Annotated in this window: 40 protein-coding genes (1 of these 40 only partly in view); 19 read left to right on the top strand and 21 right to left on the bottom strand. The window is 60.9% G+C overall.

The window, feature by feature from the left end; genetic code table 11:
- Window positions 1-229: 229 nt before the first annotated feature.
- Window positions 230-2,500, bottom strand: a complete 2,271-nt coding sequence (gene katG, locus LVD11_RS16710; protein ID WP_237060835.1) for a catalase/peroxidase HPI — start codon at window positions 2,498-2,500, stop codon at window positions 230-232.
- A 384-nt stretch (window positions 2,501-2,884) separates the two neighbouring features.
- Here katG and LVD11_RS16705 point away from each other — a divergent pair, with 384 nt between their 5' ends.
- From LVD11_RS16705 to LVD11_RS16685, 5 genes are all read left to right on the top strand, one after another.
- A complete protein-coding gene (locus tag LVD11_RS16705; RefSeq protein ID WP_237060834.1) occupies window positions 2,885-3,934 on the top strand; it encodes a T6SS phospholipase effector Tle1-like catalytic domain-containing protein in 1,050 nt (349 codons plus the stop codon).
- Window positions 3,935-4,339: 405 nt separating this feature from the next.
- Window positions 4,340-5,650, top strand: coding sequence for a cytochrome c (locus LVD11_RS16700; RefSeq protein ID WP_237060832.1), 1,311 nt, complete (start codon window positions 4,340-4,342; stop codon window positions 5,648-5,650).
- Between the two features lie 2 nt (window positions 5,651-5,652).
- Window positions 5,653-6,156, top strand: a complete 504-nt coding sequence (locus LVD11_RS16695) for a (2Fe-2S)-binding protein (RefSeq protein ID WP_237060829.1) — start codon at window positions 5,653-5,655, stop codon at window positions 6,154-6,156.
- Window positions 6,149-8,494, top strand: coding sequence for a xanthine dehydrogenase family protein molybdopterin-binding subunit (locus LVD11_RS16690; protein WP_237060827.1), 2,346 nt, complete (start codon window positions 6,149-6,151; stop codon window positions 8,492-8,494). Before LVD11_RS16695 ends, LVD11_RS16690 begins: the two co-directional genes overlap by 8 nt.
- Window positions 8,495-8,518: 24 nt before the next feature.
- Window positions 8,519-9,193 carry a haloacid dehalogenase type II gene (locus tag LVD11_RS16685; protein WP_237060825.1) on the top strand — a complete coding sequence of 225 codons (675 nt, stop codon included), beginning with the start codon at window positions 8,519-8,521 and terminating at the stop codon, window positions 9,191-9,193.
- A 26-nt stretch (window positions 9,194-9,219) separates the two neighbouring features.
- Here the strand turns inward: LVD11_RS16685 and LVD11_RS16680 are convergent, their stop codons facing one another.
- Complete coding sequence (locus tag LVD11_RS16680) at window positions 9,220-10,791, bottom strand: hypothetical protein (RefSeq protein WP_237060823.1); 1,572 nt, start codon at window positions 10,789-10,791, stop codon at window positions 9,220-9,222.
- Between the two features lie 337 nt (window positions 10,792-11,128).
- Here LVD11_RS16680 and LVD11_RS16675 point away from each other — a divergent pair, with 337 nt between their 5' ends.
- The 6 genes from LVD11_RS16675 (at window position 11,129) to LVD11_RS16650 (ending at window position 16,164) form a co-directional block, all read left to right on the top strand.
- Window positions 11,129-11,404, top strand: a complete 276-nt coding sequence (locus tag LVD11_RS16675; protein ID WP_237060821.1) for a hypothetical protein — start codon at window positions 11,129-11,131, stop codon at window positions 11,402-11,404.
- A 153-nt stretch (window positions 11,405-11,557) separates the two neighbouring features.
- A complete protein-coding gene (locus tag LVD11_RS16670) occupies window positions 11,558-11,929 on the top strand; it encodes a thiol-disulfide oxidoreductase DCC family protein (RefSeq protein WP_255775832.1) in 372 nt (123 codons plus the stop codon).
- 12 nt (window positions 11,930-11,941) lie between these two features.
- Entirely contained in the window at window positions 11,942-12,604 is a 663-nt protein-coding gene (locus tag LVD11_RS16665; RefSeq protein ID WP_237060817.1) for a flavin reductase family protein, read from the top strand.
- A gap of 34 nt (window positions 12,605-12,638) precedes the next feature.
- On the top strand, window positions 12,639-13,073 hold the full coding sequence (locus LVD11_RS16660; RefSeq protein ID WP_237060814.1) for a DUF4174 domain-containing protein: 435 nt from the start codon (window positions 12,639-12,641) through the stop codon (window positions 13,071-13,073).
- Between the two features lie 563 nt (window positions 13,074-13,636).
- Complete coding sequence (locus tag LVD11_RS16655) at window positions 13,637-14,482, top strand: alpha/beta fold hydrolase (RefSeq protein WP_237060812.1); 846 nt, start codon at window positions 13,637-13,639, stop codon at window positions 14,480-14,482.
- Between the two features lie 305 nt (window positions 14,483-14,787).
- On the top strand, window positions 14,788-16,164 hold the full coding sequence (locus LVD11_RS16650) for an MBL fold metallo-hydrolase (protein ID WP_237060810.1): 1,377 nt from the start codon (window positions 14,788-14,790) through the stop codon (window positions 16,162-16,164).
- A gap of 37 nt (window positions 16,165-16,201) precedes the next feature.
- Here LVD11_RS16650 and LVD11_RS16645 read toward each other — a convergent pair whose 3' ends face one another.
- The 3 genes from LVD11_RS16645 to LVD11_RS16635 are packed head-to-tail and all read right to left on the bottom strand — an operon-like array spanning window position 16,202 to window position 19,380.
- On the bottom strand, window positions 16,202-17,989 hold the full coding sequence (locus LVD11_RS16645; protein ID WP_237060808.1) for a SulP family inorganic anion transporter: 1,788 nt from the start codon (window positions 17,987-17,989) through the stop codon (window positions 16,202-16,204).
- 45 nt (window positions 17,990-18,034) lie between these two features.
- Window positions 18,035-18,448, bottom strand: coding sequence for a protein tyrosine phosphatase family protein (locus LVD11_RS16640; protein WP_237060806.1), 414 nt, complete (start codon window positions 18,446-18,448; stop codon window positions 18,035-18,037).
- 50 nt (window positions 18,449-18,498) lie between these two features.
- Window positions 18,499-19,380, bottom strand: a complete 882-nt coding sequence (locus LVD11_RS16635) for an MBL fold metallo-hydrolase (protein WP_237060804.1) — start codon at window positions 19,378-19,380, stop codon at window positions 18,499-18,501.
- 111 nt (window positions 19,381-19,491) lie between these two features.
- Between LVD11_RS16635 and LVD11_RS16630 the strand changes: the two genes are divergently transcribed.
- The 5 genes from LVD11_RS16630 to LVD11_RS16610 all read left to right on the top strand — a co-directional run bounded on the left by LVD11_RS16630 (window position 19,492) and on the right by LVD11_RS16610 (window position 24,831).
- Complete coding sequence (locus LVD11_RS16630) at window positions 19,492-19,806, top strand: ArsR/SmtB family transcription factor (RefSeq protein WP_255775831.1); 315 nt, start codon at window positions 19,492-19,494, stop codon at window positions 19,804-19,806.
- 8 nt (window positions 19,807-19,814) lie between these two features.
- Window positions 19,815-20,249 (top strand): YeeE/YedE family protein, encoded by a 435-nt coding sequence (locus tag LVD11_RS16625; protein WP_237060802.1) that lies wholly within the window; start codon window positions 19,815-19,817, stop codon window positions 20,247-20,249.
- A gap of 3 nt (window positions 20,250-20,252) precedes the next feature.
- Window positions 20,253-20,681 carry a YeeE/YedE family protein gene (locus tag LVD11_RS16620; protein WP_237060800.1) on the top strand — a complete coding sequence of 143 codons (429 nt, stop codon included), beginning with the start codon at window positions 20,253-20,255 and terminating at the stop codon, window positions 20,679-20,681.
- 104 nt (window positions 20,682-20,785) lie between these two features.
- Entirely contained in the window at window positions 20,786-22,516 is a 1,731-nt protein-coding gene (locus LVD11_RS16615) for a SulP family inorganic anion transporter (RefSeq protein WP_237060798.1), read from the top strand.
- 59 nt (window positions 22,517-22,575) lie between these two features.
- Entirely contained in the window at window positions 22,576-24,831 is a 2,256-nt protein-coding gene (locus LVD11_RS16610) for an ATP-dependent helicase (protein ID WP_237060796.1), read from the top strand.
- Window positions 24,832-24,891: 60 nt separating this feature from the next.
- On the opposite strand, the gene LVD11_RS16605 is transcribed toward LVD11_RS16610, so the two are convergent.
- The 7 genes from LVD11_RS16605 to LVD11_RS16575 form a co-directional block, all read right to left on the bottom strand.
- The gene (locus tag LVD11_RS16605) at window positions 24,892-25,587 is read right to left on the bottom strand and encodes a DUF4919 domain-containing protein (protein ID WP_237060794.1); all 696 of its coding nucleotides are present in this window, start codon (window positions 25,585-25,587) and stop codon (window positions 24,892-24,894) included.
- Window positions 25,568-26,833, bottom strand: coding sequence for a patatin-like phospholipase family protein (locus LVD11_RS16600; protein ID WP_237060792.1), 1,266 nt, complete (start codon window positions 26,831-26,833; stop codon window positions 25,568-25,570). The genes LVD11_RS16605 and LVD11_RS16600 overlap by 20 nt, the downstream gene beginning before the upstream one ends.
- A gap of 176 nt (window positions 26,834-27,009) precedes the next feature.
- Complete coding sequence (locus tag LVD11_RS16595; RefSeq protein WP_237060791.1) at window positions 27,010-28,017, bottom strand: YhdH/YhfP family quinone oxidoreductase; 1,008 nt, start codon at window positions 28,015-28,017, stop codon at window positions 27,010-27,012.
- A gap of 48 nt (window positions 28,018-28,065) precedes the next feature.
- Window positions 28,066-29,229: a protease SohB gene (gene sohB / locus LVD11_RS16590; protein WP_237060790.1), complete on the bottom strand. Its 1,164-nt coding sequence runs from the start codon at window positions 29,227-29,229 to the stop codon at window positions 28,066-28,068.
- Window positions 29,230-29,250: 21 nt separating this feature from the next.
- Window positions 29,251-29,901, bottom strand: coding sequence for a cation/multidrug efflux pump (locus LVD11_RS16585; RefSeq protein WP_237060789.1), 651 nt, complete (start codon window positions 29,899-29,901; stop codon window positions 29,251-29,253).
- Between the two features lie 17 nt (window positions 29,902-29,918).
- The gene (gene nudC, locus LVD11_RS16580; protein ID WP_237060788.1) at window positions 29,919-30,737 is read right to left on the bottom strand and encodes an NAD(+) diphosphatase; all 819 of its coding nucleotides are present in this window, start codon (window positions 30,735-30,737) and stop codon (window positions 29,919-29,921) included.
- A gap of 13 nt (window positions 30,738-30,750) precedes the next feature.
- On the bottom strand, window positions 30,751-32,448 hold the full coding sequence (locus LVD11_RS16575) for a FimL-related protein (RefSeq protein ID WP_237060787.1): 1,698 nt from the start codon (window positions 32,446-32,448) through the stop codon (window positions 30,751-30,753).
- 322 nt (window positions 32,449-32,770) lie between these two features.
- On the opposite strand from LVD11_RS16575, the gene nhaB reads away from it, so the two are divergent.
- Complete coding sequence (gene nhaB / locus LVD11_RS16570; RefSeq protein WP_237060786.1) at window positions 32,771-34,330, top strand: sodium/proton antiporter NhaB; 1,560 nt, start codon at window positions 32,771-32,773, stop codon at window positions 34,328-34,330.
- A gap of 87 nt (window positions 34,331-34,417) precedes the next feature.
- Here nhaB and dnaQ read toward each other — a convergent pair whose 3' ends face one another.
- The 3 genes from dnaQ to LVD11_RS16555 are packed head-to-tail and all read right to left on the bottom strand — an operon-like array spanning window position 34,418 to window position 36,399.
- Window positions 34,418-35,149 (bottom strand): DNA polymerase III subunit epsilon, encoded by a 732-nt coding sequence (dnaQ, locus tag LVD11_RS16565; protein WP_237060784.1) that lies wholly within the window; start codon window positions 35,147-35,149, stop codon window positions 34,418-34,420.
- A 1-nt stretch (window position 35,150) separates the two neighbouring features.
- Complete coding sequence (gene rnhA / locus LVD11_RS16560) at window positions 35,151-35,588, bottom strand: ribonuclease HI (RefSeq protein WP_237060783.1); 438 nt, start codon at window positions 35,586-35,588, stop codon at window positions 35,151-35,153.
- 22 nt (window positions 35,589-35,610) lie between these two features.
- Window positions 35,611-36,399, bottom strand: coding sequence for a class I SAM-dependent methyltransferase (locus LVD11_RS16555; RefSeq protein WP_237060782.1), 789 nt, complete (start codon window positions 36,397-36,399; stop codon window positions 35,611-35,613).
- A 189-nt stretch (window positions 36,400-36,588) separates the two neighbouring features.
- Between LVD11_RS16555 and gloB the strand changes: the two genes are divergently transcribed.
- Both gloB and LVD11_RS16545 read left to right on the top strand, forming a co-directional pair.
- Complete coding sequence (gene gloB, locus LVD11_RS16550) at window positions 36,589-37,359, top strand: hydroxyacylglutathione hydrolase (protein ID WP_237060781.1); 771 nt, start codon at window positions 36,589-36,591, stop codon at window positions 37,357-37,359.
- A gap of 197 nt (window positions 37,360-37,556) precedes the next feature.
- Complete coding sequence (locus LVD11_RS16545) at window positions 37,557-39,104, top strand: LysM peptidoglycan-binding domain-containing protein (protein ID WP_237060780.1); 1,548 nt, start codon at window positions 37,557-37,559, stop codon at window positions 39,102-39,104.
- Window positions 39,105-39,264: 160 nt separating this feature from the next.
- On the opposite strand, the gene LVD11_RS16540 is transcribed toward LVD11_RS16545, so the two are convergent.
- The 6 genes from LVD11_RS16540 to tig form a co-directional block, all read right to left on the bottom strand.
- Window positions 39,265-41,148, bottom strand: coding sequence for a SurA N-terminal domain-containing protein (locus LVD11_RS16540; protein WP_237060779.1), 1,884 nt, complete (start codon window positions 41,146-41,148; stop codon window positions 39,265-39,267).
- A 110-nt stretch (window positions 41,149-41,258) separates the two neighbouring features.
- On the bottom strand, window positions 41,259-41,531 hold the full coding sequence (hbs, locus tag LVD11_RS16535) for a non-specific DNA-binding protein Hbs (RefSeq protein ID WP_010132873.1): 273 nt from the start codon (window positions 41,529-41,531) through the stop codon (window positions 41,259-41,261).
- A gap of 254 nt (window positions 41,532-41,785) precedes the next feature.
- A complete protein-coding gene (gene lon, locus LVD11_RS16530; protein WP_237060778.1) occupies window positions 41,786-44,191 on the bottom strand; it encodes an endopeptidase La in 2,406 nt (801 codons plus the stop codon).
- Window positions 44,192-44,564: 373 nt separating this feature from the next.
- Complete coding sequence (gene clpX, locus LVD11_RS16525) at window positions 44,565-45,854, bottom strand: ATP-dependent Clp protease ATP-binding subunit ClpX (protein WP_237060776.1); 1,290 nt, start codon at window positions 45,852-45,854, stop codon at window positions 44,565-44,567.
- 153 nt (window positions 45,855-46,007) lie between these two features.
- Window positions 46,008-46,649 carry an ATP-dependent Clp endopeptidase proteolytic subunit ClpP gene (clpP, locus tag LVD11_RS16520; RefSeq protein ID WP_237060774.1) on the bottom strand — a complete coding sequence of 214 codons (642 nt, stop codon included), beginning with the start codon at window positions 46,647-46,649 and terminating at the stop codon, window positions 46,008-46,010.
- Window positions 46,650-46,832: 183 nt separating this feature from the next.
- Window positions 46,833-47,544, bottom strand: the 3' portion of a protein-coding gene (gene tig / locus LVD11_RS16515; protein WP_237060772.1) for a trigger factor. Its footprint extends 602 nt past the window's final position; only the last 712 of its 1,314 coding nucleotides appear in the window; its start codon lies off the right edge, out of view; the stop codon is at window positions 46,833-46,835.

The raw sequence follows: 47,544 nt of genomic DNA, 5'->3' as shown, positions 1-47,544 counted from the left end.
AGCAGAGTTTATAACAAGGTGGTCAATGGGACGCCAACTATGCTGTGCTCCGTTGCCGCCCATTACCACTGGCGTTAAGAGTAAGACTTACCCACGTTTAGTAGACACCGATTCGCCACCAGATACAGCGCTTCTCCTTTCCGGGATCATTCAATGCCAGGACACCCTCATTCTTCCCACCCAAATATATAAATAAAGGGGCCAATCGGCCCCTTTACTGTCATATTGCTCACCTGCCAGCGGTCTGTTGCGAACCGCCCTTGGGTTTGTCGAACCGGTCCAGGTTCATCACCTTGGCCCAGGCCTCCGCGAAGTCATTTACCAAGCGCTTCTCGCCGCCCTTTGTCGCATAGACTTCGGCCACAGCCCGCAGCTCCGAGTTGGAACCAAATATCAGGTCCACCGGGGTGGCGGTCCACTTGACCTTGCCGCTCTTGCGATCCTTGCCCTCGTAGATGCCCTCGCCTTTTGAGGACTTGGACCATTCCGTATCCATCGTCAGCAGGTTCACGAAGAAGTCATTGGTCAAGGTACCGGGCTTATCGGTAAACACACCGTGCTTGACGCCGCCCGTATTGGCATCCAGGGCGCGCATGCCACCGATCAGTACGGTCATCTCCGGCACGGTGAGGGTGAGCTGGTCTGCGCGGTCGACCATCATTTCGGTCGGGGGCATGCTGTTATCCTTGCCGTAGAAATTCCGGAAGGCGTCAGCCTTGGGCTCCAGGAAGGCGATGGACTTCACTTCCGTCATCTCCTGGGTGGCATCGCTGCGACCGGGCTTAAAGGGTACTTTCACGTTGTGGCCGGCTTTTTTCGCCGCCTGCTCCACCGCTGCGGTGCCGCCCAGCACGATAACGTCCGCCAGCGATACCTTTTTGCCGCCGGATGCGGATTTGTTGAAGTTCTGCTGGATGCCCTCCAGCTTACTCAGTACCTTGCCCAGCTCCTGCGGGTCGTTCACCGGCCAGTTCTTCTGCGGTTCCAGCCGGATACGCGCCCCGTTGGCACCGCCACGCAGGTCGGAGCCGCGGAAGGTAGAGGCCGAGGCCCAGGCGGTACGGACCAGCTGCGGGATCGTGAGCCCGGAATCCAGGATCTTCGCCTTCAGCTGCTGGATATCCCCGTCACTGATCAGGTTATGATCTACTTTGGGCACCGGGTCCTGCCAGATCAGGTCTTCGTCGGGCACTTCCGGGCCCAGGTAGCGGGACTTTGGCCCCATGTCCCGGTGGGTCAGCTTGAACCAGGCTTTGGCAAAGGCCTCTTCCAGTTCCTCGGGGTTGTTCTTGAAACGCTCGGATATTTTCCGGTAAGCGGGGTCCTTTTTCAGCGCCAGGTCCGTGGTCAGCATCACCGGCGCATGACGCTTGTCGGGGTCGTGCGCATCCGGCACCAGGTTCCTGGCATTTTCATTCTTGGGTATCCACTGGATTGCCCCTGCCGGGCTCCTGACCTGTTTCCACTCGAAGTTGTAGAGGTTCTGCAGGTAATTGTTGCTCCACTTGACTGGGGTTACGGTCCAGGCGCCTTCCAGCCCGCTGGTGAAGGTGTCCTTGCCCTTGCCCTCTCCGCACTTGTTTTTCCAGCCGAATCCCTGCTCCTCGATTGGCGCTGCTGCGGGCTCGGGGCCGACACAGTCGGGCTTGACGGCGCCATGGTTCTTGCCGAAGGCATGGCCGCCGGCAATCAATGCCACAGTCTCCTCGTCGTTCATGGCCATGCGGCCAAAGGAGAGGCGAATTTTTTCCGCCGCGGCCATGGGGTCGCCACTACTGCCCGGCCCTTCAGGATTCACATAGATGAGACCCATCACCGTGGCGGCCAAGGGGTTCTGCAGCTTCCCGCCGTCCTTGAAGCGCTCTTTGTGCTCCAGCATCTTCGTCTCCGGGCCCCAGTACACCAGGTCCGGTTCCCAGTCATCCTCACGACCGCCACCGAAGCCGAAGGTCTTGAAGCCCATGGATTCCAGCGCCACATTGCCGGTGAGTACCATCAGGTCGGCCCAGGACAGCGCTTCCCCGTATTTCTGCTTGACCGGCCACAGCAGGCGTCGCGCCTTGTCCAGGTTGGCATTATCTGGCCAGCTGTTGAGCGGGTCGAAGCGCTGCTGGCCGCCACCGGCACCGCCGCGACCGTCTGCCACGCGGTAAGTGCCCGCACTGTGCCAGGCCATCCGGATCATCAGGGGCCCATAGTGGCCATAATCTGCCGGCCACCAGTCCTGTGAAGTCTTCAGCGTTTTCTCGATATCGCTCTTGACCTGCTTGAGGTCCAGGCTGTTGAAAGCTTCGGCGTAATTGAAATCGCTGCCCAGGGGGTTGGAAGCTTCGCCGTTGGCTCGCAAGGGGGACAGGTCTAGCTGGTCCGGCCACCAGAATTGGTTGGATTTCGGTTTTCCCGGTTGTGGCGGATCTTGCGCCACCACAGGGCCGGTTGACGCCAGTAACGCGAGCGCCAGCGTGACAGCCCCACACAGGGATATCGTTTTATTAGGCATGGCAGTGTCTCCTCCGGATTCGCAGTGCGGAATACCCGTAGGAAATATAAGAAAAATCCAGCGTACTGCAGCAGAAACCGGGGCAAAAAGGTAACTCGGGAAAGAATCAACGCCAATCGATGTTATTGATAAAATCAATGGGTCGATTCCCCGGAGCCAACGGTAAACGCCTGTGCTATCGGGGCAGGCCCTGATCAACGAGTATGGACACCTGTCGGGACACCGGCACCAAAACCGTAAATCACCCTCTGCTCTGCATTGATGGCAGCAGGCTATCCTGCTCCCCTCACCTGATGGCGCAGGTCAGCCCGGTCAATCTTCTAGTATTTATCCAGGCTATCCTCAACTCACGATACCAACCCTCTCGACCGGGCGGGTAATACCATGCCAAAACAGCGCCTTATCTTACTTTTCGATGGGACCTGGAATGATCCCGAGGACCAGACCAACGTCTACCAGTTCTCACGCCTGATCAGGGATTACGATGGCAGCGTGTGCCAGCGGTTTTTCTATGATCCCGGCGTCGGCACTTCCCGACGCTCCAGGTTCCGTGGTGGCGTATTTGGCTTCGGGCTTAGTGAGAACCTGCGGCAGGGGTACGACTGGCTGGCCCGGAACTACACCTCTGACGACGAGATCTGGATTCTCGGCTTCAGCCGGGGCGCGTACACAGCCAGGAGCCTGGTGGGCATGATGCGCAAGTGCGGGCTCCTGCATATTTCCACACCACAGTTGCTGAAGCGCGCGGAGCAGATATACAGGACCAAGGAATATCATCCGGATTCCTGGATATGCCAGCAGTTCAGGCGCCGGTATAGCCAGGATGTAAGGATTCATTTTATCGGGGTATGGGATACCGTCGGGAGCCTGGGAGTGCCCGGTACCTTCCTGTCCGAGAAGGGAAAATTTGCCTGGCATGATACGCAGCTATCCAAGATCGTCCGTTATGCCTATCACGCTGTTGCCCTGGATGAATTCAGGGAAGCCTACAACGTCGCACTCTGGACCCACCCTGAAGGCGATAAAAAAGTCCACCAGGAAGATGTGGAGCAACGCTGGTTTATCGGCGCTCATGCCAATGTAGGAGGGGGATACGGTGACGATCCCCTGGCGGTGATATCCCTGAAGTGGATGCGGGATAAGGCATACGACGCAGGATTAAAGCTGCATGAAGTGCGCTGTAACCAGGATGCGTGGATGTCCAACCCTGTCCCCTCTTTCGATAATTTCCTGCGCGGCGGGTACGCATTTTTCAAACGCCTCTCCCATGGTGGGACCGGGGAGTTTTACCGGCACTTTCATACCGGTGCCAGGGGGCTGCCAGCAGTCAACGTAACGGTTGACGACAGTGTCTGGCTTCGCTGGCATGGCAGTAATGGCCATTACCGGCCCAGGACCCTGACAAACGCCCGACAGTCTCCGCCTGAAGGGTAAAACTCTCCGCATTCCGCTTTAGCCTGTTTACTTGACCGGAAGAACACCATCCCGCTTTTCCTGCCCCCTGGCCAGCAGGGTTTTCAGCCGGACGATGAAGCGCTGTCAAGCATCGCTGATCGGCAGGTAGCCAATGCAACCTGCACAATAATCCAACATTATCGATAAAAATGTTGATATAGGCGCCGATTGTCGACCGAAGCGGAAGTGGCACGTATTCACCGCCCCTGCCAGTGCTATAAGGTGTCCTCGTAAGCACCAGCGCAGGTCGCGTTACACCAGCGCCAAGGGAACAGGGACTTTCCGGGTCCAGGCGCTGCCTAACAGCGCGAACTGCACCCGGTCACCAGCACCCCGCTCCTGTAACATCACCAATAAGAAGGCCACACACGGGAGCGACTACCTATGAGGAAATACCAGCCCCTCATCGCGAGCATCGTCCTTGTCGCAGGACTGGTGCTGGCGGCCTGGGAGCCATCGCTCTCAGCGGAAAGTGACGTGGACGAAGGTCGTTTCACTCCCGACCAGATAGAGCATGGCAGGGTGCTCGCAGGCATCGGCAATTGCGGTACCTGCCACACCGCATCCCCGGACAAACCCTACGCCGGCGGCGTGGACTTCCCGACACCGTTTGGCACGCTGTACGCCACCAATATCACCCCCCACCCGCAACAGGGTATCGGGGGCTGGTCCCGGGAGGCTTTTTTCCGGGCCATGCGCGAGGGGGTTTCCGCAGACGGCTCCCACCTCTACCCGGCCTTTCCCTATACCCACTTCAAAAACATCACCGACGATGACCTGGATGCGCTGTACGCCTATTTCATGACGCGGGAAGCCATCGACTACACGCCGCCAGAGAACGCGCTTCGCTTCCCGTTCAACCTGCGTTTCCTCCAGTGGGGCTGGAAACTGATGTTTTTCGACCCCGAGCCCTGGCAGCCAGACCCGGAACAGGGCCAACAATGGAACCGCGGCGCCTACCTGGCCAAAGGACTGGGGCACTGCAGTGCCTGCCACACCCCCAGGAACGCGATGGGGGCCGAGAAGCAGGACCGGGCCTATGCCGGGGCACTGGTGGACAACTGGTATGCCCCTGCCCTCGACGACAGCCAACCGGTTCCGGTGCACTGGGACAGCGACACACTCTACCAGTACCTGCGCAGCGGCCTTTCCGACTACCACGGGGTTGCCGTGGGCTCCATGGGAGAGGTGGTACACCGGGGCCTGAAGCGGGCCCCGGACAATGATATCCGCGCCCTGGCCACTTACATGGCTTCCCTGTCCGGGGATACACAGCCGGTCAATACACAGGCACGGTCCGCAGAACTTATCACCGCCGCCCAGCAGCGGGCCAGGGGGGACCTCAGCGCCGGCGAAGCCCTGTACATCGGTGCCTGTGCCGCCTGCCATTACAACTCGCCCCAGCAGCCGATGGCGGCACGCGCAGAGTTAAGCCTGAACAGCGCGGTGACCGCGGATGATCCCACCAACCTGATACGGGTGCTGCTCGAAGGTATCGGTACCGAAAGCGGGTCCCCCATCCTGGTCATGCCCGGCTACTCCGGGCTCAGCGACACGGACCTGGTTGAGCTGGCGCAATTCCTGCGGCGGCGCTCTGGCCTGCCGGAATGGAAAAACCTGCGGCAGCGGGTGGCGGAATTACGCGAATTACACCGGCAGGCGCAGGCAGGCACGGCGGAACACACGGGAGAATAGGCATGGCCACAAAATTCAAGATCAACAGCAGGCCCGTTACAGTGGACGTTCCGGGGGACACCCCGCTGCTCTGGGTCATCCGCGATGATATCGGCTTCACCGGCACCAAGTTCGGCTGCGGCATCGGCCTTTGTGGCGCCTGCACGGTGCACGTCAATGGCCGGGCCACGCGCTCCTGCATTACTCCCGTCAGTAGCGTGGCGAACACTGTGGTTACCACCATCGAGGGCCTGGCGGAGAATGGCCATCCTCTGCTGGATACCTGGGTCGAGGCCCAGACGCCGCAATGCGGATACTGCCAGCCCGGCCAGATCATGCAGGCGGCCGCCATGCTCCGGGACTTCCCCGACCCCACCGATGAACAGATCGACCAGGTAATGAGCGGTAACCTGTGCCGATGTATGGCCTATGTTCGTATCCGCGAGGCAATCAGGATGGCCGCGCGCCGTATGCAGGCCGGTGTGCCGGACGACGAGGGCAACACCCGGGAGGCCAGCCATGCTTAAGTACCTGACTGGTAACAATGCTGCGCCATCCGGTGATCGGCACGAAGCGGGACAGGCAACGGACCTGCCCTCCCCCGGGCGCCGGGGTTTCCTTATCGGCATGGCCGGTGCCGCCCTGACGCTGGCCTTCGCCCGCTCACCGCAGGGGCTCGCGAACCCGGCGAAGGCCGTGGCCGAGGGGGCCTTCGAGCCCACCGTGTGGTACCAGATCCAGCCGGACGGACGCATCATCGTCAATATTGCCAAGGCGGAAATGGGCCAGCATATCGGTACCGCGCTGGCACGGATCGTCGCGGACGAACTGGAGGCCGACTGGGCACAGGTGGAGCTGCATCATGTGGACAGCGATCCCAAGTGGGGCTACATGGTGACCGGCGGCAGCTGGTCTGTATGGCAGAGCTTCACCCCCATGAGCCACGCAGGCGCCGCCGGCCGCCAGGTGCTGATCGAGGAAGGCGCCAGGAAACTCGGCGTGTCCCCGGATCAGTGCCGGGCACGCAACAGCCGGGTTATCGCCGGCGACCGCTCCATCAGTTACGCCGATATTGTCAGCGACGGCAATATCAGCCGCAGCTTTACCGACGAGCAGCTGAAGCAGATGCCCATCAAACCGCCGTCGGAGCGCCGCGTGATCGGCGGCCAGGCCCGTGCGCTGGATATTCCCGGCAAGACCGACGGCAGCACCCTGTACGGCCTCGACGCAAAACTTGATGGCATGGTCTACGGCCGCCCCATCATTCCCCCGACCCGTTATGGATCAGCCATCAACGGCATCGACGACAGTGCCGCGAAAAAGATCCCGGGTTACCGCCAGACCATCACGCTGGAGGACCCTTCCGGCACGGTGCCGGGCTGGGCCATGGTGATTGCCGACAGTTTCCACGCCGCCAACCAGGCGGTGCAACGCGTCAAGGTGGACTGGGCTCCCGGCAAGACTTCCGGCGTGGATGAACAGGCACTGCTCGACCATGGGCGCGAGCTGATCGGCGCCGCCGACCAGGGTACCCTGGTACTGGACGAGGGAAACGTGGACCAGGCGTTCAGCGATGCCGCCGATATACTGGAACCCGAGTACATCACGCACGGGGTACTGCACTTCCAGCTGGAGCCGGTAAATGCGATCGCACAGGAGAAAGACGGCCGCTGGGAGATACATACCGGTAACCAGTGGCAATCGTTGATCCTGCCCATCCTGTCGAAGGCGCTCGGGGTTCCCGAGAAACACATTGTCATGCGCACCTATATGCTCGGCGGGGGATTCGGCCGGCGCCTGAATGGCGATTACGCCGTACCCGCGGCCCTGGCGGCCAAGGCACTGGGGCGGCCGGTGAAAATGGTCCTGACCCGCGAGGATGACGCGCGCTTCGACTCTATCCGCTCGCCCTCGGTACAGCGGGTGCGGATGGCGTTCGACAGCCAGGGCAAGATCACCGCCATGGAGCACCACGCCACCGCCGGCTGGCCCACCCAGGTAATGGCCCCGGGCTTTATGGCCGATGGTGTCAATGGCAAGTACGATCCCTTCGCGATCCAGGGCGCCCTGCACTGGTACAGCATGGACGGGCACCGGGTCCGGGCGATTTCCAACGACCTGGCCAACGACACCTTCAGGCCCGGCTGGCTGCGGTCGGTGGGCTCCGGCTGGGTCAATTGGGCGCTGGAGAGCGCAATCGACGAGGCCGCCCACAAGGCCGGCGAGGATCCCCTGGAATTCCGCCTGCGGCGCCTCAAGGCCGAGGGCAGGAATGCCGGCAGTGCCCCCAACTCGGTCGGCGGTGCGGCGCGCCAGGCCAATGTGCTGCGGAGGGTGCGGGAAATTTCTGGCTGGGGCGATGACATGCCCGCGGACACCGGTCTGGGCGTGGCTGCCACGTACGGGCAGGAACGCAATATGCCCACCTGGACCGCCTGCGTTGCGCGGGTCCGCGTCGATCGGGAGACCGGCAAGCCCACTGTGGAAAAGCTCACACTGGTCACCGATGCCGGTACTATCGTGCATCCCGACGGTGCCCGGGCCCAGGTGGAGGGCGCGGCGCTGTGGGGCATGAGCATGGCACTTTGCGAAGGTACCACGTTTAAAGAGGGCAACGTGGCGGACACCAACCTGAATACCTATACCCCCCTGCGTATGCGTGATGTCCCGGAGATTGAACAGGAGTTTGTCGACAGCACGGAAACCGCCGTGGGCCTGGGCGAACCGGCCACCACCGTAGTCGGCCCGGCGATCGGCAATGCCATCTTCGCTGCCGTGGGCGTGCGTATGCGGGAGATCCCGATCCGTCCCGCTGCACTGCTGGCGGAACTGCGGGGCAAATCCGATGCCGAGGGTGCCAGCTAAATGTGCTGAAGAGTGGGAGCTGCGATGTCTGACCGCGTTATTTTTTTTGATGTGATAGAGACCCTGTTCTCGCTGTCTCCCTTGCGCGACCGGTTTACCGAACTGGGCCTGCCCGGGCAGAGCGCACCGCTGTTTTTCGCGCAGCTGCTACGGGATGCGTTTGCACTGTCCGCCACTGGCCAGTTCCAGCCCTTCCCGGCGATTGCCCGCGCCACCCTGGAAGTGCTGTTTGCCAACCAGGGACTTCCGATGGACGAGAAGCACATTAAACCCATCCTCGGTGAATTTTCCCGCCTGCCAGCACACCCGGATGTCCGCCCTGCCCTGGAGCGGGTCCACGCATCCCGGGACACACGGGCTATCCTGCTGACCAATGGCTCGCGGGAGAATACGGAGGGCCTGGTGCAGCGCGCGGGGCTGGCGCCGCTGGTGGACGATATCCTCTCGATCGAGGCGCTGCAGGTCTGGAAGCCGATGGCGGACGTCTACCGCCAGGCCGCCGCAAAGGCCGGAACTACACCTGCGCAGGCCACCCTGATTGCCGCCCACGCATGGGACACCAACGGCGCGCTGGCTGCGGGGCTCAGGGCAGTCTGGGTACGGCGCCAGGACGCCGCCTACCATGCCCTGATGGCACCGCCCCTGGCCCTGGCCGACAACCTGGAGCAGGCCGTCGAGGCGGCCCTGGACGCAGGTTAACCCCACACATTCCCCCCAAGCCCGAATCAATACCCGGGCTTCAGGCACTCAAACTCCCCCGGGGGTTGGCTGCCGGGCTTGGCATTCAGCAACAGGAAGCTCATCACGTGCAGGTGCTCAAAGCGGGACTCGTACGGGGGAAAACTGTCCACGCCGTGCGGAAAGGCGTTCAGGTGGCACCGGGCACAGCTGAACCCTTTCTGCGTGTAGGTTTCCAGGGTGGTGTTCACCAGGTTCTGTACATTCGAGTGCTGGGGCCCGGGGATACCAGGCCCCAGGCGCGGGTTGGGCTCACGCAGGTTCTTGTTCTGGGTACCGATCAGCTGGTAGTAAGACCAGACGCTGTCCCTCAACAGTGCCTGGTACTTGTAATTGACCAGCTGCACATCCGGTGGGATGGGTGTTACCCGGGAAACATTGACCATTTCCCGCTCATCGCGGGGCAGCAGGTCTTCGCCGGCTTTATAGGCCGCCGGAATCACATTGGCCACCCCGCCCTCACCGTTCACCTCGTAACCATTGGGATACCTGGCCGGCCTGCCGTTCTCGCCCCCGGGGTTAAGCGCCGGCCGCGCGGGTTTCGGCAGTGGGTCGAAAAGTTTCCTGCCGATCTTCACGTTGTCGATATGCTCGAAGGTGGACGGCAGGTGGCCGAAGGGCGTCACCCGGTGGATATGGAATCCCACCAGGCCCATGAGGGTTGGTTCACTCAGGGAGCCATCGGGCAACGGGAACTGCAGCACCCGGCGGAAATAGCGACCGGGGACATCCGCATCCTCGCCTTCGGTCTTCAATACCTTCCAGGCTGCCTTCACCTCGGTCATGCCCTGCTGCGCCCAGGGTGGCAGGGGATCGATAAAGAACTCGGTACCGTCGGGGACCGGCTGGAAAAACCGGCTGGCCCGGTCCCCGGGATGCATGGCCTGTGGTGGCGCTGCATTCCTGGCGTTGGCGTACTTGATGTACTTGCCGACTGCCCGCGTCTGGATATCGGCATCGTAGTAACCGAACTGCTTGATATAGGTGAAATACGGCTGGCTCTGGGTCACCTCCACCCGCAGGTAACGCTGGTTCTGGTCCACCACCGGGCCGGTAGGGACATTGGCATTGGTATAGGGCTGGTTGATACCGGGCGCGAATGGCTTACCGTAGGCATAGTCGCCCACGTAACAGGGCGGCGTCGACACACGCTGCAGCCCGGTAAAGTCCGGCTGGCCCCACACCACCGGCCACTGCTGCGGATGCACGAACACCGTCTCCGGGGACATGTAGGTCTCCCAGACAACCACCCGCTCGGGATCTGGCGTGTTGGAGATTGGGGCGAGGCGCGCCCGCGGGTCCGGCTCGCCACGCAGGCCGCCCTCCCGATAGGGCCAGTTCAGGGCAATAAAGCTCTGCCAGGCAAACTCGTAGATGTCCTGCTGGGTCGGTTCATCGGGCGGGGTATGGCCGGGGTCAGCCGGCCGGAAACGCTGGTTGACGTCAAAAGGCATGATCCAGGGCCTGTCCAGCAGTAGTGACTCTGCGGCAACAGGAGGTGAGGCCGCCGCTACTCCCAGAACCAATACCAACCAACCAAACTGTGCCGCCCTGTTCATACGCCGACTACTCCCTGCTTCACCTGGACTGCAACTGGCGCCCCACAGTTAAAGACTAGATCGGGATCGTCACCCTTCCTCATGGCCGGGCGCCATTGGCGTGCTTTTATCCCAGGAGACGCCACTGACAGACTGACAGAAGGACTGCCAGGCTGGCCTCGCTTTCATTTTGCCTACAGCCACCCTGTTACTTACACTGAGCGCCCCGATGGATTTACAGTGCCGGGCAAGTTGCTTTGCGCCCGGCCGGGCCTCGATTGCAGCAACGAATCAATTAGCCATGCGACAACAACCAGCAAAAACTACCGCACAGCCGAAAATTCAGCGGGCCCTGTATATGGCCGTTATTCCCGTGGCAGCGGCAGCCGGGCACCTGGTGAGTTCGTTTTTTGGCGCAGGTGAAGTATCCGTCGCCCCCGCCTTCGCCCTGCTGACGTTTCTGGCCAGTCTCATTGTGTTTGTGGCCAGCTACTGGCTCTATGGCCGGTCGGAACAGACCAGCTATCGGGCCGCCGGCTCCAAACCCCTGCGCCGGGCGGCCTCGCCGGTACTGTGGATGCCGGTGATTGTTGCGCTGCTGGCCACTGTTGCCCACCTGCTGAACCAGTCCTGACGGCAAACAGGCCGGCGGATTCCGGGTGATCCCGACTATACTGGCGTACGTAGCAACGCTGGTGGAAGCGCAGGTGGAAGCGCAGGTAGAAGCGCAGGTGGAAAGGATCGGCAGCAAGAACGCGGGGATACCTTGACCGGCAACAGGTTCACAATGTTTTACGATGGAGGCTGCCCGCTGTGCATGCGGGAGATCCGACACCTGCGCCGCTGGGACACCCACCACCGCGTGAACTTTGTGGACATCAATTCCCCTGGCTTCCCGGAGCGCTACCCGCAGGTGGACCGCGAACGCGCGATGGCGGTACTGCATGCCCAAATGCCTGACGGGCGGGTGATCACCGGTCTCGATGTGACTGTGGAGGCCTGGTCCCGCGTGGGCAAGGGACACTGGGTGCGGTGGTTGCGCTGGAGACCGATCCGCCCTCTCAGTAACCTGTCCTATCGCCTGTTTGCCCGGCACCGGGACCGCATCGCACGACTCCTGACCGGGCAATGCCGCTGCCCCGACGACCACTGCAGATAACCGGGAGATCCATTGGAGTTCACCAGACACTGGCACCGCGCTGATTTCGACCAACTGGACAAACTGTACCGGGTGAACCTGGTCAACAGCTTGTCCGGCTTCAAGAGCGCCAACCTGATCGGTACGGTCGACGCCGCCGGGAACGCCAACCTGGCCATGTTCAGCTCGCTGGTGCACCTGGGCGCAAATCCTCCGCTGGTGGCGTTTATCAACCGACCGGACAGTGTCGAGCGCCACACGCTGGACAATATCCTCGCCACTGGATGGTTTACGGTAAACCAGGTGAACAACGCTATCTGGCAACAATCCCACCAGACTTCGGCCCGCTACCCACGGGAGGTTTCCGAGTTTGATGCCACCGGCCTGCACACCGCGCCCTGCCCTGTGTGCCCTGCGCCTTTCGTGGCCGAGAGCCGCCTGCGCTATGCCTGCCGGCTGGTGGAGCACCAGACCCTGCGGGTCAATGGCACCGTGATGGTCATCGGCGAGATCGAGTACCTGGAGACTGACGAGGCGGCCATCGCGAAAGACGGCTATATCGATATCGAGCGCCTTGGCACGGTGGCGGTGAGCGGCCTGGACAGCTACCACCGCACGCGGCGCCTGGACCGGCTGCAGTACGCCAAGCCGGACCGGCCGGTGCGCCCGCTGGGCAGTGCAGGCAACCGGGACTAACATTGCGCTGACAGCTCATATGCGAGGAGGCGGTGTGAACAAATCAATCTTACTGATGGGCGCCGTGCTGGCACTGTTGCTGGCAGCCGGAGCTGCCGCCAGTCCCCCACCGCTCAAGGACCTGTCGTCGCTCGTGTGGCAGAAGCGGGTACTACTGATTCGCGGCGACCCCGCCACTGCCGGTTACCCGCAGCGGCTGCGTGAGGCGCGCGTCGAAATAGCCGAGCGCGACCTGGTGTGGTTTCGGCTGACCCCACCGGCGATCGAGACCAACTATGCCGGACCGCTGGCACCCGGGTTCGGAGAGGCCCTGGCACAGCGCTATTTTGGCGACGAAATCCCCGGTGCCACAGTGGTCCTGATCGGCAAGGACGGGACGGTGAAGGTGCGCTACCGGAAACTCGACCTTGAGGGACTCTTCGAACGTATCGACAGTATGCCCATGCGCCAACAGGAGATACGACCGTAGCGGACCCGATAGCGCCGCCCGGATGCCGACCGGGTTGCATTGCGTTGCCCGGCGCTCCACTGGCGCGGCCAATCACCGTTTGGCCTGAACAGCCACACAGTGCCCTGCCAACTGGTCCAGCTCGCGCTGGGGATCGTCATCGGTACGCGGCCCGATGCCAGGGTGTTGCTGTATTTCGTGCTCGCTGCGTTGACAGGCTTACTGCTACCTGAAACTGTCAACTACATTAAGCACTACGGGCCCTGCCGCGGGCAGCTGGCATACGGTCGTAACGGAGGGGTGACGCCGGCGCACTCCTGGAACGCCAACCACCTGGTTGGGCACCTGTCGCTGTTTGAGCTGTCGCGCCACTCCGATCATCATTTCCGCGCGAGCCGCTAACACCCGGTACTTCGCTACCACAACGGCAACCCGCAGATGCCCACCGGCTGTCCCGGCATGATGCTGCTGGCAGCCGTGCCCGTGCTCTGGTTCCGGGTAATGGACCGGCGGCTGCAGCAGAACAGGCAACCGGTAACCGGACCCGATATCATGTCGAAAATACACAGAGAAAGGATGCAGCCATGCCAGTCGTTCAGAGAGACAGCCTCGCCCTTCACTACGAGATCCAGGGCAGCGGGCCCGCCCTGGTACTTCTCCATAGTTTCCTGTGCTCGGGCGCCATGTGGCGCGAGCAGGTGGAGGCCCTTGCAGAGCACTACACCGTCATCACCGTGGATATTCGCGGCCACGGCAAGTCATCAGTACCGCAGCAACCATTCAACCTCTACGACCTGATGGAGGACGCGCTCGCGGTGCTGGACCGCGAGGGGATCGACAGCGCCGTCTGGGCGGGCCTCTCCATCGGCGGCATGATCGCACTACGGGCGGCAGTCAAGGCACCACAGCGCGTCGGTGGCCTTATCCTTATGGATACCCACGCGGGGCCGGAAAAAATGCTCAAACAGATGCGTTACCGCCTCATGGTTCTCGCGGCGCGCATCTTCGGGATCCGGTTGCTGTTACCGCAGGTAAACAAGCTGATGTTCGGTAACTTCACGCTCGTCAACAAGCGCGACCTGGTCAATGAATGGCAGGAAGAATTTGCCCGCGTGCCCATGCCTACCATTGCCCACGGCGTCAATGCCCTCTGCAGGCGCGACTCACTGCTTTCCCGACTGGGACTGATAGACAAGCCGACACTTGTGATCGTCGGCGACGACGATCGCTCCCTGCCGCCACACCTGTCCAGGGAAATTGCCGACGGTATCGAGGGGGCGCGACTGGAGATGATCGCCAAGGCCGGGCACCTGACGGCACTGGAACAGCCACAAGCGGTCAACGAAATGATGCTCGAGTTCCTCCGGAAAATCGACGCGGGGGAAGCGACGTCCTCGGCGAGCGAAAATTCCACGCCGGAACATTCCTAGGCTCCCCGCGCGAGTCACCCGGGCCCTTCATGCTGGCGGGCCCTTTTCATTGTATTTTTCAATCGCCCTGATTGCCGGGTGTATGGGAGCGGCCATACGGGGACGGTCTCCAGCAACGCTTTAAGCTGGCAGGGCAGTAATTCGCAGCGTGTCCCGACGCCTGCATTAAACTTTTACATCGACTCTTCGGGAAAATTTTTCTGTTTGCACATGCTCCCTGCAGTTTATTAGGCTACTGGGCACATTCTCCGCGGGCGAGTTCGCACCGTCCGCGAACCCGACACCGACCACTTACTGGAGGTCCAATGTTTGTCGAATCCATCAAGTCACCCGGCCTGGCACAGATTTCCTACCTGATCGGCGATGGCAGCGAAGCAGCTGTCATTGACCCGCGCCGCGACTGCGAAATCTACGCAAAAATTGCCCGCGAAAAAGGGTGCCGCATCACCCATATTTTCGAGACCCACCGCAACGAGGACCTCATTTCCGGCGCCCCCATCCTGTCGGACATCACCGGCGCACCGGTTCACCACGGCCCCAATCCCGCAGATGAAGTCGTCTATGCCGACACCGTTCGTGAGGGCGACTCCTTTTCCTTCGGCCAGATGCGGGTTGTGGTGCTGGAAACGCCGGGACACACCGACGACAGCCTCTCGTTTGCAATTTACGACGACAACTTCGGCGATGAAGCAGTGGGCGTGTTTACCGGCGATGCGCTATTTGTCGGCGACGTCGGGCGCACGGACTTTTATCCCGATCGCGCCGAGGAGGTGGCCGGCAACCTCTACGACAGCCTGAAGAAAATTACTGGGCTTGGCGACCAGGCGATTGTCTACCCGGCTCACGGCGCCGGTTCTGTATGCGGCGACAATATGGCCGACCGGGATTTTTCCACGATTGGTTATGAGCGCCGGAACAACCCGATGCTGGGAATCGAAAAGCGGGACGAGTTCGTAAAGCGTAAAGTCAATGAGCACCACTACCAGCCGCCCTATTTCCGTGTAATGGAGCGCCTGAATCTCGAGGGCGCCGCGCCCGTCGCATCCGTCGTTACCCCCCGGGTGCTGGACATGCAGGCGTTCGAGGAGCTGTCCCGCAAGGCGACGCTGGTGGATGTCCGGGGCATCGCGCCTTTCCTCGGTGCCCATATTCCCGGCAGCCTCGCCCTGCCCGTGGATATGATCACGGCCTTTGCCGGCTGGTTCCTGGATGAAAACGATGAGCTGATACTGGTTGCGGACAGTGCGGCCCAGGCTGAAGAGGCAGCCCGTAACCTGGCGCGTATTGGCTACGACTGCATCCTCGGCTACCTGGATGCCGCCATGCCCGGCTGGGCGGCAGGTGCGCGCCCTTTCGAACGCGTGCAGGTAATCGACGCGGATGACGTGCAGAAAAGGATCGACAAGGGCGAAGACAACTGGGCCCTGCTGGATGTACGTGGCAAGGGCGAAGTGGAACAGGGCATCATCAAGGGTGCCGAGACGATCTATGCAGGCAAACTGCCACAGGAGATGGACAAGCTTGCCCGGGACCGGCATTACACCGTCATGTGCGCCAGCGGTGCCCGGGCCACTGTCGCCGCGTCGGTGTTGCTACGCGCCGGTTTCCAGAATGTCGATGTGTTCCTGGGCTCCATGGGCGCCTGGCGGTCAGCCGGCCACGAGGTTGTCGCGCCCGGCTGAGCCCCGGGTCTGCTGCAGTGGCCAGCGGCTCCCGGCTTCAGGCCGATTCGGAGCCCGCTGCCGCTGCGGCGGCCAGATCGCGGGATGCCGACCCGCTCGCCACCTGGGCACGGGCCGCATTAAAGGCCTGGAACTGCGTCAGGTAAACCTTACCGGACAGGTGGGCGAGGAAACCGGTGCGCTTCAGGCTGTCCATCACCGGGCCCTTCACCTCCGAGAGGTGCAAGCGGATGCCCAGCTCATCCAGCCGGTGGTTGAGGGCCTCCAGCACTTCCAGGGCACTCCAGTCGATCTCGTTGATGGCGCTGCACATCAGGATCACATGGCGCACCTGCCGGTTTACCGCCAGGTCGCTGTAAATGCGCTCTTCCAGGAAAGCTGCGTTGGAAAACATCAGGCTCTCGTCAACACGGATGGTGAGGATCTCCGGCACCGTCAGCACCCTGTGCCGCCGGATGTTGCGAAAATGCTCGGTGCCTTCAACCAGGCCCACCTCGGCAATATGCGGCTTGGAGGTCCGGAAGAGGAACAGGGCCACTGATGCACCCACGCCACAGGAGACCCCTGCCTCCACACCAAAGAGCAAGGTCACCACGATGGTGATCGACACCGCAAAAAAGTCGCTGCGGCTGAAATGCCAGGTCTTGCGCAAGATGGAGAAATCAACGAGGGTAAGGACCGCGACGATAATGGTCGCCGCCAGCGTGGCCTTGGGCAGGTAATAGAGATAGGGCGTCAGGAACATCGCCGCCAGGGCAATGCCAACCGCCGTCATGATGCTGGCCATCTGTGTCACGGCACCCGCATCGAAGTTGACCACCGAGCGGGAAAAACCGCCGGTTACCGGGAAACCACCGGAGAGGCCCGCCCCCAGGTTGGCGGCGCCGAGCCCAACCAGTTCCTGGTTTACATCGATTTTCTCACGCCGCTTCGCCGCCAGGGTCTTGCCCACCGACACCGATTCCACATAGCCGATGATGGAAATCATGATGGCCGGAACCCAGAGTGCCTGCACCAGCTCCAGCGAGGGAAAAGGAACGGATAAATCGGGCAGTCCGCCGGGAATCCGGCCCACCAGGGCCACGCCCCTTTCCTCGAAACCAAACTGGGCGGCAACTGCAATAGTGGCGATCACCCCCACCACCGGGGCAGCCTTTACCAGCATGCCTGCCGCGTGGTCCGAAATCGGCAGTTTACCCAGTAACCGCACGGCGCCAGCGCGCGACCAGAGCAGGAAAGCGACCACCGCCACACCTGTGCCCAGGGTATAGGGGTTCACGCTGTCGAGCCCATGCACCAGGGAAGCCGCCATCTTCGTGACCGTATCGCCCTGGGCATTGATACCCAGCAGATGCTCCAATTGGCTGAGCGCTATTAACAGGCCAGAGGCGGTGATGAACCCCGAGATCACGGGGTGTGAAAGGAAATTGGCCAGGAAACCCAGCCGCAATATTCCCATGAGGGCCAGGAACAAACCTGACAGAATGGCCAGCACCGCCGCAGCCAGCAGATAATCCCCGGTGCCCTGCACCGCCACTTCACCCAGGGCCGCCGCACTCATCAGGGACGCTACCGCCACCGGACCCACCGACAGGGTCCTGCTGGTCCCGAATACCGCGTAAGCAACCAGGGGTACCATACTCGCGTACAGCCCCACCTGGGCCGGCAGGCCCGCCAGCAGCGCGTACGCCAGCGACTGCGGGATCAGCATGATGGTGACAATTATCGCGGCGAGAAAATCCCGGCTGAAACTTGTGCCATCGTAGTCTCGCAGCCACTGGAGAATTGGCAGGTACTTGGAAAGAAAGTTCGGCCCGTTTTGCATGTTCCGGATAATCCGCTATTGATGTTCGACGAATCGCACCGCAGCTCAGGGCGCAAAGGTTGCGACTACGCCGGACACGTCGTAGCCGGCGGCACGTGCTTGCTCCAGTAAATCCCGCGGGTCCTCTCCGGCCAGGCACTTTGCCCCCGCCCAGAGGTTGGAGGAGCGATTACCGGTGCGGCAGAACGCATGGATACGTTGCCCACCGGACAGCACCCGCTGGAATTCCTCGCAGTGTGCGCGGGTCATCTGGCCACGCGCAAAAGGAATGGCCACAAAATCCATGCCCTGCTCCCGGGCTGCTTTTTCGAGCTCGGCAAAGCTAGGCTGGTCTTCGGCTTCGGTCTCGGTACGGTTGCAGACCACCACCTGCACACCCGCATCCGCCAGTTGCGACATGGCGTCCGGGCCACACTGGTCAGAGACGCTGACCTGCGCATCGAGTTGCTTGACTTCCATGGATACCTCCATAGGCGGGCACATGGCCCGCCGGAAATTATGGTTTACGGTTACTGCAGTGTATTCACCGGCACTTTCAGGTAGACGACGCCATTGTCCTCGGCCGGCGGCATCTGGCCCGCACGGATATTGACCTGGATCGACGGGATAATCAGGCGCGGCATACCCAGCGTCGCGTCGCGCTCTGTGCGCATTTTCACGAACTCGTCCTCAGTGACGCCGTCGCGCAGGTGGATATTGCTGCGTCGCTGCTCGCCGACCGTCGTCTCGCACTGGTGCTGTCGCTCCCCCTTCGGCGGGTAGTCATGGCACATGAACATACGGGTCTCTTCCGGCAGTTCCAGCAGATGCTTGACCGAGTGATACAGCTTGCGTGCATCCCCGCCCGGAAAATCACAGCGCGCACTGCCTACATCCGGCATAAACAGGGTATCCCCCACAAACAGCGCATCGCCGATCAGCCACGCCATATCCGCCGGGGTATGCCCGGGAGAGTAGATTACCCGGCCTTCGAGGTCCCCGATTGTGAATGTGTCGCCATCGTGAAACAGGTGATCAAACTGGCTGCCGTCCACCAGGAACTGTTTTTCCAGATTGAATACATCACGGAAGATGGTCTGTACTTCACGGATATGGTCACCGATAGCAATTTTCCCGCCCAGCTGGTCGCGAATATAGGGAGCCGCGGCCAGGTGGTCTGCATGGGCATGGGTCTCCAGGATCCACTCCACCGTCAACTGCTCGGCACGCACGAACTCGATGATCTCGTCGGCACCTTCGGTACTGGTCCGGCCAGAGGGCGCATCAAAGTTGAGCACGGCATCAACCACTGCCGCAGACCCGCCGGCTCGGTCGTAAACGACATAGCTCCAGGTCTCGGTATCCGGATCCAGGAACGGCTTGACGAGGGGTCGATTTGAACTGGCAGTCATTACTGGCCTCCAACTAACTTCTGGGTTACAGCAACAATATACTTTTCAATATATTATAAATCAATATAATATAATCCCGTTAATCATTGTGGCAGCCAGTTGGAAGATCCCATGCCCGATACATCCTCGATCAGCCTCGACAAGATGCGCGCCTCGGCGGGGGATGCCTCTGCCTTGCTGCGCTCCCTGGGCAATCCTGACCGGCTGTTGCTGATGTGCCAGCTGAGCCAGGAAGAGCTCTGCGTGGGCGACCTGGAAGAGCGGCTGGACATCCGCCAGCCAAGCCTGTCGCAGCAGCTGGGCGTGCTGCGGCGCGAGGGCCTGGTCATTACCCGGCGGGAAGGCAAGCATGTGTTCTATCGCATAGCCGACCCGAAGGTCCTGACACTGCTGCAAACCCTGTATGAACTTTACTGTGCGGAGTAACCCAATCCATGACTATTGACTGGAATGCCTTTACCCCCTGGTCAGCGCTTGCCGGCGGCGCGCTGATTGGCCTGGCAAGCGCGCTGCTGCTGCTGGCCAATGGCCGTATCGCCGGCATCTCCGGCATCCTCGGCGGGCTGCTGGCGCGCCAGGCAGGAGAAACCAGCTGGCGACTTGCATTTACCGTCGGCCTGCTGGCTATCCCCTCCCTGTGGCTGCTGTTCGCGCAACTGCCGCCAATCCATATCGAGGCTGGCTACCCGGTGCTGGTCGCGGCTGGCCTGCTGGTCGGCATCGGCACCCGCTATGGCTCGGGCTGCACCAGCGGCCACGGCGTCTGCGGCCTGTCCCGGCTGTCCCCACGGTCGCTGGTCGCCACACTGTGTTTCATGGGCGCCGGCTTTGCCACCGTCTTCGCTGTCCGCCACCTGCTGGGAGCCTGATCCATGAACAAGACAACCATTACTGCCTTCGCTGCCGGCCTGGTTTTCGGTCTCGGCCTGCTGCTCTCCGGCATGGCCAACCCCGAAAAGGTACTGGCCTTTCTCGACCTCGCGGGTAACTGGGACCCCTCACTGGCACTGGTAATGGCCGGAGCCATTGCCGTTGGACTGCCGGTGTTCACCTGGGCGAAAGGGCGGCAGAAATCCCTGCTGGACGAGCCGCTGAAGATACCGACGAGCAACGATATCGACCGGCCACTGGTCGTCGGCAGCCTGCTGTTCGGTGCCGGCTGGGGGCTCGCAGGTTTCTGCCCCGGTCCGGCGGTGGTTGCCACCGGCGCGGGCGAGCTCAAGGCCGTGGTATTCACCCTGGCCATGCTGGTGGGCATGACTGCTTTCCAGGCATTACAACGGCAGCCCCAGCCCGCCTGATAAAGGCCGCTGCCTTCACCCGGGGATCAGGTCTATCTTTGCAGTGGGACTGCGGTAAAGCACCTGGTTCCCCGGGTACCGACAGATAACGGGACAGCGGCAGCATGCGGGCGAGCACACTCGTACCCAATTGGTTGAGAAACTACGAGCGCCAGTGGCTGGCGGGGGATACGCTCGCCGCCGTACTGGCCACCATGATGATTGTCCCCCAGGCCCTGGCGTACGCCGCGCTGGCCGGCCTGCCCCCCCACATCGGCCTTTACGCGAGCCTGCTGCCCCTGCTGGGATACGCCATCTTCGGAACCAGTTCTGTACTGTCCGTGGGGCCGGTCGCTGTACTGGCGCTGATGACCGCCTCCGCCCTCACCCCCCTGGCCACGCCCGGCAGCCCGGACTGGATCCTCGGGGCAATCACCCTGACTGCCCTGAGCGGCATCTTCCTGTTCATGATGGGCCTGCTGCGTATGGGGGCCCTGGCCAACATGCTCTCCCACCCGGTGATCCACGGGTTCGTGTCCGGCGCCGCCACACTGATCATCATCGGCCAGCTGGGTCCCCTGCTGGGTATTGAAGCCGAAGGCGACACCGCACTGGAGATGATGCCGGAGACCGTCGAGCAGTTGCCCTATATCGTCTCCCCCGGCACGATGGTGGGTATCGCGGCGCTGCTCCTGCTCGGTGCGGCACGCCTGTGGCTGTCTTATTTGCTGCGCCGGGCCGGCGTGAAGAAGAAACGCGCCAAACTTATCGCGCGCCTGGCCCCGATGGTGGTTGTGGCGGTGGCGATCGCGCTTTCCTGGACACTGGAGTGGGACCGGCAGATGGCCGTCGTGGGCGCGATCCCCGCCGGCCTGCCGGAAATCGGGCTACCGGCACCGGACTGGGGCATGACTTTCAGCCTGCTGCTACCGGCGCTGATCATTGCCCTCCTGGGATTTGTCGAAAGCCTCTCCATTGCCCATGCAATTGCCCTGCGCCGGCGCGAGCGGCTGGACCCGGATGCGGAACTACGGGGACTGGGTGCGGCCAACCTTTTCAGTGCTTTTTCCGGCGGCTTTGCCGTGACCGGCAGCTTCGCCCGCACTGCGATCAACGAGGAGGGTGGCGCCAGGTCACCATTAAGCGGGGTAATCGCGGCCGCCATCCTGGCCCTGGTCCTCCTGTATGCCACTACCCCCTTCGAAATGTTGCCCCTGAGCGTACTCGCGGCCACCATCATCGTGGCCGCCAGCAGCCTGATCGACATTTCCGGGTTCCTGCATAACTGGCGCTACGACCGCACCGATGGCCTGGCGATGGCCGGCACCTTTCTCGGGGTGGTCCTGTTCGGCGTGGAAGCCGGTATCGGTATTGGGATAGGGCTCTCCTTTGCCACCCTGATCTGGCGCACCAGCCGGCCACACATCGCCGTGGTGGGCCGGGTTCCCGGCACCGAGCATTTTCGCAACGTCCTGCGGCACACGGTCAAGACACAGCCGGGAATTCTCTTCGTGCGTATCGACGAAAGCCTGTTTTTCAGCAATATCAATGCCGTGGAGGAGCGGCTGATGGCCGAACTGAAGCGTAACCGGGAGACCCGTGACCTGGTGCTGATCCTGTCTTCGGTCAGCCGGATCGACGGTACCGCGCTGGAGCGATTACAGCAGATCAACCGCGACCTGCTTGCGCGGGACATCCAGCTGCACCTGGCGGAGGTCAAAGGCCCGGTACTGGACCGCCTCAGCCGCTCCCGCTTCCTGGCACAACTGAGTGGTCGTGTATTTCTCTCTTCCTATATCGCCGAACTGGCGCTGCGCCGGCGCGACCGGCAGGGTGACAGCACCGCCCCCGCCTGAGCACTGTACCCACCGGGCGAACACTGGCAAAATATCCAGTATTTAACCCAGTGGTACCCATGTCTACAGCGCTCACGGAAGAACAGCAGGCTATTGCCAACCATCCCGGCGGGCACGCCAAAATCATTGCCGTGGCCGGTTCCGGGAAGACCACCGCCCTGCTCCACTATGTCCGCAACCGGCTGCTGGCGGGTATCGAGCCGGCGCGCATGCTGGTACTCATGTATAACCGCAGTGCCCGCGAAGATTTCGCCGCGCGCCTGCAGCAACTGGTGGACGGTCCGGTGCCCGGTGTGCAGACTTTCCACAGCCTCGGCTATCGCCTGTACCAGCGCATGATCGCGCGTGGCCATATCGCGCCGGCAAACCTCTCTCCCCTGCCCCAGTCCACCGTGCAACTGCAGGTCTGGAAAGCCATCGAGGATTGCGCACCACCGGAGGAACTGGAGGATATTCGCGCCCGCAAACAGACCGAAGTGGAAGCGGCGGAGTTCTTTATCGACTACACCAAGACCATCCTCACCGGTGACCTGAGTGCATTCCAGGAACTGAAGCTGGGCGATGGGTACATGTATTTCCTGAAGGTTTTCCGGGCCTTCGAGGAATGGCGCCGGGCCCAGGGGGCGGTGACTTACGCCGACCTGATATACGATCCCGCAATCCTTCTCAGCCTCAGCCCCGATATCGCAGCAGAATACGGCGGCCACTATGAGGATATCCTGGTAGACGAATACCAGGACATCAATGAAGTCCAGCATTTCCTGTTGCGAGTGCTCTATGGCAAGTCCGGCAACGTGATCGCCATCGGCGACCCGGACCAGACCATCTATGAGTGGCGTGGCTCAAAGCCTGCCTACCTGCTGAGCTACTTCGACGGCGACTTCCCGCCATCCAATGTTTACCGGCTGAGCCGTACATTCCGCTACGGCCATGCCCTGTCGCTGGCCGCCAACCACTGCATCGGAAACAACCGTGAACGGGCGGATATATTTTGCATCTCTGCGGATGGCGAACGGGAAACAGGAATCGAGCTGGTCAATACGGCACGGGAAACCCGCTGGCTGGTTGAGCACCTGCGCCGCAGCCGCAAGCGTGGCGAGCCGCTGGACCAGGTCGCCATCCTCGTGCGACTGTGGTCGGTGGCGGCACCAATCGAGCTGGCACTGCTGGCGGCGAACATCCCCTACCGCTCTGGCGCCCGCAACACAGTATTGTCGCGAAGGGAATTGCGGCCGCTGTTCTGGGCACTCAATATTGCCTCCGGCCGGTTTGCCGGGCTCACCGTCGCGCGACGCCGCCAGGGACTGTACGAGTGGCTCACCGCACCACATATCCGTATTGCCCGCCGTGTGCTCGAACCCATCTGCGCAGAACTGGCGCAGCAAGACAGCAACTGGGGCAGCCACCTGCAAGCTATCGCACCGGACTCGCTGAGCAAACCGCAGTTGAAACGCCTGCGCCAGCGGGCCAAATTGTTGACGGAAATCGAGAACTGGCGCGGCCTGGCCGGGGAGCTGTTGCGCCGGCAACTGGGCGAGCTGGACTTTCTTTCCGGTATCGCCGATGACAGTTTCACCCCCCAGCAGGGCGAGGAACGCCAGCAGACGGTGCTGGCGTTCTGCCAGTACCTGGACCAGCTGAAACAGCCTCCGGAGCAGGCACTGGGCCACCTGCAGGAATTACAGCAGCAACACCGGGAAGGTACGCAGGGTACCGCGGATGCGGTCCAGATCACGACCATGCACCAGGCCAAGGGGCTGGAATGGGACCAGGTGATCATCCCGTCACTCACCCGGCACAACATGCCCTACCAGCCGCAGCGGGACTTCAGCACACCTGCCTCCCTGGAAAGTGAGCGGCGCCTGCTTTACGTTGCCATGACCCGTGCCCGCCGACATCTTTACCTGCTGGCCCCGGAAACCGCCCCGGAGCAACCAGGTGCCCCCGTTCCCGCAGGGAGGAATGATGAGAAAAGGGAAGGCGACGAGCAGCAGCCATCACTCATGATCGAGGAAATGCAACTTCCCCTGAGCCGCCTGGTGGCAGAGGGACTGCGCACACGCCCGGAGACACTGGCGAGCCCGGTACCGGTCTCGCGCATGGCATTACGGTACATGGAGGCACAGGACTACAACCCGGATATCGAGGCACCACCGGCACAGGTGCGCCGGCCACAGGCCGGGGAAGGGATACGCCACCGCAAGCTCGGCCATGGTCGGGTAGTCCGCTGGGAGGACGACCGGGTGGAAATATTATTCAGCGACCGCCAGTCGCGCCGGTTCGACTGGGATCGGCTGGCGCCGTTCCTGGTGTGACTCCCGCAACGCTCTCCGGCGCCGGATTTCGCCGGCCCCGGTAACCCGCCGGGGATCGGGTCAGTTGCTGTTGTTGGCGGTAGTGTGGGCGAACTGCCGGCTGACGTTAAAGTACAGGTCGTATTCAGCCCCGGATTCGGGGTCGCGCACCTGCATCTTGTCGTATACGCCCTGGCGGTCATAGACAATCGATTGGTCCAACACCTGGAGGCCCTTGAGGCGGACATAACCGCGAAGTTCCGACGTGGTAATGGTATGAAAGGCGCTTTCCTGGCTGAGGCCGTCACCACTACTCTCGATGGCCTCCATCAGCCCCTCCACCATGTAGCGATGGCGATCCTCCCGGGCAAAGTCCGCACTGCGACCGCTACACAGGACACCGATCATGTGCGCTTCAAGGCTCATGTAATTGCCCGCAAGCACCCGATCCACATGCGCCAGGCAGTCGTCGAATTCGGCCTTCTCCACTGCGCTATAGGCCTCCGGCAGGCCCTCCAGCCGCACCCCACCATGGGGGTTGTAGTGCGGCGATTCCACATAGGCACGCCGCAGCGCGTTGAAATCGAGCGTGAAAGAGAGGTTCTTGGCCTCCGCAAGCAGGCGCTGGTATTCGGTCATCGGCATCGACGGCGCCGCCGCCCCGGCATCGGTCGCCACATCCCCGGAGCCTCCAGTGGGCGCACTACAGGCGCTCAGCAGCCCGAGCCAGGCGAAAAGTGCCGACAATAAATAACTCTTATGTGTGCGTATTGCCATTTGCTGATTCCGTTGCCGGTTTAACTCTCAGTCCGAACAATCCCCTGCGTTCAGTCTCTGCCATTTCCACCTGCGGTTGCAGGAACTGGCGCAACTTTTCCTGTTCCCACATTGCATCCTGATACCCTAGCTCGACCAGCTCGCCGATAAAAGGTTTCTCAAACAGCAGGTAACTGGCGGCTGAGGCCCCTCCTCCGGAAGTGGTAGCGCCGGTGGCGCGAAACAGCCAGCGCACCGCCGGCGGCAGGTAGCGCACTTTACGTCCGGCCAGGCGGTCGAGGCTCTGCGATGGCTCGATCACGGCAGAATCGACCGGGCGCAGTGGCGCGAGGCCGGCAAGCTCCTTTTCAGACACCGACTCCAGCAACTGGTTGACGCGATCCAGGTGCTCCAGGTCCCCCTCAAGACTGTCGATAAACGCCGCATTGAAGAGCTGGCCGGCAATCTGGGCAATCGATGGTGAGTGGCGCGGGGTCTTGATCTTGCGCTTGCCCCAGTGCACCGGCGAGCGATTGTCCGATACGCCCACGACAAACACCCGGTTGGCCCCCAGGTGCAATGCCGGGCTGATCGGTGCCAGCTGTCGCACCGCACCATCGCCGTAGTATTCATTGCCGATCTTGACCGTGGAAAATAGCGTTGGGATAGCCGCCGAGGCCATGAGGTGATTCACATTCAGGCGGGTCCGCACACCGTAGCGCCGAAACCGCCGCCACTCGCGCAGGTCGTCGGCGCCCTGGAAAAAGCTCACTGACTCACCGGCGCTATAGGACATGGCGTTGACACAAACTGCCCGCAGGTGCCCGTCATCAATCTTCCGCTGTACATTGTCAAACTGGATCACTTCCCCAATCAGCTTGCGCAGTGGAGAGTTGTCCAACAAGGCCAGGGGCTTCTGCCGCCCGACGCCCTGGTTGAACAGTGAGCGGGAGATGGAAAACATATTACCGAGCAGGCTGCGCCAGCTGCTGCCATAGATATCATCCACCGACAGTCCCAGCCACAGGTCGCACAGCCGGTTTACCGATTCCTTGAAGGTTCCAGGGTGGGACGCCAAGAGGAGCGCATTCACGCCGCCCGCAGAAGTACCGCAGATGATCTGGAAGGGATGGGGGGTATCGTCGGGTACCAGCTCGCCCAGCGCTTTAAGCACGCCGGCCTGGTAGGCCGCGCGCGCCCCACCCCCAGACAGTACCAGGGCACTGGCCTGGTGGGTTAGACGCGGAATTTCTTTCTCTGAGGACAACGCTGCTTACCAAATGACCCAATGTGGGAAAAATTGCCGCCGAACCTCACGGTGCACACAGGCAACATGATCGATTCCTGCTGCCGGACTACAGAGAATAGCAGCAGGCTCCGACGTTTCGATTACCGACCGGGCAAATCGGTCATATTTGCACCCGGCCCTATCCTTCGCGGGCACTAGAGCGTCATATCCACCACGTAGCGACCGATTCCATGGCCCCGGTGCAGGCGTGCGAGGAACTCCGGCGCCTGGTCCAGGGAAATATCCTCGGCGATGCGCGCAAGCTGCTCGCCGATATACCAGTCCCCTGCCAGGCGCTCCCAGACTGATGCTTTTTTCGACAGTGGCAGCTCGACACTGTCCACCCCGAGCAGACTGATACCCCGCAGGATGAAGGGGAATACATTGGCCTGGAACTGGGCGCCGGCGGCCATGCCACAGGCTGCCACCCCGCCCCCGTAGGCCAGGGACTTGATTACATTGAAAAGGGTATCACCACCGACCGTATCCACGGCCCAGGCCCAGAGTGGCTTGGCCATCGCCTTGTTGGCGAACGGCGCCAGCGTCTCGCGATCCAGGACTTTCCATGCTCCCAGCGAAGTGAGGAAATCCGCGGACTCCAGCTTCCCGGTAACCGCCGCAACCCGGAATCCAAGATGCGCCAGCAGGGCCACGGCAATAGACCCAACGCCACCCGTGGCACCGGTAACCAGCACTTCGCCCTGCTCGGGACGGGCACCGGCTTCCAGCAATTTTTCGACACACAGTCCCGCAGTCAGGCCGGCAGTACCCAGTATCATGGACTCCCGCGGCGAGAGTCCCTCCGGCAGGGGAAGGGCCCACTCAACGGGAATGGCGATGCGTTCCGCCAGGCCGCCGGCGGTATTCATGCCCAGGTCATAGCCGGTAACCAGCAGTTGCTGACCCTGACTGAAGGTACCGCTGCGGTCCTCCACCACCGTACCCACCGCATCTATACCCGGTGTATGGGGATACTCCCGGGTTACACCGGGGTTGCCAAAGGCCGACAGCGCATCCTTGAAGTTCAGTGAGGAGTGCGACACCGCCAATTGCAACGGGTGCGCCGGCAGGTCGCTCAATGGCATGTCCACCACCCGCTGGTCGAACTTGCCCGGGGCGACCTCTTCCACCCGGATCGCACGGAACCTTGTTTCCCCACTCATGGGCTGCTCCCTCTCTTCACGTCCACAGGACCGGGACCGGCTGTGGACTTACTGCGCCTGGTGACGCCAGGCCGCCAGCCGGGACAGGAAACGCATCAGCGCGGATTCGATACCGCCCTGTGCGGCCAGCCCCATTTTCTTGGCGATATTGGTTTTTTCCTTGTATTCAACCTGGTACAGCGCGGCCTCGGCCGAGCGACTGGTGAGGTATTCATCGGAGGTCTTAAGCTCATCCACCAGGCCCAGGTCGATCGCACGCTGACCAAACCAGACTTCCCCGGTAGCGACTTTCGCCACGTCCAGGTTGGGACGGTATTCCGCCACAAAGTGCTGGAAGAGCGCATGAATTTCCTCGAGATCGCTCTGGAACTTTTCCCGCCCCTCGGCGGTATTCTCGCCAAACATGGTGACAGTGCGCTTGAATTCCCCGGCAGTAAACAGCTCGTAATCCACATCGTGGCGCTTGAGCAGCTTATTGAAATTTGGCAGCTGGGCCAGAACCCCAATCGACCCCACCATGGCAAATGGCGCAGCGATAATACGATCAGCAACGCAGGCCATCATATAACCACCACTGGCCGCCACCTTGTCCACCGCGATGGTCAGGCGAACACCCGCTGTGCGTACCCGCGCCAATTGGCTGGCTGCCAGGCCGTAGTTGGCCACCATGCCGCCGGGGCTCTCGAGCACCACCAGCACTTCATCGCCTTTCTCTGCCACCTGCAGGATCGCGGTAATTTCCTCGCGCAGGCTGTCCAGTGCACTGGCCTTGATGTCCCCGTCGAAGTGCACCACGTAAACCCGTGCACGCTCATCCCCGGCAGGGACTTGCGCAGTTTTTCCGGGCGTGCCGGCTTCCGCATCGGCCTCGGCCCGCTCCGGCATGTCGGCAATCGGCGGGACCGGCGCTTTACCACCTTTACCCTTTTTCTCCGCCTTGTGCTTTTTGGCCAGCGCCTTTTCCCGCGCCTTCTGTTCCTTGGCCTGCTGCTTCTTGCGCTGATTGAACGTGTGCTTGTCGAGCACCGCGTGTAACAGGGCCTCTTTCATCTGCTCGTAACGATCATTGAGATGCGTCACGCTGATATGCCCCTGCACATGCTCCTTCAGCTGGGCCCGGTTGGCGACAATAAAACCAATGACCACCAGCAGGGCCACCACAATGGTTACTACTTTGGCCAGGAACAGGCCGTACTCACTGAGAAATTCCACTGAAACTCCAGTTTGATCCGTTTACTGCCACTGCTCCATCGCGGAGGTGGCCTGCTTATTGAGTGGTCTCGCCAGCAGCCCGGTATGGGAGATCTTTACCTCGTAGACCGCCCCATCTTCCATCGGCAGGAAAGTTGCGCTGCCGTAAACTGTATCCACCAGTGGCAGGCGCGGGTCAATATCCCGCAACATGCCCCAGACGTCCACGCCATAGGTACTGCCATTTAACTGGTGCACCGTGCGCTGCTTTTCACGCTCATCCTGCAGCGTCAGGTAGCGTCCGCTGAGCCGATCCAGCCGGTACGCCGGCTTGATACCCCAACGGGCCAGTGGCCCCTTCCACTTCAGCATGCGCGCATCCAGCTGCCACTGGTCCCCGTTCAGCTGGAACTCCTGGGTTATACCGTCGGCATCAGCAAAGCTCACCATGAACTGCTGCTCATCGAGCTTTTCGAAAGAGACGGTGCCCACACTGTGCTCTTCGGCCAGGTTACGGTAGCTGTATACGTCTGCCGCCACCAACACGATCATCAGCGCCGCCGCCAGCAGGGCCAGACCGACTGTGCCGCGGATAAACCCAAGTAGCCAGCTGCCTTTCAACAGCACCTTGCCGCCCCAGAACACCAGCAGCAAGGCGAGCAGTGCAATCAGGAATGTGATGGCGATATACATGATTTTCAATGCTCCGTTTAAACTGGCTTTCCGCTTGCCGCGCGCACAAAGCCACGAATCAGTTGCCCCGAGAGCGTCTGCGGCGGCGGTATTTCCGCCGGCAGGTCGCTGTAATGAAACCAGTGCGCCTCGGCAATCTCGACCCGATCCGGCTTGAGCCCGCCGGCAAGCCAGGGCACCGTGTAACCGAGCATCAACTGCCCGGGAAACGGCCATGGCTGGCTGCCGATATAGTGCGGCTGGCCGACCACCAGCCCCACTTCTTCATTAACCTCCCGCGCAACAGCCTGCTCAGCACTCTCGCCCGGCTCTATAAAGCCTGCAAGCGCGGTGAACAGCCCGTGTCGGTGGTGCGAATGCCTGGCCAGCAGGCATTCCTCACCGCGGGTCACCAACATGATGACACAGGGCGAGATCCGCGGGTATACCGATAGCTGGCAAGAGGGGCAAATGCGGGCACGCTCCCCCCGGGGGGAGCAAATGGTGGCAGAACCGCAGCGACCACAGTAGCGGTGATCAGTATCCCAGTTGCCTACCTGCATCGCCCGTCCGGCGAGGAAGAACATTTCCTCCTCCACGAGGCCGAGCAGGGACCGCAACCCGCGCCACTCGCAACCCGGGACATCCACAGCCGCCGACAGCAGGTGCACACCGCAGGTTTGGCCCGACAGTTCGCCGAGATAATGAGAAGCAACCACCAGTTCTGCAGGGACATCCAGGCGGTCGTGGACAAATACCTCGCCGGCGCACAGCAGCTGCCCGCCGGACACATAAATATGGCACGAAAATACCGGCTGGGGACTCAGGACGGCCGCAGGAACAAATTGATGGCTCACGGCATGCGTCTGCTCAGGCAGCCTCTACCGGGTAGCCGAGCGCCTCGAGACTCTCAACAGCGAGCTTCAGGGATTGGGTATCCGCCTTGCGGTGCATCTTCACCTCGCCCAGGTAATACTCAAGGCTGATGATGGCATCGGCAAAGGTATCGAGGGCCTGCTCAATTTCCGGTACGGCCTCGCGCTGCTGCATCACCGTGTCGACGAAGTCGATCAGCCTCTCGGCCACCCCTGAGGCCTGGGTCAGATTTAGCACGATCATGCCACCGCGCACCGAATTGAGAGTGGTGGACACATTGCGGATATGCCCGTAGTCGTACTCAGACTCGGCATAGGAAGCCAGCGCGCGCTTGATCAGGGACAGCCCCGCCTCGGCCTCTTTCAGCACTGCCATCTCGGCCTCTGCCAGCTGGCTCATTTCTACCGCAGCGTCCGCATGGCCGAATTCATCGACATCGATGCTCGAACTCTGCCGCAAAGCGCGGATCGCGTTGTCCACCTGCAGCACCTGTTGAGTGAGCTTTTGCAATGCCGCCTCGCCGGCGCCACCGCTGACCCGAGCCTCGGATCGAAATTCCTCGACGGCCTTGCCCAGGCCCGATCCGACCTTGTGGAAATTAAGCAGCAACAGGATATTGGAAATTTTTCGCAGGTCGCCCATCAGGCCCTCGTCTTCGCACAGACCCGCAACCCCGAGAGTCTCGACATCATCGAGCATGCGGCGCACACCGGAGAGCTCTTCATCCAGGGCGCCCGCAACGGCTGCAATAGCCGTGGCCCCGGGCCCGCCGAGACTGGCGCGCTCCCGCTCCAGCTCCGCCTCACTATAGCCGAGCCCGGATACATTGAACGCTTCAAGGATGCGTCCACCCTGGCCCCGCGGCGCCGACAGGGCAAGCCAGTAGAGACTTTCCTTGAGTAATACGGCCGGTGGCGCCTGGTCCAGAGCCTTGTCCCCGTCCCGCTGCAGGGCGCGCAGGCGGCGATCAAGCATACTGAAAACCATGACCCGGGAACGGCTGATGTGCATCTGGCTTGACGCCATGCCGGCGAGAGCCGCCCCGGCAACGGACCAGAGCTTACCAATCGGGCGGCCGGCTGACACGCTGGCGACTCGCTGCAATGCACGGGCCATCATGGTGTAGGCCGGCTGGCAGGGCTTACCCTGCAGCAACGCCAGCAGCCCGACCTGGTACATATGGCGGAAGCGCCGCACAAAGTTACGCAGGTCCTCTGACATGACCGCGGACGACACCGCACCGGGGACATTGGCATCCAGCCGGCAGCTGAAGAAATGACTCTCGGGCACAGGCGGCTCACTACGCGTCGCCCGGACATGGTTGATATAGGGAATCAGCAGCTCCGGCCGGGCAATTCCCTTGTTCTGCACAAAGTCGAGATAGCGGATAATCACGTAAAACGACGTACTCAGTGCTTCCATCACCTCCGCCGCCGGCTGTTGCGTGCCTGCCTCCAGTTCGTTCAGGGCGCCCAATATTTCCTGCGCCAGCAGCTCGGCTCCTGCCAGCTGGACCATCTGCAAAACACCGCAGATCTGGCGCACAGCGCCGACACAGGACTCCAGAGCCTGGCGGTTGCCCGAGTCCACAGCAAACTGGTCCAGCTGCGCCGCAGCACTGTCGACGGCCGTTACCAGTTCTTCCTTAACCAGGTTCACCGAGGTTACGTTGATGTTGCGTGATTCTGTCACTGCTAAAAGACGCCTTTTATCTCATCAATGTGATTATCATTTGACCAGTCGTGGGCTTCCCGGCCCGTGGAAGCTGGCCAATTTATACTAAACTCATCGAGATTCCACTATTGGGGTGTCTATTTCCATCGATCAATCGACATTTCCTGTGCCGTACCGATTCGCAGGGAAGGGAACCCCTGAAATCCCCGGCTGTTGACGCAGTTTCCACCACCCAGACCAGTCAGCCCCAAACGATACATACAGCGATCATTACAGTGATGCGACCATCGACACCCGCACACCCGCCAGCGGTCCCGGGAAGCGGGAGGGATACGAACTCATGAACCCTTCGCACCGCCCTACCCCTCCCTCCGGCAGATCACCTCACCGCGTACAAGGGGGGCTGGGACGGGCCTTTGCCGTCAATTTCCTCGGGGAAGCGCCGGATTGGTACAAGCTGACGATTGCCGCGTTCCTGCTGGCCAACCCGATACTCCTGTTCCTGGCAGGCCCATTCGTGACCGGCTGGACACTAATCGGCGAGTTTATCTTCACCCTGGCAATGGCGCTCAAATGCTACCCACTGCCACCCGGTGGGCTGCTCGCCATCGAGGCCATCCTGATGGGCATGACCTCCACTGATGCCGTTTTCCACGAGGTCACAGCCAATATCGAAGTCCTCCTGCTGCTGATGTTTATGGTCGCCGGCATCTATTTCATGAAAGGCCTGCTACTGTTCCTGTTCACCCGCATTCTCCTCAAGGTCCATTCCAAGACACTGCTGTCACTGCTGTTCTGTGGTGTGTCCGCTGCCCTGTCGGCATTCCTGGACGCGCTGACAGTCACCGCGGTGCTGATCGCCGTGGCGATCGGGTTCTATGCGGTCTACCACCGGGTAGCAAGCAACCGGCCACACCACCAGGACAGTCATGACCACTCGTCCGACGAACATGTTGTGGAATACCATCGCGAGGATCTGGACCAGTTCCGGGCATTTCTCCGGAGCCTGATCATGCACGGCGCCGTGGGCACTGCACTGGGCGGGGTCTGCACCCTTGTGGGAGAGCCGCAGAACCTGCTGATCGCGGAAAAGGCCGGCTGGGAGTTTTTGCAGTTTTTCCAGCGAATGGCGCCGGTGACCATACCCGCCCTGCTCGCCGGGCTGGCCACCTGTGCACTGCTGGAGAATGTGAAAGTCTGCGGCTACGGCGCGCGATTGCCGTCAGCGGTGCGGGAGGTGCTGGATAGGTACGCCCACGAGCGGGAACGGAAGCGCGCGCTACGCGACGTCGCAGACCTGTGGGCACAGGGCGTCGTGGCGGTGTTGCTGGTGCTGGCCCTCGCCTTTCACGTGGCCGAGGTGGGCATCCTCGGCCTGGTGGTGATTGTCCTGCTGACTGCGGCCAGTGGTGTGGTCCAGGAGCCGCGAATTGGCCATGCCTTTGAGGAAGCACTCCCCTTTACGGCGCTGCTGGTGGTGTTCTTTGCGATTGTTGCGGTGATACATGAGCAACACCTGTTCGAGCCAGTAACCCGCTGGGTACTGAGCCTGGACGAGGAGCGGCAGCTCCCGATGCTGTTTATCGCCAATGGGCTGCTGTCAATGATCAGCGATAATGTTTTTGTGGCTACCGTCTATATCGACGAGGTCAAGAATGCACTTGAGGCGGGCGAGATCAGCCGCGAACACTTTGACAGGCTGGCAGTCGCCATCAACACCGGCACCAACCTGCCCAGCGTTGCAACCCCGAACGGCCAGGCGGCGTTCCTGTTTCTGCTGACATCCGCACTGGCACCACTGATCCGCCTCTCCTACGGGCGCATGGTATTGATGGCGCTCCCTTATACAGTGGTCCTGAGCACAGTGGCCCTGGCCTGTATCGTGTGGATTATCGCCTGAACAGTACGCGCAATACCCCGTATAAGCCGGCTGGGCCAAAAAACGGGCCTGCCGGCCCGCCTTTCACTGCGATTAAAGCCGGCGGTGTCATTTCCAGAAATGCGCACCGGCATTTTTCTGCAGCAACTCAAGCATTTCCTCGTGTGCCTGGAGCTCTTGCGCGGACGCCCCGATCACCGCGAGTGGTTGCCGGTCCGCCGGCAGGCGCCGTACAGCGCCCGGCGCAAACTGCTGGCTGTCCTCGCCCGACTCCCCGTCAGAACCCTGCTCCCCTCCCTGGGAGAGTGCCAGGTCCGTCTGCCCACCGGTCATAGCCAGGTAGACGTCGGCCAGGATCTCGGCATCAAGTAATGCACCGTGCAGGTCGCGCTGGGAGTTATCGACAAAATAGCGCTTGCACAGCGCGTCCAGGTTGTTCTTCTGGCCCGGGTGCTTTTCTCTCGCGAGGGTCAGGGTATCCAGCACACCGCAGTGGGCGGACACACTTTGCCAGCGCGGGCTGCCCAGCAGTTTCAGCTCCCAGTCGATGAAGCCGACATCGAACGGCGCATTGTGTATGACCAGCTCTGCGCCCTCACAGAAGGCCATGAACTCGTCGACAATTTTGGCGAAAACCGGTTTGTCGTGCAGGAATTCGTTGGTAATTCCGTGTACTTCAATCGCCCCGTCATCCACCTGTCTTTCCGGGTTGACGTACTGGTGGTAGTGACGGCCAGTGGGCTTGCGATTGACCAGCTCGACACAACCGATTTCAATAATCCGGTGACCGCTCTTTGGGTCCAGGCCGGTAGTTTCTGTATCCAGGACAACCTGACGCATGTCAGCCCTCCAGTTCGTCTATGCCGCGGTTCGCCAGCTGGTCTGCCCGCTCGTTACCCGGGTCGCCGGCATGGCCCTTGACCCAGTGCCAGTGCACCTCGTGGCCGGCAATTCCCTCGTCGAGGGCCCGCCACAGGTCGGCATTTTTCACCGGCTTTTTTGCCGAGGTTTTCCAGCCGTTCCTCTTCCAGGATTTGATCCAGCTGGTGATACCCTGCCGCAGGTACTGGGAATCAGTATGCAGGTCCACGCGACAATGTTGTTTCAGGGCCTCCAGGGCCTTGATTGCAGCCAGCAGCTCCATACGATTGTTGGTTGTATGGGCCTCGCCACCATAGAGCTCCTTTTCCGCGTCGCCGTGAATCAGCAATGCGCCCCACCCGCCGGGACCGGGGTTCCCCCTGCAGGCACCGTCGGTATAAATTGTTACTTGTTTCAATGTGATTGTTTTCTTCTGGGTTTCAGCGTTTCGAATGGCCCCGCCGTGCGGCCACACGGGGAGCTGAGGGGACCGGGCGCAACGCCGGCTTTCGCTCACCGCGCCACTGTATGCGGAGTGTTCGCATTCGCGCCACTTCTTTGCGCGCGACTATGATGTAAAACCCTCCCCAAGGCAAGTGCCAGCGCGCCCCGAGCCGTTCCATCCAGGCGGTGCGGGCGAGCAGCTCGCGATGCTGCAGGGGCAACCGGAAAAAGCCGCGCTCGACCCTGTTCGCCTGCAGGTCCAGCAGGTTCATCCAGTCTTCCAGGCGGGCGGCGCGGAGGTGGTTCCCCTGTTGCACTGAAGCGCGGGAGAAGATCAGGCGTGACGCCCCCAGCAACGAGAAAGGGTTGAACCCAAGCAGCACCAGGTGACCACCGGGTATCAGTACCCGGGCGGCCTCACGCAGGACCTGGTGGGGATGCTCGGAAAAGTCCAGCAGGTGATGAAGCAGCACGACATCTATGGATTCCGAGGGCAGCGGCAGCTGCTCGAACTCGACCAGGGCTGCGCCTTTTTGTCGCGGCGTGGGGCTCAAGCGAAAGCAGTGGTTGATGCGGCTACAGGCCGCGAAGTCGATGGCATCGGTCACACCCGCCTGCAGCAGGTGATAACCAAACAGGCTTTCGACAAGTGGCTGTGCCAGAGCAAGTTCCTGGGTGAGGATTTCCTGCCCGAGGCCACTCTCAAACCACCGGGCTACATCCGTGCAGGATTGTGCGAGACTCGCCCCCTCAGTCGTACGCCTATTGCCTCGTGACTTTGCCATTGGCTCTCCGAGTGGATTTTTCATTCCTGTCACGGACCTCGCCCGCAACAGGCTTGCACAGCGCCTGAAAAAACGCAAACCGATCCCTTCACGGGGAAGGGCTGGACAACCCTGTGCTCACGAGCACCGCCACGGCATACCCGTTACACTATGTTATCGTTACCAGACCAAGATTAACCGGCAAAAACCATGCTCACAATATCTCCTATTCCGGCGTTTAACGACAATTATATCTGGCACCTGGAGAGGGACAGCGAGCACTGGGTGGTCGATCCTGGAGATGCCCGCCCGGTAATTGACGCCCTCGGCTCAAACCATCTCCACGGTATCCTCATCACCCACCATCACCTGGACCATACCGGAGGCGTGGCAGAGCTGAAGAAGCGCTATGAGTGCCCTGTTTACGGCCCGGGCTCCATCCCGGGTGTCACCGACAACCTCGAGGATGGCGACGAGCTAAGCGTACTGGGGTGCCCGGTAAGGGTAATTGCAGTGCCGGGACATACCCTTGACCACCTTGCATTACTGATGGATGAGAGCAGCGGCGACGGGGTCCACCACCACCTATTCTGTGGGGACACGCTGTTCGCGGGTGGCTGTGGCCGCCTGTTCGAGGGCACCCCGGAACAGATGTATGCTTCCCTGTCACGGCTGGGCGCCCTGCCTCCGGAGACCCTGGTCTACTGTGCGCACGAATACACCCTGGCCAACCTCCGCTTTGCCTCTGCCGCCGAGCCGGGCAACAGCACGCTGCAAAAACGGGTATCGGAGACCGAGACCCTCCGTGCCCACGACCGCGTGACCTTGCCGTCGACGATCGGCGAGGAACTGGCAACCAATCCCTTTCTCCGCTGTCATATCCCCGCCCTTGCCCGTTGTGCCAGCATGCACGGCGCTGACAACAACCCCGGCGAGGTGGAAGTGTTCGCCAGCCTTCGCCAGTGGAAGGACAATTTTTAACCAGGCCAGTCCTCAACCTGGCAGCAAAACAAACTGTATATTCCTTAATCAAGGCAATTTGCGCAAAAACTAGCCAGTTTCCATTGACCGAAACCTAAACAGCTCTTTAGAATCAGGCTATTAGAAACAAAAGCTCAGGCTCAATAGCAAATTAAACGCCTGCGCAACCTGAATACACAAAACTCGCGGAAACCGGCATGGTTCACAAAAAACTGGCCGTTGCTGTATTGGCAGCGACAATGGGGGCCTGCGCGCAGCTCGAAGAGCAAAAGGCGCCGCAGCAAAATGCACCGGACGAGTGGGAAGGAACCCATGCACAGTCAGACAACCCTGTAGACACAGCGCCAACCGTAGAGAAGGCCATGCCGCCGGTGGATATCTGGGACCGCCTGCGTCGCGGCTTTAATCTGCCACGGCATACAGAGCATCCCAAAGTCCGCGATTACATCGCCTACTACTCCCGTAACGAGGGCTATATGGCCCGGGTTACCGAACGGTCGCGGCGCTATATCTTCCACATCGCAGAGCAGCTTGAGGAAGCCAATCTGCCGATGGAACTGGCCCTGCTGCCCATCGTTGAAAGCGCCTACGATCCTTTCGCCTACTCCCACGCGCGGGCCTCAGGCATGTGGCAGTTCATTCCCGCCACCGGTCGCTCGTTCGGCCTGCACCAGAACTGGTGGTATGACGGCCGGCGCGACGTGGCTGCCTCCACCCGCGCTGCCATCAAATACTTTGCTTACCTGAACAACAAGTTTGACGGCGACTGGGCACTTACCCTTGCGGCCTATAACGCCGGGGAAGGCACCGTGCGCCGTGCACGTGAACGCAATGCCCGTCGCGGTAAAGGCACCAGTTACTGGGACCTGCCACTGCCGCGGGAAACGCAGCGCTATGTCCCCCAGTTACTCGCACTGGCAGAAGTAATCTCCCGCCCGGACTACTACCGGGTTCCGCTGCACGATGTGGCCAACGAACCCTATTACACCACGGTCGATGTAGGCAGCCAGATAGAGCTGGCCCAGGCGGCGGAACTCGCAGATATCGAGATTGAAGAGTTGCAGCTACTCAATCCGGGATTCAGCCGCTGGGCGACCGATCCCAACGGATCGCACCAGTTGCTGATCCCCATCGACAAGCGCGATCACTTCCTGTCCGCGCTGCAGGAATTGCCGGAGGAGCAGCGGGTCAGCTGGGAGCGCTATCGCATCGTGCGTGGAGATAACCTCTCGACCATTGCCCGTCGCTACGAGACTTCCGTTGAAGCGATCCGGCAGGCCAACAACCTGCGCGGCAACAACATCCGTGCTGGCAAAACCCTGTTGATCCCGCGTGCAGCCGGCGCCAACGGGCAATACGCCTACGCGCTCGACCAGCGCGTGGGCAGCGGTAAGGGCAGCAGCGGCCAGCGCAAGACCAGCTATACCGTGCGCCCCGGAGATACGCTGTGGGGCATTGCCCGCTCACTCGGGGTCACCGTGCGCCAGCTGTCCAGCTGGAACAATATGTCGACTGGGGAGACCCTGCGCCCCGGGCGAAACCTTGTGGCCTACAGTGGTTCTGGCAGCAGCGCCACCCGTAAACTTTCCTACCGGGTGCGCAGTGGCGATTCACTCTATCGTATCGCCCGCAAATTCAGCCTTGAGATCGACGATATCCTGCGCTGGAACAAGATCAGTAAATCCAGCTACCTCCGGCCAGGCCAGCGCCTGACCCTGTTTGTCGACAGTTCCGCCAGCGGTTGAGACTGACGCTACTACAACGAAACCCGGCACCGCCGGGTTTTTTTATTGTTTGCCCGCCTTGCCCCTCTGGCATTGTGGCAGGTCAGTGCCGCGGCCCAATCTTCAGGCACAAAAAAACCCGGCCTGGCCGGGTTTTTCTCTGATCCTGTGCCGCAAGGCGTCAGTCAGATGCCTCTACCAGTTCGATATCCGCCTGCTCTGCCAGGTAACTTTGCACCGCTGCGAGCTCCGCACTACCGGTCATGGAAGCCAGCTGCTGCAATAGCGCAGAGCGCTGCTCTGGACTCTGGCGGGAGAGGTCCCCTGCCCGCACATCACGCAACTGCAGCACAACCTGGTCACCAGTGTTGGTGCCAAAAGTCTTCACTACTTCGTTTCCGCCAGCGGGGGCCGGCATGGCGAATGCCTGCTCGATAATCTCACCACGCTGGCCAACACCACCGCGGCGGGTCTTATCGCTGGTCTCTAGCGCCAGTTCACGCTCCTCCGCGACTTCGGCGAAAGGCTTGCCTGAGCGGAGTTGCTCACCAATTTCCCCAGCCGTTTTCGCCAGTTGCGCGCTTGCCTTGTCTCGCTTCAGCAGGTCGACAATTTGCTCGCGCACCTCCTGAAGCGGGTAGGTACCGGCAGGCTTGTGCTCGGTTACACGCAGGACCACAGAGTGATCTTCTGTCAGGTTCAGCACATCAGAGGTGTTGCCATCCAACATTACTTCCGGCGCAAATGCTGCCGCCACCACTTTGTCGTTGGCGGCAATGCCCGGTCCACCCTCGCGACCGAAAAGCGGAACCTGTTGTAGCGGTACACCCAGCTCTTCCGCCGGCCCAGCCAGGGTCTCAGCGTTGTAAGCCAGGTCCGCCAGGCGGCCCAGTGCCGCGACAAATTCCCGTTCCGCCTCGGCATTGCGCAGCTGGGCGGTAATCGCAGCCTCGCGCTCCTCGAATGTCGGTGGCTCGGCACCCTCGACCTCCAGCAACTTGATGAAGTGGGTACCGGCATCAGTGGTCACCGGGCCGGACACCTGCCCGACTTCGAGTTTCGCCAGGGCATCCTCAAAGGCTTCCGGGAAAACGTCCCCGTCGGTGAAGCCCAGGTCACCCCCTTCCTCACTGGAGCCAAAGTCGTCGGAGTACTCCTTCGCCAGCCCGGCAAAATCCTCTCCAGCCTCTATCTTCGCCTGGATCTCAGCGATCCTGGCGTCGTCCGCATCCTCCAGCAGGATATGCGCCGCACGGCGACGTTCGCTGGCCAGGAAACCCTTGGCTTCCTGTTCGTACTGGGCGCGAACGTCCGAGGGAGACACATCGATGTTCTCCGCAAAGACCTCGGGCTTGAGCTCAATGTACTCGATCGCTACCTGTTCAGGACGCTGGAACTGGGCCTGATGCTGCTCGTAGTACTCCTGCACTTCACTGTCGCCGACCTCAATCCCGTCAAGCATGCCGGCCACGGGCAGCACTACATAATCAAAGTCGCGCTCCTCCATGGATATTTCGACAATCTGCTCGGCGTTGGCGCGGGTGGCAAAGGCAGTACCGGAGACGCTGTCGGCATATTGCTGCAAGACCAGGTCACGCTCCATCACCTGCCGGAAGCTGGCCGGGCTGTAGCCCATTCTGCGCAGTGAATCCCGGAACATCTGTGGGTTGAACTTGCCGTTCACCTGGAAAGCGGGAATCTGCACGGTTTCCCGATCCACAGTTGCGGCGCTCATCACCATACCGCTGTCCTGGGCCGCCTGGCGCAGGACCGAGCTGTTGACCAGCTGTTGCAGTACCGGACCGCGAAGGCGCTCGTCTGTGAGCAGGTCCGCAGGGGCATTGTCGCCATACTGGCTCATGATCATGTTGCGGCGATTCTGGATCGCACGCTGCAGATCCAGGTTGGTAATCTTTTCACCATTGACTTCCGCCACTTCATCGGCGGCACCACCACTGGCACCGGTGAAAAAATCAATTCCCCCAATGACCATAATAAAACCAAAAAAACCGGCAACAATAATCGCGGCCGTGCCTTTCAGGTTGTCGCGCATGGACTGAAGCATGCTCAGCTCCGAAAAATAACTCTGTGAAATTTATATGAACCAGATACAAAAAAGGCGCATCCCAGCGATACGCCTCCTTGAAGTTGCGAACCTCTGCGGTTCCAACCCTCTTAGTTTACTGCGTCCTTCAGGGCTTTGCCGGCCTTGAAGTTCGGGATCTTGGCAGCGGCAATTTCGATCGGGTCACCGGTGCGCGGGTTGCGGCCGGTGCGAGCGGCGCGTTCCTTAACGGCAAAAGTGCCGAAGCCCACCAGGGCCACCTGGTCACCTTTCTTCAGGGCATCAGTAATGCTGTCCACCATCGCGTCCAGAGCACGTCCCGCTGCAGCCTTGGGAATATCTGCAGATGCGGCAATTGCTTCAATCAGTTCGGACTTATTCACGCTTAATCCCTCTGTTCTTTTCTAGATATGTGTCGGGGACCCCGTTCCGGGATCCCTCCGCGTTCGAGCCTTGGTTATCGGCGATTTGCGCGCCGATCAATAAGCCACGTGTTATACCAACTGCCCGATAGCGGGTCAAGGAATCACGCGGGTTTCAGGGCAGTTGGGTATAAAAACGGGGCTACTGGCTGGCTGCCAGATTATTTTTTAAGCGAACGCGGAGGACGTTTCAGGCGCCACTCCGCGATCGGCTTTTAGTGGGTCTGCATTTGGCGCTGGGAACGCTCCTCAGCGCGTTTTTGCAGTGCGGAATACTCTTCATCGGTCAGGGACTGGGGCTTGTGCTCCAGCGCCAGGTCGAGTACCTGATCAATCCACTTAACTGGCTTGATCACCAGGTCTTCGAGGATATTGTCGGGAATATCCTTGAGGTCGCGCTCATTGTCAGCCGGGATCAGCACGGTCCGGATACCACCACGGCGCGCGGCAAGGAGCTTTTCCTTCAGCCCCCCGATGCGAAGCACTTCCCCCCGCAGGGTAATCTCACCGGTCATTGCCACATCCGAACGCACCGGGATACCTGTCAATACCGAAGCGACGGCCGTGCACATGGCAATACCCGCTGAAGGGCCATCCTTCGGAGTCGCGCCCTCGGGCACGTGAATATGGATATCCCGCGTCTCATGAAAGTCCGGGGCAATCCCCAAGGACTGCGCACGCGCTCGAACCACCGTCAATGCTGCCTGAATGGACTCCTGCATGACATCGCCCAGTGAACCGGTCTTTATTACGCGTCCTTTGCCCTGTACGGCGGAGGACTCAATACTAAGCAGCTCACCACCCACCTCTGTCCAGGCGAGGCCGGTAACCTGGCCGATCTTGTTCTCCTCTTCCGCACGACCGAAGTCGTATTTGCGCACACCCAGCAAGTCCTCAAGCCGGTCCGGCTCGACAACCGCCTTGCTGCTGGTGGATTCACGCACATGCTCAGTGACAATCTTGCGGCAGATCTTGGCGATCTCCCGGTCTAACCCTCGTACCCCGGCCTCACGGGTGTAGTAGCGCACGATATCGCGCACAGTGTCATCAGACAGCTGCAGCTCATCCTCTTTAAGACCGTTAGCCTTGCGCTGCTTCGGCACCAGGTAACGCTGGGCAATATTGAGTTTTTCATCCTCGGTATAGCCGGGCAGGCGAATAACCTCCATACGGTCCAGTAACGGCCCGGGAATATTCATGGAGTTGGACGTGCACACGAACATGACATCAGAAAGATCGTAATCGACCTCGAGGTAATGATCGTTAAAGGTCTTGTTCTGCTCCGGATCCAGCACCTCCAGCAGGGCCGACGCCGGGTCTCCACGATGGTCCATGCCCATCTTGTCCACCTCGTCGAAGAGGAACAGCGGGTTCTTGACCCCGACCTTCGAAATCTTCTGGATCAGCTTGCCAGGCAACGAACCGATATAGGTACGGCGGTGGCCGCGGATTTCAGCCTCGTCACGAACGCCACCCAGTGCCATGCGCACATACTTCCGGTTGGTGGCGCGGGCAACCGACTGGCCCAGCGAGGTTTTACCCACGCCCGGCGGGCCCACCAGGCAAAGGATTGGCCCCTTCACCTTCTTGACCCGCTTCTGGACTGCCAGGTACTCGAGAATCCGCTCCTTGACCTCTTCCAGGCCGTAATGATCCTTGTCCAGGATCTCCTCTGCCTTTTTAAGGTCATGGCGCACACGGCTGGCCTTTTTCCACGGCACACTGAGCATCCAGTCGATATAGCTGCGCAGCACCGAGGCCTCAGCCGACATCGGCGACATCATCTTCAGTTTTGCCAGTTCCGCACGGGTTTTCTTTTCGGCCTCCGCGCTCATGCCGGACTCAGCAATCTTATGCTCGAGCTCCTCGACCTCATTAGGCTCTTCGGTGATTTCGCCGAGTTCCTTCTGAATGGCCTTCATCTGCTCGTTCAGGTAGTACTCGCGCTGGCTCTTTTCCATCTGCTTCTTGACCCGGCCACGGATCCGCTTCTCTACCTGAATGAGGTCGATCTCGGAATCCATCAGGCCCAGCAGGGTCTCCAGCCTCTCCTTGACGCTGGCGGTCTCCAGCAGCTCCTGCTTCTGCCCCAACTCCAGAGACATATGCGCCGCAATGGTATCAGCGAGGCGTCCCGGCTCATCGATACCGGACAGCGAAGTGATCACCTCATTGGGTACCTTCTTGCTCACGGAGACATACTGTTCAAACTGTCCCATGGCAGAGCGGACCAGCGCCTCTGCTTCTGCTTCCGGCAATTCTTCCGTTTCGAGCGCGTCCACCGCGGCCCGGTAGTGCCCGTCACCCTCGGTAATATCGAGAATATTGACCCGGCGACTGCCCTCAACCAGGACCTTCACGGTCCCGTCGGGCAGCTTGAGGAGCTGGAGCACGCTCGCCACGGTACCGACGCGATATACATCTTCGGCGCCAGGATCGTCTTCAGATGCCTGTCGCTGGGCAACCAGCAGCACCTGCTTGTCGGTGCGCATCGCCTCTTCCAGCGCATCAATGGATTTTTCCCTGCCCACAAACAGCGGAATCACCATGTGCGGATAGACGACCACATCACGCAGCGGCAGCAGCGGAAACTCTTGTTTGGTGTCGGATGGCTGATCCATAGAACTCCTCTCGGCCCGATCACTGGCTATTCTGTCGCGCCACGGATGGCTGCAACTCAATACTTTCTCCGCATCACAGCGGGCTAGGCTAGAGATGGGGTGAAGTTGGCCACATTACAAGGGGCGGTCACGGGAAATTTGCCCTCGCCGCACCGGCCATCCACCACCAAGCCCTGACCGTTAATAATATAGGGACACTCGGGGACTAACGGGAATATATCTCATCAATTCGCAGCCTTGTCGCCGGGACACACCCGATCGCCCGCGCGACCCGGGGAAATACGGACCACCCCTTAGGGAAGATCAATTGGCCATCGCCGTTCTATGGGCATAAAAAAAGCCCCGGATGGGGCTTTTGAGTGGGTTGCGCCAATTACTCTTCCGGCGCCACCTTCTGTGATGCGGGCTCGTTGCTCTCATACACCAACAGCGGCGCTGACTCGCCCTTGATGACCGCCTCGTCAATCACCACTTTGGCGACGTTATCCATCGAGGGTATGTCGTACATGGTCTCCAGCAGCACAGACTCCATGATCGATCTCAGGCCACGGGCACCGGTCTTGCGCTCCATCGCCTTGGCAGCTACCGCGTCCAGGGCGTCCGGGCGGAAGTCCAGCTCAACGCCTTCCATCTCAAACAGCTTGGAGTACTGCTTGGTCAGGGCATTGCGCGGCTCTGTCAGGATCTGCACCAGGGCCGGTCCATCAAGCTCTTCCAGGGTGGCAGTGACCGGCAGGCGGCCAACAAACTCGGGAATAAGGCCGTAACGGACCAGATCCTCCGGTTCCAGATCGAGCAGGATCTCGCCAAAGTTGCTGTTGCTGTCCTTGGACTTAACCTCGGCGCTGAACCCGATACCGCCCTTCTCGGAGCGATCCCGGATAACCTTATCAAGGCCTGCAAAAGCCCCGCCGCAGATAAACAGGATGTTACCCGTGTCGACCTGGAGGAATTCCTGCTGCGGGTGCTTGCGTCCACCCTGCGGCGGAACCGATGCCACAGTGCCCTCGATCAGCTTGAGCAGTGCCTGCTGGACACCCTCGCCGGATACATCCCGGGTAATCGAGGGGTTATCCGACTTGCGGGAGATCTTGTCGATCTCATCAATGTAAACAATCCCCTGCTGTGCCTTCTCGACATCGTAGTCACACTTCTGCAGCAGCTTCTGGATAATATTCTCGACATCCTCGCCAACGTAACCGGCTTCGGTCAGGGTCGTGGCATCGGCAATGGTGAACGGCACATTGAGCAGGCGTGCCAGGGTTTCCGCCAGCAGGGTCTTACCGCTACCGGTAGGGCCAACCAGCAGGATGTTGGACTTGCTCAGCTCAACCTCATCCTTGCTCTTGGTTCCGGACTTGCTGCGGAGACGCTTATAGTGGTTGTAAACCGCGACCGCCAGGACGCGCTTGGCCCGCTCCTGACCGATGACGTACTGGTCAAGGATCTCTGTAATTTCCTTGGGCGTAGGCAGACGCCCCTCGGGGCCTTCCGAACTCTCTTGCACCTCTTCACGAATGATATCGGTGCAAAGTTCGACACATTCGTCGCAGATAAAGACAGACGGGCCCGCGATCAGCTTGCGTACCTCCTGCTGGCTCTTGCCGCAGAATGAACAGTACAGCAGTTTGCCGTTGTCTTCTCCACTGCTCTGGTCGGTCATCAAAATACTCCGTGCTCAGTCGGCCAGCCGGTAATCCGGCTTCTTACGTGGTTCTATAGCAAGATGCTGCCTTTCGGCGCTTTTTTCAAGCCCTTTTGTCATCCGGTATTACGGACGCCAGGGCGGTTCAGATCGCCGGCCACCCGGTCACACCTATTTCTCCAGCCCCTGCCGCCGGGACAGCACATCGTCCACCAGCCCGTATTCACTGGCCTCATCGGCGCTCAGGAACTTGTCGCGCTCAGTGTCGCGCTCGATCTCATCGATGCTACGGCCCGAGTGGTGCGCCATCAGTTCGTTCAGGCGCTGGCGGATCTTGAGGATTTCCTGCGCGTGGATGTGGATGTCACTGGCCTGTCCCTGGGCGCCGCCGCTGGGCTGGTGAATCATTACCCGGGAATTGGGTGTCGCGAAGCGCTTGCCGGTAGCACCGGAAGCGAGCAGGAAAGCGCCCATGCTGCAGGCCTGGCCGATACACATGGTGCTCACGTCGGGCTTGATAAACTGCATGGTGTCATAAATTGACAGGCCGGCAGTCACCGAACCACCGGGCGAGTTAATGTAGAGATGGATATCCTTGTCGGGATTCTCCGCCTCGAGGAACAGCAACTGCGCGACCACCAGGTTCGCCATATGATCCTCCACCGGCCCCACGAGAAAGATCACCCTCTCTTTCAGGAGACGGGAATAAATATCGAAGGAGCGCTCACCGCGGGCGGTCTGCTCTACCACCATCGGCACCAGCCCGGTGGCTGAAGGTTCAATCGCAGAGTGGGAATTTTCAAAACGTGCCATAAATACCGTCGCTTCCTTTTTGGCGTGTAAGGCGAGATGGGCAACTGGCGCGGGAATATCGCCAGCCACTGAAAATCGGGTTTTTCTGAGCTTAACCGGTCAGGCGCAAGAAAGCCAGTCGGCAGAATGAGGGGAAGGGAGGGGGCCGGTGGTCGCAATATGCGACCACCGGGAAGGTGTGAATCAGCCCTGCTGCTGGGGCTTGATCACGTCGTCGTAGGAACTCTTAACTTCCTCGACCTTGGCCTTGTCCAGCACAAAATCCACAACCTGATCTTCCAGGACAACAGACTCCACACCAGAGAGCAGCTCACGATTGTTGTAGTAGTACTCAACTACTTCCTCGGGCTGCTGGTAAGTTGATGCCAGCTCTTCAACCTTGGCCTTCACACGATCGGCATCGACCTTGAGCTCGTTCTCCTTGACGATCTCGCCGACCACCAGGCCCAGTACCACGCGGCGCTTGGCCTGGTCCTCGAACATCGCGTCGGGCAGCATCTTCTGCGCATCCTCAGCCTTGATCTGGCCGCCGAACTGCTGAACCATCTGGTTACGCAGGGTCTGCACTTCACCGGCGATCAGCGCCGACGGGATTTCCACCTCGTGCTTCTCGGCCAGCTGGTCCATTACCTGGGTCTTGACCTTGTTCAGCGCCGCATTCTTCAGCTCGCGCTCCATGTTGTTGCGTACTTCTTCGCGGAACTTCTCTTCTCCGCCTTCCTCGACACCGTACGCCTTGAAGAACTCTTCATCCAACTCCGGCAGTTCGGGCTTTTCAGAGGATTTCACCTTGATGGTGAAGGTCACTTCCGCACCCTGCAGCTCTTCTGCCTGGTAGTCTTCCGGGAAAGTTACCTCGATATCCTTTTCTTCACCGGGCTTCATGCCCAGGATG

This window comes from Microbulbifer sediminum (assembly GCF_021729035.1).
Classification (GTDB): Bacteria; Pseudomonadota; Gammaproteobacteria; order Pseudomonadales; family Cellvibrionaceae; genus Microbulbifer; species Microbulbifer sediminum.
Note: the sequence above shows the minus strand (reverse complement) of the source record. Positions and strands in the feature narration are given on the sequence as shown.

What these genes read in the sequence shown, in the direction of transcription:
- LVD11_RS16610 (WP_237060796.1), top strand. Translation starts at nt 22,576, where the DNA reads ATGTCTACAGCGCTCACGGAAGAACAGCAGGCTATTGCCAACCATCCC.
- LVD11_RS16705 (WP_237060834.1), top strand. Translation starts at nt 2,885, where the DNA reads ATGCCAAAACAGCGCCTTATCTTACTTTTCGATGGGACCTGGAATGAT.
- LVD11_RS16555 (WP_237060782.1), bottom strand. Translation starts at nt 36,399, where the DNA reads ATGGCAAAGTCACGAGGCAATAGGCGTACGACTGAGGGGGCGAGTCTC.
- LVD11_RS16675 (WP_237060821.1), top strand. Translation starts at nt 11,129, where the DNA reads ATGGCCGTTATTCCCGTGGCAGCGGCAGCCGGGCACCTGGTGAGTTCG.
- LVD11_RS16650 (WP_237060810.1), top strand. Translation starts at nt 14,788, where the DNA reads ATGTTTGTCGAATCCATCAAGTCACCCGGCCTGGCACAGATTTCCTAC.
- LVD11_RS16625 (WP_237060802.1), top strand. Translation starts at nt 19,815, where the DNA reads ATGACTATTGACTGGAATGCCTTTACCCCCTGGTCAGCGCTTGCCGGC.
- LVD11_RS16585 (WP_237060789.1), bottom strand. Translation starts at nt 29,901, where the DNA reads ATGTATATCGCCATCACATTCCTGATTGCACTGCTCGCCTTGCTGCTG.
- nhaB (WP_237060786.1), top strand. Translation starts at nt 32,771, where the DNA reads ATGAACCCTTCGCACCGCCCTACCCCTCCCTCCGGCAGATCACCTCAC.
- clpX (WP_237060776.1), bottom strand. Translation starts at nt 45,854, where the DNA reads ATGACCGACCAGAGCAGTGGAGAAGACAACGGCAAACTGCTGTACTGT.
- LVD11_RS16700 (WP_237060832.1), top strand. Translation starts at nt 4,340, where the DNA reads ATGAGGAAATACCAGCCCCTCATCGCGAGCATCGTCCTTGTCGCAGGA.
- gloB (WP_237060781.1), top strand. Translation starts at nt 36,589, where the DNA reads ATGCTCACAATATCTCCTATTCCGGCGTTTAACGACAATTATATCTGG.
- LVD11_RS16680 (WP_237060823.1), bottom strand. Translation starts at nt 10,791, where the DNA reads ATGAACAGGGCGGCACAGTTTGGTTGGTTGGTATTGGTTCTGGGAGTA.
- LVD11_RS16690 (WP_237060827.1), top strand. Translation starts at nt 6,149, where the DNA reads ATGCTTAAGTACCTGACTGGTAACAATGCTGCGCCATCCGGTGATCGG.
- lon (WP_237060778.1), bottom strand. Translation starts at nt 44,191, where the DNA reads ATGGATCAGCCATCCGACACCAAACAAGAGTTTCCGCTGCTGCCGCTG.
- LVD11_RS16670 (WP_255775832.1), top strand. Translation starts at nt 11,558, where the DNA reads ATGTTTTACGATGGAGGCTGCCCGCTGTGCATGCGGGAGATCCGACAC.
- LVD11_RS16615 (WP_237060798.1), top strand. Translation starts at nt 20,786, where the DNA reads ATGCGGGCGAGCACACTCGTACCCAATTGGTTGAGAAACTACGAGCGC.
- LVD11_RS16655 (WP_237060812.1), top strand. Translation starts at nt 13,637, where the DNA reads ATGCCAGTCGTTCAGAGAGACAGCCTCGCCCTTCACTACGAGATCCAG.
- LVD11_RS16620 (WP_237060800.1), top strand. Translation starts at nt 20,253, where the DNA reads ATGAACAAGACAACCATTACTGCCTTCGCTGCCGGCCTGGTTTTCGGT.
- katG (WP_237060835.1), bottom strand. Translation starts at nt 2,500, where the DNA reads ATGCCTAATAAAACGATATCCCTGTGTGGGGCTGTCACGCTGGCGCTC.
- LVD11_RS16540 (WP_237060779.1), bottom strand. Translation starts at nt 41,148, where the DNA reads ATGCTTCAGTCCATGCGCGACAACCTGAAAGGCACGGCCGCGATTATT.
- LVD11_RS16605 (WP_237060794.1), bottom strand. Translation starts at nt 25,587, where the DNA reads ATGGCAATACGCACACATAAGAGTTATTTATTGTCGGCACTTTTCGCC.
- LVD11_RS16640 (WP_237060806.1), bottom strand. Translation starts at nt 18,448, where the DNA reads ATGGAAGTCAAGCAACTCGATGCGCAGGTCAGCGTCTCTGACCAGTGT.
- LVD11_RS16695 (WP_237060829.1), top strand. Translation starts at nt 5,653, where the DNA reads ATGGCCACAAAATTCAAGATCAACAGCAGGCCCGTTACAGTGGACGTT.
- LVD11_RS16545 (WP_237060780.1), top strand. Translation starts at nt 37,557, where the DNA reads ATGGTTCACAAAAAACTGGCCGTTGCTGTATTGGCAGCGACAATGGGG.
- LVD11_RS16645 (WP_237060808.1), bottom strand. Translation starts at nt 17,989, where the DNA reads ATGCAAAACGGGCCGAACTTTCTTTCCAAGTACCTGCCAATTCTCCAG.
- dnaQ (WP_237060784.1), bottom strand. Translation starts at nt 35,149, where the DNA reads ATGCGTCAGGTTGTCCTGGATACAGAAACTACCGGCCTGGACCCAAAG.
- LVD11_RS16595 (WP_237060791.1), bottom strand. Translation starts at nt 28,017, where the DNA reads ATGAGTGGGGAAACAAGGTTCCGTGCGATCCGGGTGGAAGAGGTCGCC.
- LVD11_RS16685 (WP_237060825.1), top strand. Translation starts at nt 8,519, where the DNA reads ATGTCTGACCGCGTTATTTTTTTTGATGTGATAGAGACCCTGTTCTCG.
- LVD11_RS16635 (WP_237060804.1), bottom strand. Translation starts at nt 19,380, where the DNA reads ATGACTGCCAGTTCAAATCGACCCCTCGTCAAGCCGTTCCTGGATCCG.
- LVD11_RS16630 (WP_255775831.1), top strand. Translation starts at nt 19,492, where the DNA reads ATGCCCGATACATCCTCGATCAGCCTCGACAAGATGCGCGCCTCGGCG.
- clpP (WP_237060774.1), bottom strand. Translation starts at nt 46,649, where the DNA reads ATGGCACGTTTTGAAAATTCCCACTCTGCGATTGAACCTTCAGCCACC.